Origin of the sequence: Leptospira yasudae, assembly GCF_003545925.1 — a bacterium.
Classification (GTDB): Bacteria; Spirochaetota; Leptospiria; order Leptospirales; family Leptospiraceae; genus Leptospira; species Leptospira yasudae.
Map to the genome: position 1 here is coordinate 1 of NZ_QHCU01000009.1, position 57,671 is coordinate 57,671.

General features: G+C 45.6%; 45 protein-coding genes and 1 pseudogene (1 of these 46 running past the window's edge). 33 read left to right on the plus strand and 13 right to left on the minus strand.

The genetic code is table 11. The features are described from left to right. The first annotated feature begins 750 nt into the window (after positions 1-750). From DLM76_RS22190 to lsa26, 3 genes are all read left to right on the plus strand, one after another. Complete coding sequence (locus DLM76_RS22190; RefSeq protein ID WP_118966331.1) at positions 751-1,335, plus strand: DUF1564 family protein; 585 nt, start codon at positions 751-753, stop codon at positions 1,333-1,335. Positions 1,336-1,587: 252 nt separating this feature from the next. Beyond that, the gene (locus tag DLM76_RS19935; RefSeq protein ID WP_118966332.1) at positions 1,588-2,112 is read left to right on the plus strand and encodes a DUF1564 family protein; all 525 of its coding nucleotides are present in this window, start codon (positions 1,588-1,590) and stop codon (positions 2,110-2,112) included. A gap of 184 nt (positions 2,113-2,296) precedes the next feature. Continuing rightward, entirely contained in the window at positions 2,297-3,037 is a 741-nt protein-coding gene (lsa26, locus tag DLM76_RS19940) for a surface adhesion protein Lsa26 (RefSeq protein WP_118957689.1), read from the plus strand. A gap of 106 nt (positions 3,038-3,143) precedes the next feature. Here the strand turns inward: lsa26 and DLM76_RS19945 are convergent, their stop codons facing one another. Further along, positions 3,144-4,898 carry a M23 family metallopeptidase gene (locus tag DLM76_RS19945; RefSeq protein WP_118966333.1) on the minus strand — a complete coding sequence of 585 codons (1,755 nt, stop codon included), beginning with the start codon at positions 4,896-4,898 and terminating at the stop codon, positions 3,144-3,146. A 103-nt stretch (positions 4,899-5,001) separates the two neighbouring features. Here DLM76_RS19945 and lptE point away from each other — a divergent pair, with 103 nt between their 5' ends. The 13 genes from lptE to DLM76_RS20010 all read left to right on the plus strand — a co-directional run bounded on the left by lptE (position 5,002) and on the right by DLM76_RS20010 (position 19,754). Beyond that, positions 5,002-5,562 carry an LPS assembly lipoprotein LptE gene (gene lptE / locus DLM76_RS19950; protein ID WP_118966334.1) on the plus strand — a complete coding sequence of 187 codons (561 nt, stop codon included), beginning with the start codon at positions 5,002-5,004 and terminating at the stop codon, positions 5,560-5,562. A gap of 31 nt (positions 5,563-5,593) precedes the next feature. Further along, entirely contained in the window at positions 5,594-6,076 is a 483-nt protein-coding gene (locus tag DLM76_RS19955) for a Fur family transcriptional regulator (protein WP_002996754.1), read from the plus strand. Beyond that, positions 6,073-7,197 (plus strand): tRNA guanosine(34) transglycosylase Tgt, encoded by a 1,125-nt coding sequence (gene tgt / locus DLM76_RS19960; RefSeq protein WP_118957692.1) that lies wholly within the window; start codon positions 6,073-6,075, stop codon positions 7,195-7,197. The genes DLM76_RS19955 and tgt overlap by 4 nt, the downstream gene beginning before the upstream one ends. Positions 7,198-7,267: 70 nt before the next feature. Further along, positions 7,268-7,603, plus strand: coding sequence for an STAS domain-containing protein (locus tag DLM76_RS19965; RefSeq protein WP_002745051.1), 336 nt, complete (start codon positions 7,268-7,270; stop codon positions 7,601-7,603). A 47-nt stretch (positions 7,604-7,650) separates the two neighbouring features. Beyond that, the gene (locus DLM76_RS19970; protein ID WP_118966335.1) at positions 7,651-9,291 is read left to right on the plus strand and encodes a lipoprotein LipL71; all 1,641 of its coding nucleotides are present in this window, start codon (positions 7,651-7,653) and stop codon (positions 9,289-9,291) included. Positions 9,292-9,647: 356 nt separating this feature from the next. Further along, complete coding sequence (gene nadC, locus DLM76_RS19975; RefSeq protein ID WP_118957694.1) at positions 9,648-10,523, plus strand: carboxylating nicotinate-nucleotide diphosphorylase; 876 nt, start codon at positions 9,648-9,650, stop codon at positions 10,521-10,523. Positions 10,524-10,526: 3 nt separating this feature from the next. Further along, a complete protein-coding gene (locus DLM76_RS19980; protein WP_118957695.1) occupies positions 10,527-12,551 on the plus strand; it encodes a RelA/SpoT family protein in 2,025 nt (674 codons plus the stop codon). 12 nt (positions 12,552-12,563) lie between these two features. After that, a complete protein-coding gene (locus tag DLM76_RS19985; RefSeq protein WP_118957696.1) occupies positions 12,564-14,372 on the plus strand; it encodes an extracellular solute-binding protein in 1,809 nt (602 codons plus the stop codon). 10 nt (positions 14,373-14,382) lie between these two features. After that, positions 14,383-15,450, plus strand: a complete 1,068-nt coding sequence (locus DLM76_RS19990) for a hypothetical protein (RefSeq protein WP_118966336.1) — start codon at positions 14,383-14,385, stop codon at positions 15,448-15,450. Between the two features lie 229 nt (positions 15,451-15,679). Further along, positions 15,680-16,981, plus strand: a complete 1,302-nt coding sequence (gene purB / locus DLM76_RS19995; RefSeq protein WP_118966337.1) for an adenylosuccinate lyase — start codon at positions 15,680-15,682, stop codon at positions 16,979-16,981. After that, entirely contained in the window at positions 16,982-17,761 is a 780-nt protein-coding gene (locus DLM76_RS20000) for a Rossmann-fold NAD(P)-binding domain-containing protein (RefSeq protein WP_118957699.1), read from the plus strand. It begins immediately after the preceding gene. Further along, on the plus strand, positions 17,754-18,854 hold the full coding sequence (locus tag DLM76_RS20005; RefSeq protein WP_118957700.1) for an AraC family transcriptional regulator: 1,101 nt from the start codon (positions 17,754-17,756) through the stop codon (positions 18,852-18,854). The genes DLM76_RS20000 and DLM76_RS20005 overlap by 8 nt, the downstream gene beginning before the upstream one ends. Positions 18,855-18,917: 63 nt before the next feature. Then, positions 18,918-19,754 carry a sterol desaturase family protein gene (locus DLM76_RS20010; RefSeq protein ID WP_118966338.1) on the plus strand — a complete coding sequence of 279 codons (837 nt, stop codon included), beginning with the start codon at positions 18,918-18,920 and terminating at the stop codon, positions 19,752-19,754. A 52-nt stretch (positions 19,755-19,806) separates the two neighbouring features. Here DLM76_RS20010 and DLM76_RS20015 read toward each other — a convergent pair whose 3' ends face one another. From DLM76_RS20015 to DLM76_RS20025, 3 genes are all read right to left on the minus strand, one after another. Continuing rightward, a complete protein-coding gene (locus DLM76_RS20015; protein ID WP_158586406.1) occupies positions 19,807-21,666 on the minus strand; it encodes a sensor histidine kinase in 1,860 nt (619 codons plus the stop codon). A 271-nt stretch (positions 21,667-21,937) separates the two neighbouring features. Further along, entirely contained in the window at positions 21,938-23,827 is a 1,890-nt protein-coding gene (locus tag DLM76_RS20020; RefSeq protein ID WP_118966340.1) for a hypothetical protein, read from the minus strand. A gap of 28 nt (positions 23,828-23,855) precedes the next feature. Next, complete coding sequence (locus DLM76_RS20025) at positions 23,856-24,851, minus strand: glycosyltransferase family 2 protein (protein WP_118966341.1); 996 nt, start codon at positions 24,849-24,851, stop codon at positions 23,856-23,858. 166 nt (positions 24,852-25,017) lie between these two features. Between DLM76_RS20025 and DLM76_RS20030 the strand changes: the two genes are divergently transcribed. From DLM76_RS20030 to DLM76_RS20045, 4 genes are read left to right on the plus strand one after another with little or no spacing between them, the layout of a single operon-like run. Continuing rightward, positions 25,018-25,359: an STAS domain-containing protein gene (locus tag DLM76_RS20030; protein WP_000695903.1), complete on the plus strand. Its 342-nt coding sequence runs from the start codon at positions 25,018-25,020 to the stop codon at positions 25,357-25,359. 14 nt (positions 25,360-25,373) lie between these two features. Beyond that, positions 25,374-28,388, plus strand: a complete 3,015-nt coding sequence (locus tag DLM76_RS20035) for an LIC_11026 family protein (RefSeq protein WP_118966342.1) — start codon at positions 25,374-25,376, stop codon at positions 28,386-28,388. Positions 28,389-28,398: 10 nt separating this feature from the next. Further along, entirely contained in the window at positions 28,399-29,025 is a 627-nt protein-coding gene (locus DLM76_RS20040; RefSeq protein WP_167450808.1) for a DUF1318 domain-containing protein, read from the plus strand. A gap of 5 nt (positions 29,026-29,030) precedes the next feature. Beyond that, positions 29,031-36,809: a beta-propeller domain-containing protein gene (locus DLM76_RS20045; RefSeq protein ID WP_118966378.1), complete on the plus strand. Its 7,779-nt coding sequence runs from the start codon at positions 29,031-29,033 to the stop codon at positions 36,807-36,809. Positions 36,810-37,030: 221 nt separating this feature from the next. Here DLM76_RS20045 and DLM76_RS20050 read toward each other — a convergent pair whose 3' ends face one another. Continuing rightward, complete coding sequence (locus DLM76_RS20050) at positions 37,031-38,128, minus strand: aminopeptidase (protein ID WP_118966343.1); 1,098 nt, start codon at positions 38,126-38,128, stop codon at positions 37,031-37,033. Between DLM76_RS20050 and DLM76_RS20055 the strand changes: the two genes are divergently transcribed. The 8 genes and pseudogenes from DLM76_RS20055 to DLM76_RS20090 all read left to right on the plus strand — a co-directional run bounded on the left by DLM76_RS20055 (position 38,127) and on the right by DLM76_RS20090 (position 45,981). Further along, on the plus strand, positions 38,127-39,233 hold the full coding sequence (locus DLM76_RS20055) for a S1C family serine protease (RefSeq protein ID WP_118966344.1): 1,107 nt from the start codon (positions 38,127-38,129) through the stop codon (positions 39,231-39,233). The two genes, DLM76_RS20050 and DLM76_RS20055, sit on opposite strands and share 2 nt — an antisense overlap. A 37-nt stretch (positions 39,234-39,270) precedes the next feature. Next, positions 39,271-40,575: a pyridoxal phosphate-dependent aminotransferase gene (locus DLM76_RS20060; RefSeq protein ID WP_118957708.1), complete on the plus strand. Its 1,305-nt coding sequence runs from the start codon at positions 39,271-39,273 to the stop codon at positions 40,573-40,575. A 33-nt stretch (positions 40,576-40,608) separates the two neighbouring features. Continuing rightward, positions 40,609-41,263: pseudogene (gene murI / locus DLM76_RS20065) on the plus strand (glutamate racemase); the annotation flags it as partial. Between the two features lie 177 nt (positions 41,264-41,440). After that, the gene (locus tag DLM76_RS20070; protein ID WP_118966346.1) at positions 41,441-42,028 is read left to right on the plus strand and encodes a sigma-70 family RNA polymerase sigma factor; all 588 of its coding nucleotides are present in this window, start codon (positions 41,441-41,443) and stop codon (positions 42,026-42,028) included. A gap of 223 nt (positions 42,029-42,251) precedes the next feature. Next, positions 42,252-42,803: a cupin domain-containing protein gene (locus tag DLM76_RS20075; RefSeq protein WP_118957710.1), complete on the plus strand. Its 552-nt coding sequence runs from the start codon at positions 42,252-42,254 to the stop codon at positions 42,801-42,803. Positions 42,804-42,959: 156 nt separating this feature from the next. Beyond that, positions 42,960-43,556 carry an adhesin Lsa19 gene (gene lsa19 / locus DLM76_RS20080; protein ID WP_118966347.1) on the plus strand — a complete coding sequence of 199 codons (597 nt, stop codon included), beginning with the start codon at positions 42,960-42,962 and terminating at the stop codon, positions 43,554-43,556. Positions 43,557-43,679: 123 nt separating this feature from the next. Next, the gene (gene purM, locus DLM76_RS20085) at positions 43,680-44,714 is read left to right on the plus strand and encodes a phosphoribosylformylglycinamidine cyclo-ligase (RefSeq protein ID WP_118966348.1); all 1,035 of its coding nucleotides are present in this window, start codon (positions 43,680-43,682) and stop codon (positions 44,712-44,714) included. Between the two features lie 10 nt (positions 44,715-44,724). After that, a complete protein-coding gene (locus DLM76_RS20090; protein ID WP_118966349.1) occupies positions 44,725-45,981 on the plus strand; it encodes a chloride channel protein in 1,257 nt (418 codons plus the stop codon). A 59-nt stretch (positions 45,982-46,040) separates the two neighbouring features. Here DLM76_RS20090 and DLM76_RS20095 read toward each other — a convergent pair whose 3' ends face one another. The 5 genes from DLM76_RS20095 to len all read right to left on the minus strand — a co-directional run bounded on the left by DLM76_RS20095 (position 46,041) and on the right by len (position 51,310). Next, the gene (locus DLM76_RS20095) at positions 46,041-46,976 is read right to left on the minus strand and encodes a sensor domain-containing diguanylate cyclase (protein WP_118957758.1); all 936 of its coding nucleotides are present in this window, start codon (positions 46,974-46,976) and stop codon (positions 46,041-46,043) included. A 237-nt stretch (positions 46,977-47,213) separates the two neighbouring features. After that, complete coding sequence (locus DLM76_RS20100) at positions 47,214-48,140, minus strand: sensor domain-containing diguanylate cyclase (RefSeq protein WP_118966350.1); 927 nt, start codon at positions 48,138-48,140, stop codon at positions 47,214-47,216. Between the two features lie 94 nt (positions 48,141-48,234). After that, positions 48,235-49,185, minus strand: a complete 951-nt coding sequence (locus DLM76_RS20105) for a sensor domain-containing diguanylate cyclase (RefSeq protein WP_118957715.1) — start codon at positions 49,183-49,185, stop codon at positions 48,235-48,237. A gap of 18 nt (positions 49,186-49,203) precedes the next feature. Further along, on the minus strand, positions 49,204-50,145 hold the full coding sequence (locus DLM76_RS20110) for a GGDEF domain-containing protein (RefSeq protein ID WP_118966351.1): 942 nt from the start codon (positions 50,143-50,145) through the stop codon (positions 49,204-49,206). 478 nt (positions 50,146-50,623) lie between these two features. Continuing rightward, on the minus strand, positions 50,624-51,310 hold the full coding sequence (gene len, locus DLM76_RS20115; protein WP_118966352.1) for an endostatin-like outer membrane protein, LenA/LenB family: 687 nt from the start codon (positions 51,308-51,310) through the stop codon (positions 50,624-50,626). A gap of 495 nt (positions 51,311-51,805) precedes the next feature. Here len and mutL point away from each other — a divergent pair, with 495 nt between their 5' ends. From mutL to DLM76_RS20135, 4 genes are all read left to right on the plus strand, one after another. Continuing rightward, complete coding sequence (gene mutL / locus DLM76_RS20120; protein ID WP_118966353.1) at positions 51,806-53,602, plus strand: DNA mismatch repair endonuclease MutL; 1,797 nt, start codon at positions 51,806-51,808, stop codon at positions 53,600-53,602. After that, positions 53,571-54,191 (plus strand): YqaA family protein, encoded by a 621-nt coding sequence (locus tag DLM76_RS20125; RefSeq protein WP_118957719.1) that lies wholly within the window; start codon positions 53,571-53,573, stop codon positions 54,189-54,191. Before mutL ends, DLM76_RS20125 begins: the two co-directional genes overlap by 32 nt. A 62-nt stretch (positions 54,192-54,253) precedes the next feature. Beyond that, positions 54,254-54,481: a hypothetical protein gene (locus DLM76_RS20130; protein WP_118957720.1), complete on the plus strand. Its 228-nt coding sequence runs from the start codon at positions 54,254-54,256 to the stop codon at positions 54,479-54,481. Then, a complete protein-coding gene (locus DLM76_RS20135; protein WP_118957721.1) occupies positions 54,478-55,749 on the plus strand; it encodes a replication-associated recombination protein A in 1,272 nt (423 codons plus the stop codon). The genes DLM76_RS20130 and DLM76_RS20135 overlap by 4 nt, the downstream gene beginning before the upstream one ends. A gap of 34 nt (positions 55,750-55,783) precedes the next feature. Here the strand turns inward: DLM76_RS20135 and DLM76_RS21775 are convergent, their stop codons facing one another. Both DLM76_RS21775 and hisC read right to left on the minus strand, forming a co-directional pair. Next, a complete protein-coding gene (locus tag DLM76_RS21775) occupies positions 55,784-55,948 on the minus strand; it encodes a hypothetical protein (protein WP_167450809.1) in 165 nt (54 codons plus the stop codon). 114 nt (positions 55,949-56,062) lie between these two features. Then, complete coding sequence (gene hisC / locus DLM76_RS20140) at positions 56,063-57,166, minus strand: histidinol-phosphate transaminase (protein WP_118966354.1); 1,104 nt, start codon at positions 57,164-57,166, stop codon at positions 56,063-56,065. A 129-nt stretch (positions 57,167-57,295) separates the two neighbouring features. On the opposite strand from hisC, the gene DLM76_RS21780 reads away from it, so the two are divergent. Continuing rightward, positions 57,296-57,466, plus strand: coding sequence for a hypothetical protein (locus DLM76_RS21780; RefSeq protein ID WP_167450810.1), 171 nt, complete (start codon positions 57,296-57,298; stop codon positions 57,464-57,466). A gap of 2 nt (positions 57,467-57,468) precedes the next feature. Here DLM76_RS21780 and DLM76_RS20145 read toward each other — a convergent pair whose 3' ends face one another. Continuing rightward, on the minus strand, positions 57,469-57,671 hold the 3' portion of the coding sequence (locus tag DLM76_RS20145; RefSeq protein WP_118966355.1) for a M48 family metallopeptidase. 949 nt of this gene lie beyond the right edge of the window; 203 of the gene's 1,152 nt are visible here — the last part of the coding sequence; its start codon lies off the right edge, out of view; it ends in the stop codon at positions 57,469-57,471.

Consider the following 57,671-nt stretch of genomic DNA (forward strand, 5'->3'; position numbering starts at 1 on the left):
GAGGCTTGACCATATTACGAAAGCCTTGAGGACACTCAAGGCCTTGCTAATGGCAACAACGCCAGGAAGAAATCTAAGAAGATTTCAATTTAGACAAACGCTTACATTTCTCTCATCGCAGTTTATATTTTGTTAAGGAATACAATCAATCCGGATATCCGGAACTAAATGTAAGGTCAAGAGTTAGTCTCTTGGCCTTTTTTATTTCAAGAAAGAGGCCGTAAAACAATGAAGTCGGTCTTACGGACAGATCGCAAAAAAGCCAGGCAAGCAAGTCTGGCTTTTTTGCGTTTGGAGACGGAAGACGGAAGGTCTTACAGCCAAGGAAAGAGAAATATTCGCAGAAAACAAATCTAATATTCCTTGAGATTGGAACAGAGGGGATTTATTTTTGATAAGTATTTTCGTTTCCCGCTTTTAAGAGAAAAAAATTAAAAGCTTTCATTAAGCGATAATCAATCCTCATTACAGTCTTTAATTTTATATAACAGAATGGCGCAATTGTCCGACTCCAAATAGTGGATGTCTATTTTCTGCGAAGAGCTGAATCATTGATATACTTTCAAACGCTATGAAAGCGTTTACGAAGAGTAGAACGGGAAAAGTTCCTGATAATTTAATCCGTTTAGTTTTTAACGTAAAATATTTAAATTGGCCGTAAGACCGGTTAAAAAGAAAAGATTTCTAAATTCATCAGAAATTTTTAGGATTTTTAAACCCTCAAGCAGAGTTCCTGGAACAGCTTAGATAATGAAAGATCTAAACACCCAAAAAACTCTGACTCATATTCGACGTTTGAAGAGCGAATCGAAGATCAATAGGAATTCGAATAAGACAACGAAACTGATTTTCACTAAGCGTGAATCATCTTCAGATCTTTGGATCCCCAAACGAAAAATTGCCAACCTAAAGCAGAAAATCGTAAAGTACGGGTCATTGAAAAGAGTATTGACCTTGCTTTTGAATAACAATCGCGATCGATTGGCTTCTTTCTTGGAGCCCTCTCGGACAGAAAAAACCTGTTATCAGAAGGCAAATCTTGATTTAGTTCGATTTTCGCTGAGACCGGAGGCTTCTGATTGGGCCGAATTGAGATTATTGGCCCGATATTACGGGATATCTATCTGTCATTTCTTTGTCATATTGTTAGATATGGACAAAACAGCACCTGAATATCTATTCACGACCCTTGGCGCGAAAATTGGAAATAAACGATTAGAAAAATCCGCAATTTCCCTTTTGCAACGCCTTCTTCCCAATCGAAAGCTGCTACTTTTTTCGATCGCATCCGGTCTAAAAACTTTTCATCCGATCGCACGAAAGTCGTCCGCATAAAATGACAAGTTTTACCAAGTCTCCGTGAACAGGCTGTTTTGGGCCGGAGTTCCGGCCAAAAACGTCGTATTCAGGGGAAAATATTGCCCAAAAGGATAAATACTAATAAAAATATTCTAAAATAGAAAATCAAAATATTATAATATATATAATGGTTATTTTTTTATAGGAGAAAAATAAAAAAATAGAAGGCGGTAAATTTTTTCTTCAAAAATCGAACTCGGCAGAACGATCATTGGAACCGTCAGCGGTATGAACAAAAATAAACCGCAACAGGGAGTAAGACATTTGCGTCTCCTGAAACCAAATCGTTCTGGAAGAGAACAGACAAAGCGTAAGATCGATTTTGCCTTGGACTCGAGGCAAAACATGAAAAAACTGGGTTCTCCATCGGACCTGAATATTCCCAAGGAACTAGTTCCGTACGTTTCTAAACGAATTCAAGATGCGGGTGGATCCTTGCGATTGCTGTTAAATCAGTGCGTATATAAAAGACCGCTAATAGTGCCGGTTCAAAAACAGAATGTTCGGGATCGGGTCGGATATCAAAAACAAAGACTTGAGTTGATTCGATTTCCGTTTCGGCCTTTCGAAGAAGATTGGAATGAACTCAAAAGACTCGCTTCTCTCTACAACGTATCAATGTGTCGGATGTTTGTGCGTTTGCTTGAATCGGATCTTCCTCCTAATTCCGCATACGCGAGGAATTTCGAGTTAGAAGTCATTCAAACGCCGCCACTGCCGATTATGAATTCTTTGAAAAAGACGGGGACCTAAGTTATAGCTTAGGTCTTTCCTTTCTTACAACGATTTTCTATATTTTAGAATTCTATTTACCAGAGGAACGTTTTTTATCTTTCGAGAATCTAATTTCGAAAATCAGTTAAATATTTCTTGAAAATGAAGATTCTGATCTTACAGTGTTCGAATCTTAGAATTTAAGAAAATCTCGGAGTGTATAATGTTTAAAAATTTAAGAAGAATCACCGTTTTATTTTTCTCTATCGCATCCATATTCTTTTCTTCTTCCGTATTTGCGGCAGGGACTTATTCGGAAGGTTGGGCCGTTGTAAAGCTCATTCAATTTGAGAGCCGCGGATTGATTTTCGATTCTTACGAAGGGCTTCTGGAATTTACGACCTATGATAAATCCGAAAAATGCGAAGCGGCAAAAGACGAATGCTTTGCTCCTTTGAAAGAAAAAGTAGAATTCTCCGTTCGCCCCGAAAACGGTGAAGTCGTTAACTTTTTGAGTAACAACTTAAATCAGGAAATTTTGGTTCAATATCGGATTCATAGATTTGAACCGGTCGCTCTGTCTACCGATTTTGAAGTGGTCGCCGCGCAGAGGCAAGTCGCTGTTATTCCGAAAGAAGCGGTCGATAAGATGATCGGAGATAAATCCGGATCAAAAAGAAATTTCTCAGTTACGGGGAGAATTCTTCAGCTGGATTATCAAGGAACCGCAATCGGAACGTATGAAGGTCTGTATTTAGACGAGGTTCGCGGTAAGGTTCATCCTTTTTCAGTTACCAACGAAGAAATTGCTAAATTTGCTTGGAATACGATGAAATACGGAACGAAGTATTATATCGGAATTTCTGTAGCGTTTGCAACCGGCTGGAGAAAGTCGGATTACGACGTTTTCGAAATCAATTATAAAGCCCCTGCCGGCGGAGTTTATACGGAAACGAAAAAGTAATCCGGATTCGGTCGAAGTTTTTAGAAAAAGGGACGGAAGACCGTCCCTTTTTAATTTCTGCACAATTAGAATTGTTGAGTGTATTCATTATTAGGAAAAAATCGAGTCATCCATTATCACCGCTCGAAGATTTTTCTAGATCGATAAGATCCGTTAACCAATCCGAAAGATTTCCGGCTCTATCTTTAATTCTCGCCTGAAGTAGCAGCTTTCTTTTAAACTTCGAAAACGATTTCGGAATTTTGACGAGAATCATTTTTCGATCCGCTTCAAACTCATAAGGAAATGTTTCTCCATCTAAAAGAATTTCCGCTCCGCCAGCATAACCGGAACCGATGTCTGAGACGGAATACATTCTTTCGATGAAGCTTTGTGGACGGACCTCCGGCGTGAATCGATGACGGGAGATTAAATAGGGGTGATCGATTTTCGGCTTTGAACGATCTTCTAAGACTCCAACGATACCGATTTTATTTAGAATTGCCTGAATTCCCCCTCCTTCAGAGGACGTTTTTAAAATGACCCAACGCTTGGTCGCTTCTTCGAATAAATATAAATTCTCGGACTTTGTTAGTCGTTTCCCTTTCCATAAAAATTTTGCCTCCCCTGACCAGCTGATTCCTGTGGATTCAATTTCGATCAGTTCGCTTTTTAAGGTTAATCCTTCCGGTAATCCTTTTTCGGACGGAACTCCGGCCTTTTCAAAAAGAATATTGCCCTTTCCGAATGTATTTCCCTTGGGAGTTTTTAGAGAAAAGCGACCGTCAGGAGAAGAATATTCCGTAGCAGCCGCTTTTTCCGGATGTCCTTTAAATCCGGAATTGAAAATTTTAATCTTGAGAGAAGACTGATTCTCTTCTTTATCACCTGCAATGATCTCGAACTGGACTTCCTGACCCTCGGGATATTCCTTGAGGTCGAAGCTGGATTTTAATGTCGGAAAAAGATTGTAAACGTATACGGGTGGATTCAAAGAGGATCGATTCGAATCATAGATTGATTGATGATCTCTGGCCTCGGCGTAACTCATTTTCTCAAATTTTCGTTCGTAGAGAATTCTCCCTTCGGATAAAAGTTTTGCGAAATAGAGATTGTTTTTATTTCGAGAATTCATCCGATCAAAGGCGCCTAACTTGATTCGGACTTCACCGCCGATTTTCAAAGGAGTCGGTTCGTTTAATTCGTAGATTCCTTCTTCCTTTTTTACGAGAGGGAGTCTGAATTTTTGTCCGTCGGAAGAATCAATGTAGAGGACGAGTAATTCGGGTGGAGTTCCGTCCCGATCATTCATCTTGAGATAAGCGAGAGGATTGAACGTATCTCCGTTTCCATGAAGTTCGAAATGCAAATGTGGAACGCCGGTTCCTGATTCTCCAATTCTCGCGATTGCCTGTCCTTGTTTTATGGAATATTTGTGATCTAAAAATTTTATAGAAAAGATTCCGTCGCTGAGAAGATGCAATGCTTGCCTAAGGTGTTCTAATTCTCTTTTTGCTCCTTCTAAGCTGAACAAGTGCGCGAATTTTGCTCGAAGTCCCGACGGAGAACGAACCATCAGATTAAGCCCATAACCGTTCGGCGACTCCGATACTGATTCTACGACTCCATCAAAAGGGGCGATGGCCGGAAGACCGTTCAAGTGAAACGTTTTAAAATCGGCTCCCATGTGGAGGTGATGCGTTCTGTATTCAGCGAACGAACCGGAAATAGGTGTCTGGATCTCCATAGGAAAACGTAGTTTTCCTTGCAGTTCCGGAAATAATTGTAATTCCGGACGGTCTTCCGTCCACAATCCGCTCCACGGAAATATTAAAACGAATAACAATAAAGTAGGAATGGAACGTGCGGAGAATCTTTTCATCTTCCGCAAAAGCTGCGGTCAAAATCGAAATTTGTAAAGTCGAAAAGAGCCTCCGGAAAATTCTCCTTGCACGGAGTTCCGTCCACAAAAGATCCTTCTAACTATGTCCAATGTCCGACTGGCGATCTTCTTCACGCTCCTTCTCTCGCTCGTTCACTGCACTTATTTTACAAGAGAACCGAGAAATCCGCCTAAGATCGACGGAGTTCCGATTCCGGACGACCAGCGTCGGCTCTATGTCCAAAACTTTCGGAACAATTCCTACGGAATGGGAATTCAAACTCTTTTGACGGAACTTGTTCGATCCGAGATCGACGCGAGGGGCAGATTCATACAGACCCGGGAGAAGTCGATTGCGGCCTACCGTCTTTACGGAGAAGTCGTTCACTATCAGCTTGTCGGAAATCTTTTGGATCAGGGAGGACAATCCATCTCCAGGGAGATGTTGGTCATCGTTCGGCTGGAACTCCAGAAGGCCGGAGGACAAAAAATAACATTGGAAAGGGAAGAAATTCCGGTTAGAATTATCTTCTCCGATCAAGTCGGATTTAGAGAGAGTGAAAATCAGGCTCAGGCCCGACTGTTAAAAATCATGGCGATTCGAATCGCCGAGGAGATGGAAAGAGCTTGGTATTTTTCTATTGCCGGAAAGATCGATCCCTGATAATCTTGACCCGCCCCTTGAGTAATCTCCTATGAATCGAGAAAAACAAGAAGCCATTCTAAACAAAACGGAACCCGCGGTCCGCATGGAAATGCAGACCTTTTCGGAATATCTCCAGAAAGAGGGATTGAAAATCACCAACCAGAGAATGCTGGTCGCGGAAAGAATTTTCTCTCTTCACAATCACTTCACAGCGGAAGGACTTTTGGAGGAATTCAAGGACCAGAGAGATCAGATTTCTAAAGCGACCATCTATAGAATTCTCTCCATCATGGTTTCGGCGGGACTTCTGCAAGAACACAACTTCGGAAAAGATTACAAGTATTACGAGCATATCATCGGGCATAAACATCACGATCATATCATCTGCACGGTTTGCGGAAAAATCGTGGAGTTCGTGGACGAAAGAATCGAACAGCTTCAAGAGCAAGCCGCAAAGGACAACGGTTTTAAGATAACGGGCCACAGCTTGAACATCTACGGAACCTGCAACGAGCATTCTTCCGGTAGATGATTTTTAAAACACTTTCCGAAGATTCAAAGACTCGAGCCAGAACCGGAATTCTCAACTTAAACGGAGTGGAACTGGAAACGCCGGTATTTATGCCGGTGGGGACCAGAGGCGTCGTCAAAACTCTCACGATGGACGACCTCGAAGAACTTGAGTATTCTTTAATATTAGGGAATACGTATCATCTCTACCTCCGACCCGGCACGGACGTTCTCGACAAGTTCGGAGGACTGAAGAAATTCTCCACTTGGAAAAAAGCATTACTCACCGACAGCGGAGGATATCAGGTCTTCAGTCTGAATTCTCTCTTTAAATACGAACAGGACGGCGTTCGTTTTCAATCGCATATCGACGGAAGCCGTCACTATTTCACGCCGAGTTCCGTCATCGACATACAACGCAGCATCGGCTCGGACATCATGATGGTCCTGGACGACTGCGCTCCTTTCGATTCCAGCCCGGAACGACTCAGGCAATCCTTGGATCGGACGCATCGATGGGCGGAAATGTCCGTGGAATATTGGGAAAAGAGGAAGAATTCTCAGCATCTTTTCGGAATCTTTCAAGGAGGCATCGATCTCGACTTCCGTTTAGAAAGTCTGCAGGCGATCACCTCACTGCCGTTTGACGGAGTTGCGATCGGCGGACTTTCGGTAGGAGAGCCGCGCAAGGATTTCATCCGAATTTTGGAAGGGATTTCAAAGTATACGGATCGAAATCGTCCTTTGTATCTGATGGGAGTGGGGACCGTACCCGATATTTTGGACGGAGTGAAGAATGGAGTCGATATGTTTGACTGCGTTCTTCCGACTCGGAACGCAAGAAACGGTCAAGTTTTCACATCGCTCGGAAAAATTAATTTGAGAAATGAGAAGTGGAAGAATTCCGACGCTCCGATGGATCCGAATTGCGGGTGTAAGGTGTGCAAGAGATACAGCATCGGGTACATTCGACACTTACATCACGTCGGAGAGATCACCGCATTCTCACTTTCGACGTATCATAATTTATATTTCATGAAAAGTTTTCTTGCGGAGATAAGAAAGTCCATTCAAGCGGGTGAATTTTTAGAAACTTATGCCAGATGGAAAAATTTGTACGAAAAGCCTGAATTTTCCGGTTGACTATTTACAGAATCGCCTTTCCTTTAGTAGAGCTGGCCGGAAAGAGACAGAAAGGAGTTGCTGATTATTTATGGAAATAACCAGAAGAGAAAGCGGGAACATTGTGATTCTGGACATAAACGGAGAGATCGATCTCTACAATGCCCCAGAGATTAAAGATGTAATCGCTAAACTCATCGAGGAACAAAAATATTATACCATTATCAATCTGGAAAAAGTTTCCTACATTGACTCGTCTGGTATTGGTGCATTGATTTCCAGCCTTTCCAACCTGAAGAAATATCAGGGTGGACTTAAAATTATCAACGTCTCCGGATCCGTTAGAAAAGTTTTCGAGCTCACCAAGCTGACTTCTTTCTTTGAGATTTTTGATAATGAGGCAGAAGCAGTCTCTGCCTTTAAGTAAGATCGGATTATAATTTTATCCTACCTTTTCTGAAACCTGGTGCCGCAATGAAATCAACCCAAAGAAAAATATTTTCTTCTTTTATAATCTTACTCGCAGGTTTTCTCATTGCCTGTGGAGCCGAACTTCCCATCCAGGAGTTGAGCGACGCGAAAAACTCCATCACGAGAGCGAAAGCGGCAGGGGCCGAAAAATACGCTCCGGGAGAATTGGAAGAAGCTCGCAAGAGTTTGCTGAATGCACACCAAAAGGCTTCGGAAGAAGATCTCGCGGAAACTAAAAAATCCGCGGAATACGCAAGAGCAAAAGCTCTGGATGCATCCGAGAAATCCTTTCCATCTTCCGTGGATGACGCTCGTAAAGAGTCAACTTCATCAATCGATTCTGCCGACGAAGCGTTCGCTTCTCAACTTGCTTCCGAGCCTTATAATGCTGCAGTTCAACTTCGCAAAGAAGGGGACACACTGCGTGAAACTGCGGATCGCACTCTCGAATCGTATCCAAGAGAATCCGGTGACGATGCAAAACTGAGAACCAGACTGGCCGCTTTCGATCAGTATGAGGCTTCTCGCCAGAAATACGCCGATTCCAAAAAATCCGCGGACGAATCCAAGGTATTAGCGCTTTCTCAAAAACAACAATTGATCGATTCTCTTGCCGATATCGAAAAAAATCTGAACGATGCGGATAAATACGCTGAAGGAAAAGATCCGGAAGTCGCAGAAACGAAAAGTCGTTTAGACGGTGCGAAATATAAAATCGAAGAAGGCAAAATCAAAGAAGGTTACGCTGAGATCGATGATATCCGCAAAAAATCCGGCGAACTCGTCGCAAAGAATATCAAGGCTTACGCAGAAAAACAAAAAGAACTCGCGAAACAAAGCGTAGCAACTGCGACCACAAAACTTGCATCTTTTGATAAGAATAAAGTAAATGCTTCTCGTGATTTCCAAGTTTCTTACCAAAGAGCCGAAGAAAATCTGAAAGCAGCGGAAGAATCCAGAGTGTCCGCGGAAGATTTATATTCTTCCGAAAAATACGAGGATTCGATCGCACGCTCCGAAGAAGCGATCCGTCTTTCCAGAATTGTCGTAGACCAATCCACAGAATTGGCTGAGAGAATGGAAAGAAAAACAACCGGCGATCAGGTTGCGGGCCGCGATACGAAAACAGGAAACGATTCTAAGAACACGGTTAAGGATCAAACCTCGACTGATAAGCATTCTTCTACGAAAGTCGGAGAAGACGGTTTGCCGGAAGGTTGGAAACGTTATGTGGTTCGCAAGAAGGTTCCTGCCGATTGTCTCTGGAGAATTTCCAAAGATAAGAGACATTACGGAACGGCTAAACTTTGGAGAAGAATCTACGAGGCGAATCGCAACAAGATTAAAAATCCAAATTTGATTTATCCGAAACAGGTATTGTTGATTCCTCCTAAAAAAGGACCTACTAAATTTCATAAGGCGGAACCTTCCAAAAAGAAGAAGCCGACTGCGGAAGAAGTAGAAGCGATCGAGCAAAACCAAAAGCCGGCTGCTTCTGAAGAATCAGAATCTGGTGAACCGGATAACAAAAAGAAAACCGAGGCAACTCCTCCACCTGCGGCAGACGATACGGCTACAGGGACGGAAGAACAACCTACTGAGGAAGAAAACGGAGAAGAAGAAAATCCGGAAAATCTACAGTAGTCTAAAATCCGATTTTTGTGAAGGGAAGGCTTGGTTGAAAAACCGGGCCTTTTTTGTTTTTGGGGCGGAGTTCCGTCCAAAATATTCCATTTAGATTCAAATCAAAAACGCTTCAATGTCGATTTTGGTTTTCGCTGAACTCAAGAGAAGACCGAAGTCAGCGCTGCTCCTTTGAAACTCGATCGTTTGTGGACGGAAGACCGTCCGTTTCGCCATTTACAAAAGAATCCGGCTCAACAACGGAAATTTTGGACGGAACTCCGGCATAGAAATCTACGACAGTCGTATATTTTCGAATCCAGCTGAAATTCACTTGATTACCGCTTTCCGATTGTAAAACTTTCTTTTGAAGTAAAATGAAACGCGCTTATACCCAGCCGATTTCCTCGGTCAGTTATCAGGACTACCAAACTTTGGTAACACTTGCATGGGAAGAGGATTGTCCCGACGAGGATATCACTTCGGTATCCCTTTTTTCGCCCGATCAAAAAGCGACCGCAAGCCTGAACGCAAGAGAACCAGGAATTCTCTGCGGAACAGGAGTATTAGAAGTTTTGAATGTCCTTTCCGGAGACAAAATCCGGTCGGAACTTTTCAAAAAGGATTCCGAAAGTTTTCAAAAGGGAGAAACCCTTCTGAAAATCCACGGAAGTCTGGTTCAGATTCTCCGGGTGGAAAGAATTTTATTAAACTTTCTGCAATATCTTTCCGGCATTTCCACTCGAACCGGAGAAGTCGTCCAAAAATACGGACGCAACGGACTTATGATTCTCGATACGCGCAAAACTCTCCCCGGTTACCGCAAACTTGCGAAGTATGCGGTTTATTGCGGAGGCGGAAGCAATCATCGACTCAATCTTTCCGAAATGGCGATGATCAAGGACAACCATCTTGCGATGTATTCTTCTTCTCACGAACCGGTCGGAAAGATCAAAACGCGTTTTCCCGGAAGACTGGTGGAAGTGGAAATCGATTCCATTTCCCAGCTCGACGATGTGATCGGCTCGGGTGCGGACGTCGTATTATTGGATAATTTTTCCTTGGAAGATACGAAGGTCGCCTATTCGATTCTCAAACAGAAAGCCCCGAATATTCAGATCGAATTTTCAGGCGGAATTACGCCCGAAAAATTGGAAGCACTCTCGGAATTTTCCGGCGCGGGTGTTAGTATGGGATATCTAACGCACACGACTCGTTTTCTGGACCTCGGTTTGGACATCGAGCAACATTGAGTTATGGGATTTGTGAAAGCTCCTGCAACCAAAGACATGCTTCTCGAAGGGGTTCGCGAAACTCTCGGAGATCACGCTTACGAATCGGTTCAAAAGGCGTATGACGTGTCCGAGCGTGCGCACCAAGGACAGTTTCGTCTTTCCGGCGAACCGTATATCGTTCACCCTCTTCAAGTCGGTTTTATCCTATTCGAACTCGGTTTGGACGAGAAGGTAATCTGCGCCGGACTTCTTCACGACGTAATTGAAGACACGGAATATTCCCGAGACGATATGATCCGCGATTTCGGGGAAGACATCACCGATCTCGTCGAAGGCGTAACTAAAATCTCCAAAATCAAAAGTCAATCCAAGGAAACCGAGGCGGCGGAGAATATCAGAAAGATCATCGTCGCGACGATCAAGGATATCCGCGTCATTCTTATCAAGCTGGCGGATAAGACGCACAACATGCGGACTCTTTCCTTTCAACCTCCGGAAAAACAAAGAAGAATCGCTCAGGAAACCCTTTCCTTATACGCGCCGATCGCGGGTAGATTAGGAATTTATAAAATAAAATCGGAACTGGAAGACCTTGCGTTTCAGATTCTCAATCCTGAAGAATATCAGGAAGTAAAGAAGAACATCAACTCCAAGAAATCGGAGCGCGAAGGGTTTATCGAAACCCTCAAGATCATTCTTCTCCAAAGACTTTCCGAAATTCAGATCGAAGCCGACGTGGACGGTCGAGCCAAACACTTCTATTCGATCTACCGCAAGATGAAGCTGAAGGAAAAAACCTTCAACGAAATCTTCGACTTAAGGGCGATCCGAATCATAGCGAACGAAGTCAAGGACTGTTACGGTGTATTAGGAATCGTGCATACACTTTGGAATCCCGTGCCCGGGCGTTTTAAGGATTACATCGCGACTCCGAAGACGAATATGTATCAATCCCTTCACACTACAGTGATCGGACCGGACGGGAAACCGCTCGAAGTTCAGATCCGCACGCGGGAGATGAACGATATCGCCGAATACGGAATCGCCGCGCACTGGATGTATAAGGAGAGCAAACCTTCCTCTTCGGGCAAAAGCGTAAAAGTGAAGTGGCTCGAACTTCTCAGCTCTTGGCAGGATTCCGCGCTGGATCCGAAAGAATTCGTGGAAGAACTCAAATACGATCTGCACGAGGACGAGGTATTCGTCTTCACACCGAAAGGCGAGATTCTTCAGTTACCGAAAGGTGCGACCATTCTCGACTTTGCGTTTCGAATTCATACCGATGTCGGTTTAAAAGCGAAGGGCGGAAGAATCAACGGAAGAATGCTTCCGCTCCGAACGGAAATCCGTTCCGGAGATCAGATCGAAATCATCACCGATAAAAGAACGAAACCTTCTCCCATTTGGCTTCGGATCGTAAGAACTCCGTCCGCAAGACAAAAACTCCGGGCTTATTTCCGAAGACTCAGAGAAGAGACCAAAAAAGATCTGCAACAAGAAGCGGAGTTTGCCGCCGAGATTACTCTGAATGCCGAGGTTCTTGAAGAACTCAAAAAGAAACCTTCCGCAAAACCGGCTAAACAAATCGATCTCGGTGCGGGCAAAGTCATCGTCGCGGGTCTTCGAGGAATTCCGGTTCGTCTTTCCGGTTGTTGTTCTCCTTTGCCTGGAGACGAGATCATCGGATTTGTAACGCGCGGAAGAGGCGTGAGTATTCATAAAAAAGGCTGCGCAACCGCCAAACAGCAGGAACAGGAAGAATCCATGCGCGTCATCACGGTCGAATGGGATTACGGTCAAAGTGAATCCATTCCCGTGTTGATCGAAGTGAAGTCGAGGGATAGACAGGGAATCTTTATGGAAATCGTAAAGTCGATTTCCAATACGCAGACCAATATCCGAGAATCCAAGGCGACCACCGATCAAAGAGGAAACTTGGTCGCAAGTTTCGAAGTGGACGTGGAACACTTGGATCAACTCAAGGAGATTCTGAGCAATCTCAAACAAATACCGGACGTATATCAAGCCCATAGGATTAAGAATTAAAGAGGTAACTTCTTGAAGAAACTATCATATTCCGTTTTTTGCATATCTTTGTTCGTGTTCGCATCCGCATTTATCGGTTGCGGGGAAAAGGAAGAATCCGAAACCTCCGTGGTCGTGGAAACGCTTCCTTGGAAGGGGAATCCGGATTCGATTCCGGTCGCATTGCGCGGCCACAATCCGATCGTTTCTCCCGATGCGAAAAAAGGCGGAACCTTTCGGATCTACAGTCATCAGTTTCCGAAATCTCTGAACTATTATCTGGATCAGTTTTCGACCACGGCTCATATCTTCGGATTGATGTTCGAACCTCTTCTCGACTACCACCCGTTGACGCTCGAACCGATTCCGCATCTCGCTTCTTCTTGGAAGATTTCTCCCGATAAAAGGAAGTTCACGTTCACCATTGACGCGAACGCGGTTTGGTCGGACGGAAAACCGATCACCGCGAACGACGTCTTATTCACTTACGAAACGTTGATGGATAAGAACAATAACACTGCGGTTTTCCGAATCGATCTTTCCCGTTTTGAAAAACCGGTCGTTCTGAGCGAACGGGAAATCGAATTCACACAAAAGGAAATTCATTGGTCGAACTTTAATACGATCGCGAATTCCCTCTACATTCTTCCTTCGCATTATTATCAAGGCAGAAACTTCGATAAGGAGAATTTCGATTTTCCCGTGGTTTCAGGGCCGTATTCTATGCTTTCCGCAAAGAAAGGCCGTTACGTGAAGATGCGCAGACGGGGCGATTATTGGATGCGCGCGTATCCGTTTTACAAAGGCGTAGATAACTTCGATACGATCCTTTTCAAGGTTTATAACGAGGAGCCGATCGCGTTTCAAGCATTCAAAAAAGGTGATATAGATATCTATCCTACGTATACGGCTTCTTTTTGGGTCAAAGACGCGGTTGGGGAGAAGTTCGACGAGAATTATATTCTCAAGCAGAAAATCTACAACTCCAAACCGATCGGATTTCAAGGTTTGGTTTTTAACATGAGACGGGAAATTTTTTCGGATGTGAGAGTTCGCAAGGCGTTCGCTCATCTCGTGGATCGAAATCTTCTCATCGAAAAACTCGCGTACAACGAGTACGAACCCACGAACGCATTCTACCAGGATTTGTGGCCCGCAAATTCTTCCCCGAATCCTCCGATCGAATTCGACGTAAAGAAAGCGAGAGAACTGCTCGCGCAAGCGGGATGGAAAACGAATTCGAAAGGAATTCTGGAAAAGGACGGAAAGGAATTTCGCTTTAGCATATTAGAAAGAGATAAAAAAGCGGAGAAGTATCTTACGCTCATTCAGGAAAGAGCCAAAGAAGTCGGAATCGTCATCAGCTTGGAGGCGACGGACCTTGCGGAATGGAGTTCTCGCATGGATAAATACGACTTCGATATGACCTGGGCCGCTTGGGGAGGCGGAGTATTCAAAGATCCGGAAGCGATGTGGTATTCCAAATACGCGGAAGAAAAGGGACAGCCGAATCTTTCCGGTTTTAAAAACGCGGAAGTGGATAAGCTCGTGGAACAGCAAAGAACCGAGTTCAACATTCCGAAACGAAATGAAATTCTCAGAAAGATCGATAAGATCTTAACCGCGGAAGTTCCCTACGTTCTTTTATGGAACACAAGCGCGACAAGAATCATGTATTGGAACCGCTTCAAGTCTCCGAAAAACCCTCTCGGAAAATACGGAAGCGAAAAGGAAGCGTCTTCTCTTTGGTGGTTGGACGAGGCGCAATCCTCCAAATTGAACGAAGCGATCCTGAAAAAGGAAAAACTACCTTCCATACCGGAGAAAGTCTACTTTCAGTAGATTCAAAATTATGAATAAACGGAATCGACTCGGAGAATTAGGCGTCGTCATACGCGATTTTTTAAGTTCTCCTAAGATTCCCAACTTTATCGAGCTTCTGGAAAAGGGGCTCGATAAGGAACTCTTCTACGATCCGGAAAAAACCAAACCGGAAATTCCGATCGAAGATTTGCCGGTCGATTATCGTTTGCGCGAATCCGGCTTTGTCCGAAAGACATACGAAAAATTTTTTCCCGTTTCCCATCTGTTTCGCATAACGCATCGATACGACCGCGAATATCTGGACAACTTTATGCCCCTCTCCGCCGAAAAATACATCGGTCGCGGTTCGTATAAGTTCGTTTATGCGCTTCCTTGGAATCAGGTCGTAAAGATCGGAAAGTCCAAACTTCCCTCCGACCCGATTTTCGGTTCCTTATACAAACACGTGAAGAAGAATCTGGATCGTTATCTCAAACCCGAAGAGATTCAACTCATGGATTTTTTGAAATCCAAAACATGGACTAGATCGGCAAAGGAAGACATTCACTTTAAGTTTGCGCGTTTGGGTTTGGAACGTTTGCACTACTGGAAATTAAAATCGCTCATTCCGGATCTCGTGTTACCCACTCGTTATTTTATGGGGCTTAGAGCCAGAACGACTCCGTTCGGAATTCCGATCTTCACGTTGACTCCTTGCGACAATCAGAACCTTCTTCCCGGAAAACATTTAAAAGAGTTCATCCGCTTGAACGAGAAGGTGAGACAGAATCCGTTTCAGGACGCATTCTTTCCGAAATGGAAATTGAACTTCGATACGCATAAGTTCGGAGTCATCAGCCGTTCAAAGCTGAAAAAGATCGCCTTGGATTTCCACCGCGTGATCGAAGTGACGAAATACCTCGCGGACGAAGAGAAGCTGATCTTCGATATCCATTCCGAAAACATCATCATCACCTTTCCCGATTTTTCTCTGAAGATTTTCGATTATCACGTTTTTGACGAACATCTCTACGAACCGAGCAAGGAGAATCCTTCGCCGGAGATCGATCATATCAACACGATCCGGGAATTCGTCCGTTCTTTCGAGCTCGGTTGAGGAAAAGTGGACGGAAGACCGTCCACTTTCGATCGTACGGCAGCCTATCGATTGCAATGCCGATCTTTTTTATTCTTTCTTGGCCGGAGTTCCGTCCACTTTCCCGTCCCACGGAGATTCATCCGGCCTGCACGACAAAGGCGTTTTGTCGGTCCATTTTTCTTTTTACAGAAAGGCCTTCCGTGGAAGAGTGGATTAGGATTCAAATTCCAAAAAGGGACCGTTAGAAATGATCGATCGTTATTCCAATCCGGAAATTTCCAAAATCTGGGAATTAGAGAACAAGTTTGAAATTTGGAAAGAAATAGAAATTCTCGCGTGCGAGATCCGCATGAAACGCGGAGAAGTTCCTCCCGAGGATTTTCAGGAAATCAAATCGAAAGCGAAGTTCAAGGTGGATGAAATTCTCGAAATCGAGAGTAAGGTTCATCACGACGTCATCGCGTTCTTAACGAACATGAACTCATACATCGGACCCGCGGGAAGACACGTTCACTACGGATTGACTTCCTCGGACATCGGCGACACCGCTCTTTGCGTTCAGATGGTTCAGGCAATGGATCTGATTCTGAAAAAAACGGACGCTTTGATCGCGGCGGTCCGCGAGAAGGCGATTCAATACAGGGATCTTCCCTGCATCGGAAGATCGCACGGAATCCACGCAGAGCCGATGACGCTCGGACTCAAGTTCGCATTATTTTTTGAAGAATTAAACCGAAATAGAAAGAGAATGGCAGACGCGCGCGACGAAATCGCGGTGGGTAAACTTTCCGGCGCGGTGGGAACGTATTCCAATATAGATCCCGAAATCGAAGCCTATGTCTGCGAAAAGATGGGACTTCGCGTGGACCCGATCGCGACTCAAGTCGTCTCGAGAGATCGTCACGCGTTTTATCTTTCCGTTCTAGGAGTAACCGCTTCTTCTCTCGATCGTATGGCGACCGAGATCCGTCTTTTGCAAAAAACGGAAGGAAGAGAAGTGGAAGAACCTTTTTCCGCGGGACAGAAAGGCTCTTCCGCGATGCCTCACAAAAGAAATCCCGTGATCTGTGAAAGAATCTCCGGTCTTTCCAGAGTGATCCGCGCGAACGTAAACGTAGGTCTGCAGGACGTCGCTCTTTGGCACGAAAGGGATATTTCCCATTCTTCCGCGGAACGGGTCGTTCTGCCGGATTCCACGATCGGTCTGGAATATATTCTGGATAAGATGCTCTTTGTAATCAAAAATCTTCACGTATATCCCGATGCGATCGAAAGAACGTTAGGCGTAACACGCGGTCTGATCTTTTCTCAAAAGGTACTTCTTGCGTTGATCGAAAAAGGGAAGATCGTACGGGAAGACGCGTATCTGATCGTTCAAGAACACGCGATGGCGGTTTGGGCGAATCAATCCGAAACCCTAAAGACGAGACTGGAAAAGGACGTTCGGGTCAACAAGGTTCTCTCGCAAAAGGATCTGGACGATATCTTTAAGATCGAGCCGTATCTCGAAAAAGTCGGACTGATCTACAAGCGTTTGGGCCTGGAATAGATGCGGGTAGGCGTTTTCGGGTTAGGGTATACGGGAGTCCGCATTTCGGAGAAGTTGCGCTCCGTTGCCGGAATCGAACTCGAGACGTTTTCGGCGAAAACCCAAATTGCAGGAACGAGAATATTCGATTTTTCGAATGCTTCTTCCCTGCGCGAGTTCGAAGCGCAGTTTCCGAAACAATCCATCGATCTTTGTATCGTTACGTTTCCGATTCAAAAACTTTCCGATCGAAGCGCTTTCCTGGGTCTTATGGATTCCGTAACCGAACGGAGAATCCTTCTGGGAACGACGAGTATTTACGCAAGAGTTCCCGATATCATCGAAACGACTCCGTTGATTCCCGATCACGAGCGATTTGCTGCGGAAGAGGAATGGCTATCGCGCGGCGGAAAGATTCTCCGGTTGTGTGGAATCTACGGACCGGGCCGCAATCCCGCCGATTGGATTCGCAAGGGACTTGTAACCAAAAGTTCCAGACAACTCAATCTAATCCACGGAGACGATATCGCAGAAACCGTTTCCCTTTTGATTTCCAAGATTCAAACGGAAGGATGGGATAGGATTCCGAAGATTCTCAATCTTTCGGACAATCAGTGGCACACTTGGAAAGAAATATTTTCCTTTTTGGAAGGACACGGAAAGATCGCAGAAGCTCCGATCCGAGAATCGGAAAGAGAGGATTGTTTTATCGACAGCGAACTGATTTCGAATCTGCTTCCTGATTTACAAAGAAAAGACTTTTGGGCAGAATTGGAAAATCTGGAAGGGATCAGTGATTAGCGAAATTACGAATATTCTCCATTTCTTTTCCATCGGCGGATTGATTTCCCTTTTGATTTTTTTCGTTTCCCGTTACTGGTATGATCTTCGGGGAAGAATCGCGGTTTGTTTTATTCTTACGATCGTTTCGTATTTGATTCTAAACTTAGACGTTCACATTCAGATTCCCTTTCTCGTTCGTAATCTACTCTTTCTAATCGTGTTGGCTCTTCCGTTTTTTTATTGGCTCATCACCTTAGCGGCGTTCGACGATCATTTCGAGATCAAAACATGGTTTTGGTTTTTGCTGATAGGCAAGCTGATCCTATCCGCGGTCGCGACTTATCCCGAACTCGGACAAATCTCGCTGCGAGGTCCGGTTGAATCCGAAAGAATTCTATCTAGAATTCTTTTGCCGTCGATATTCTCCCTCGGTTTCGTATTGGCCGCGATCATACAAACGTATATTGGAAGAAAGGACGACCTTGTAGAATCGAGGAGAACCCTTCGACAAATCCACATTCTCATCTCGGGAACGGTCATCGCGATCAACATCTTCTCGCATCTTTTTTTACGCGGAAAAGAAGTATCCGAAATCCTGGATTTGTTAAACGGACTTCTTGCTTGGGGTTTGATCCTTGCGTTTCAATTTTTGATGTTCGATTTGAAAGAAGGTCTGATTCAAAAAAGGGAAGGAGCCGCCGAAGAGGAAAAAGCGCCCGCGGTCGATCCGGTCCTACAAAAGAAACTCATCGATGCGTTTGAAAAAGAAAAGATGTATCGCTCCGAAGGTCTGACGATTCGAAGTCTCGCCGAAGAACTTCAGGTTCATGAATACAAACTGAGAAGACTCATCAACGGAAATCTAGGGTTTCGCAATTTTAACGATTTTTTAAACCGATATAGAATTCAGGAAGCCTGCGAGATTCTTCTCGATTCCGAAAAGGACGAGATTCCGGTGATTCGGATCGCGATGGATCTCGGGTATCAATCCTTGGGACCTTTCAATAGAGCCTTTAAGGAACTGACTTCTTTGACGCCCACCGAATATCGAAAAAACCGGGCCGAACCGAAAATAAACCTCAACGATTTTGAAAAAAGCAAGCTTAAATAGATCTTTACGTTCATAATGAGATCGAATCCGAGAGTCAAATCGTACGGATGCGGGGGTTGAAGAATGGAAGAATTGCTTTCGAAGGTGGGTTACTCCGGCTTTTTCGGAATCGTCTGGGGAACTTTGTTGATCCGTTATTTGCTCTTTGCGGGAACCGCTTTCTTGATCGTCTGGGTTTTCCTGAGCAAACGTCTTTCTCATAAACTCATTCAGGGAAAAACTCCGGAGCGGGAAAGAATCCTTCACGAAGTCAAGTATTCGCTTCTTACGTTCTTTGTCTTTGCGTTGTCTGGAGTATATACCGCTTGGGCTCAAGCGAACGGATACAACCTGATTTACGATAAGGTTTCCGATTACGGAACGGCATATTTGATTTTCAGCATATTCGCGTTGATCCTTCTGCACGATACGTATTTTTATTGGACGCATCGCCTGATGCACAACCAACTTCTGTTCAAACACGTCCACCTTGTGCATCATAAATCCACGAACCCTTCCCCTTGGGCATCGTTTTCGTTTCATCCTCTGGAAGCGGTGATCGAATCGGGGATTATTCCTCTCGCGGCGATGATTCTACCTTTGCACCAAGGAGCGATCATCGTATTTTTTATCTACATGACTTCTTTTAACGTCCTGGGGCATCTTTCCTACGAACTCTTTCCTTCCTGGTTTTTAAGAAGCAAGTTTACGAACTGGCACAATACGACCACGCACCACAACATGCATCATAAATACTTCAACTGCAACTATTCCCTGTATTTCAACGTTTGGGATAAGATCATGGGAACCAATCACGAACAATACCGGAACACGTTCGAGGAAGTCGCATCGAGGGTTCCCGAAAAACGGGAGAACCGAAGCTTAGAAAAAGTGGATTCCGCGGACACGGCGGCGGCATAAGCGTTCGACTCCGCTTAACATTTTCCGGGAGTGCGATTGATCGGACTTCCGTTTATTTTTGATTCGGCGGAAAGGTGATGATCGTGGTGAATCCTTCGGAGGTTTTCGATTCTTCCAGAGTTCCTTTGAGCTGATACGTAAGAAGTTGAACGAGTTCCGTCCCTAAAGAATCCTTTTTCGGTTGTGAATTGGGAAACTTTCCGGGACCGTTGTCGCTTACTTCGAGACGGGAATAACCGCGTTCGTCCAATTTGAAACTTACAGTGAGTTTTTTCAGTCCGCGGATCTTCGGGAATGCGTGCTTCATCGAGTTTGTGATGAGTTCGTTCAAGATCAATCCGAGCGGGATCAAAATCGATTGATTGAGAACGATGGAATCGCAATAGAGGGTCGTCTGCAATTCCGCCTCGTCGTATCCGAAAAAATGCATCAGATTCGAGATCAGTTTTCGGATGTAATCGGGAAGAAATGTCTGACTCTCCACGCTTTTCGAATATAACGTTTCGTGAATCATCGCCATCGAAGCGATTCGATTTTGACTGTCCTCCAAAACCTTGCGCGCGCTCGGATCGGAGGAATACTCCGATTGTAATCCGATGAGACTCGATAACACCTGCATATAATTCTTTACGCGGTGATGGATTTCGCGTAATAAAAGTTCCTTTTCCTTGAGCGAATTGCTGATCAGTTCCTCTGCTTGTTTCGGAAGTGAATAATCGATGATCACTCCCTCCAATCCTTGCAATTGTCCGTCCGGTGAAAAAATTCCGATTCCTTGTTCGAAACACCATTGGATTTTACCGTCTTTTTTTCGGATTCGATAGGTGATTTGATACGGTGTTTTCGATTCGACCGAATGAAGAACCCCCGATTCGACCTCCGCTCGATCCTCCTCCAAGATAATATCACCGAAATCTAATGTTTTCTTTCCGACGAAATCCTCCGGAGAATATCCCGTAAGTTGAAGACAGCCTTCGCTGATGTAATCCATCGTCCACCGCGGAGGATCGTTTTTACACCGATATACGATTCCGGAAATATTGCTGATGATCGTGGAAATCTGTCTTTCGCTTTCTCTCAGTTTTTGCTCCACCAACTTGAGGGAAGTGATGTCCACGATCATTGCGAGGGCCCCGTCGTAGTTTCCGTGATCGTCGTAAAGAGGATTGGCGGATGCGATCGCGTATTTCTGCTCTCCTTTATGATTGACGAAGTTGTATTCGGAAATCTCGGCGATTCCTTTCTTCCGCTCCTCGAGCCGTTCCGCCACGGACTTTCTCCGGTCTTCTTCCACGATATCCAAGACGTTTCGACCGAGCATCGTTTCCGGCGCTATACCGTAGAGTTCGCCGATTTTATTGTTCGCAAAGGTGGTGTTTCCGTCTTTGTCCAGAATCCAAATTCCTTCTTGAGAAGTGTCTATGATCTTTTTGTAAAGTGAATCCAATCTGTTTTCGGCTTCCTTAGACCATTCGAAATAAATGATAAGGATCGAAAGCGCGCTCATCATTCGAAAGAGTCCGCCGAGAAAAAAGCCCACGATCGCGAATTCTTCGATCGGTCTCAAAAAAGGATAATCCAAAATGTGAATTCCCCAGAGAATAAAACTCCATCCTCCGATCTTTCCTCCCTTATACCGCGTGGAAGGAAGTTTTAAAAGAATGATCCCCGAATAAATGTGCGCGCCTCCGACCAGAAAATAAATCGGGGCCGACGCGAGATCGGAACCTTGGAAATAAATTTCTTCCAGAAAGACCCAGACAACGCCGATCAAAAGCGGTGTATAGATCCATTTAGGGAATTCCCTTTTTGTAAAGAGAAAGGCGCCCGAGAGCAGAAAGAACGCTCTCGTAACGTCGGCCGTATGCGTAAGAATCGAAATCCATTCGGTCGGTCCGAAAATCGATCTCATAAGATTGCCGAAAAGGAACAGTAGTTGAAAAAACCAGGAAAGAAGCCAAAAGAGAAGGAATTTATGTCTTTCGGACCAATACAGAAATAAATAAACAAGATTGAGGATAACGACCGTCGTTAAGGAAAAAAGAATGGAAGGAAAGATCCACGACGATTGCATATCGGCTTAAAACTGAGGTCAGGTTAAACCGGACTTCAGCTTTCGCGCAATTCATTTTCTTTCCAAAACGATCTCGTTCTTTCGGCCGTGCAGAATTATAAATTGAAATTTATTGAATCGAGTATTCTCGGAGGCAATAATTTCCCGAAGGATGTTTGTATTCCTTTTTGAGAGTCGTGCTTTTGCCCACTGCAGCCGCGCGAATCGCAAACTTATCCATCAATTCCTTTTGTCCGCAAGTAGGCGCGATGACAAGCGCCGCGGAGAATTCTTCCCAAGACTTCCATTTGTGTCTGGAATCGTTTCTATATTTTCCTTTCGAGAAGGTTTTCATCCTCATCAGAAGATCGATTTCCGAAGCGATCAATCTTCCTTTTTTGTCGAAGTTGAAATCCTCGTGAAATCCGTTGAATACGATGTATTTTCCTTCCGGAGAAATCTTCGCCGTTAAGTCGCGCGCCGGTTGAAATAGATCCGCCTGAAATCCTTTCAGGCAGAAATACTGAACCTTCTCAAAGCTGGCCCGCAAGAGGCCGCCTTCCCGCACATAAAGACTTCCGCTCAAAACGAACACGACCATTCCGAGTCCCGCCGCGGCGTAGGAAATCGGTTTGGACTTGTCTTCGATAAAGCGAAAGATCCAAAGAGCAAAGACGGTGAACAACGCAGGCAACGGAGGGAACACGTGTCTGAGCTGTTTGTTGCCGGTGGTCGCATCGATGATGATATATTGTAAAAATAGAATACACGTTACCGCGACTAAAGGATCCCGTAGCGTCTGCACGGCCGAGGCAAGGAAGCCTTTCTTGCCTTCCCGAATTCTCGATTTAAAAAACCAAAGAATGAGCGCGATCACTCCGAAGAAAAAGATACGGAAGATCCAAGGTTCCTGGAATACGTGACTGACGGGGCTTGTCGTAGTAGGGGAAGAAAACAACGCGAAGATAAAACTCTTCACGTATTCGTTTACGATCATCTGCGCGTTGATGAGACTCATGACGCGGTCCGGGTTGGCGAAGATCCAAGCGAGAGAAGGCGCGATCGCGTAGGCGTATAAAACCCGGATGGAGGAAGGAGCGATTTGTTTCCACTTCTCCCTTTGCGAATATAAGAATAAGTTGAAGTCGATGAACAACAAAACGGTGCAATAGTAGATGATGAGTTTGAACTGTCTCTGATCCAGATTCAGATTCGTCACGACGCGCAATATTGGAAGCGATAACACCAGCAAAACGACGAGAATGACGAAAATTCTCCGCAAACCTTTGTATCTCTGCGTCAAAGAAAACTTTAGAATTTCGGAATATTCTTTGGGTTTGGAAGCGACCTCGTAGATGAAGATCGCGATAAAAAGAAGAAGTCCATACGGATATTTCGTGAAGAACAAGCCGAATAAGGAAAGAAAAACGGACCATTCCATTCTATCCTTTTTGGCGAACTCGGTAAGAAAGACGTTCTCTTCCGTATGAAAATAAATCTTATAAAGAGTATAATACGTCCATAAAAGAAAAAACATTCCCTGCGTTTCGAGCATCGACGAAAGGCTGTAGGACGGAGCCTCGGTCGTATGCAACGTCAAAGCCAGGGTTAGGATCGCGGTCAGACCTGCTTTTAAAAACGAACCCGTGATTTGATAAACGACATAGAGAATCGTGGGAAAACAAAGAACGTAAAATACGAGACCGAGAAAGGAATCCTTCCAAGTGATCGGCATGTCTCCCGGAGTCAAAAGAAGAAGCAGCGAAAGAAGAGAGCGTAACGGAGGCCAGGTCGGGGATTCTAAAAACGGAAAGAAGGCCCTCCAGAGTTTGAAATCCCGAAAGTCCTGGTATTGATCCAGAACCACGTTGAGACGGATGTTTTCATCCCAGGTCAAAAGATCCTTGAGAGTGCAGGTGCGGATAAAAATTTCCCAATTGCGGAAACCCATATAAAACGCGAGTCCGAGGGAAACGACACACAGAAGGATGCCCAGGAACTTGAATTTATCTTGTTTCATATTCTTCTCCGGAGCGAACTCCCGCGTTTTAGGATTTCTTTTGGATCGATTTCCGTTTTGGGGAAACGCTGGAATACACGTTTTCGATCACATACAAGGGTCTGTTTTTCGATTCGTCGTTGACCCTGCTTAAGTATTCTCCGATCATCCCGAGCGCCAAAAGTTGGGTTCCGCCTAAGATGAGCACGACGATCATCATCGAACTCCAGCCGGTGATCGTCTCGGAAGTGAAAATTCTCAGATAGATGACGAATAACGCATAAATCGCTCCGCCGAACGCCGTGAAAAAGCCGAGATACGAAGCTAGTTTGAGAGGAGCCGAGGAAAAGGAAGTGATTCCGTCTAACGCGAATTTAAGCATCTTTCCTACGGAGAATTTCGTGACTCCTTCGAAACGTTCCTCTCTTTCGTATTCGAGACCGGTCTGTTTGAAACCGATCCAGGAAATCAAGCCGCGGATATAACGGTGTTGTTCCCGCATCGTGCAGAGAACGTTCGTCACTCTTCGGCTCATGATTCTAAAATCCCCCGTGTCGATCGGAATGTCGAACCGAGTGATCTTCTTTAGAATTCTATAAAATACGTGGGCCGTAAAAAGTTTGAACCAGGATTCGCCCGGCCTTTTTTTTCGTTTCGCGTAGACTACGTCGTATCCTTCTTGAAGTTTTCCGTAGAGGTCGCTCACGAATTCGGGCGGATCCTGCAGATCTCCGTCCATCACGACGACCGCGTCGCCGAGCGCCGTGTCGATTCCGGCGGTGATCGCGGTTTGATGTCCGTAATTTCTGGAAAGATTTACGAGTTTATAACCGTTCGTCGATCCGCAGAATTTTTTCAATACGTCGAAGCTTCCGTCTCTCGAACCGTCGTTTACGAAAAGAATTTCAAGATCGTCTTTTTTGAAAGAATGTTCGGAGGCTAATCGGTTTTGCAGAATGCCCAGCCTTCTCGTGAGTTCGGGAATGGTTTTTTCTTCGTTGTAGATGGGAATGATTACGGAAAGGAGAGGAGGTCTTTCGGCCATAAGATATACCCGTAAGAATCGTAGGAGTCGGCTTTTTGTCCAGAATTATTCCCTCGTTTCAAAGCGACTGGTTTTTGACCGGATTTTTGGTGCTCTGCCGAAAAATTCTCTTTACAAATTGCCAGGAAATTAAACTATACTTGCATCCAATATCCAAGTCAGGGTTATGAAAATCAAAGTCACCACTAAAAACGACGTCCACATCATCAAGATTGAAGGGCCGATAAAAGCGGGAAATGAGTTCGAGTTAGGTCAGAAAATCGAAGAGTACATTTCCAAAGGTGACGTTCCGAAATTTATCATCGATTTGAAAAAAGTTCCCTTTATTAACTCCGCCGGACTCGGTATGTTTTTGAATATATACAAACATATCGACGGCTTAAAAGGAAGAATGGTTTTTACGAACTTGAATTCCGATATCGAGAACTTAATGGAGATTACAAAACTCGCCAGCATCTTTGAAATTTATAAGACTCTGGAAGAGGCTCTTGAATCTTTCGAATACTGATTCGTTCAGAAGTCGTGGAAACTTTCAAACGTCATTTCCAAAAGCATAGACGTCTCTATTTTTCCCTTCTTAGTCTATTATTTATTTACAAACTGATTTTCAATCGATTCACGGGGCAGTGGATTCTTTCCAAGGCTCTCGAAGGATCGATTCGGGGAAGTGCGAGTTTTACCGTAACGAAGTTCTCGCTTTTGTACGGAATCGCACTTGAAAATCTTCTTTTAAAATCGGACGGGTCCTTCGAGGAAAGACCGGTTCTCTCGGCAAAAGAAATCGAACTCTCATACAATCTGCCCTGGGTTTTTTTCGGAAGAGCCAAACTCTCGCGCGTCGCGGTCGTCGGATTGCAGGTCGACCTCTTACAAAAAAAGGGAGAATGGAATCTCGCGAAATTATTCGCTTCTTCCTCGCCCGCGCCTCCGCAAAAGGAAGAACCTTTCTCTCCTTTGGAAGAGATTTCGACCTACATTCCCGTCAGCGCGTATCTGGGTCTCGAACTCAAGGATATCTTTGTTCACGTCTCTTCTGAATCCGGGGCTTCTTCGTATAAGGCGGGGATCGACGGATTCAACCTCGGATTGGAATTGGATACGGTTCGTTTTCGAAAGATTCCTTTGGACGTTCGCATTTTGCAGTTAGTCGACGCAGTTCGCTTTAAAATGAATCCGGAAAAAACGGTGCGCGTTTATTTTGAAGACAACTCTAAGTCTTTGGATCAACCGTTTCGTCTCGGTCTTGAATTGTCCCGCGACGATTCCATCCCTGGAGGAATGCTCGTTTCGAAAGCGGACATCGGTTCGGATTCGGTTCCGATCCGGGTTCGCAATCAGCTTCTCGCACCGTTCGGATTCGGTCTCAAATACCAACTCGGTTATCTCGAAAAAGAAGACAAACTCAAACTCGATCGTCTCGAACTCAAGGTCAATGAGGACGTTTGGTTGTCCGGAGCGGGAGAAATCGCGGGAGTTTCCTCCAAGGAAAGAAACGTTCAGTTCTCGATTTCGAAATCTTCGATCCGTTTAAAACCGCTTTCCGATTTTTTATCCACGATCCCCGGAATTCCAAAGATGCAGCTGGATGGAGAATTGCGTCTGGCTCCGATCACGATTTCCGGAAAAGACACGCGTTTGAAAGTTTCAGCCGATCTTTCCGCGAAGGATTTGTTCGTATCGATCGGCGGGAAGAATCACAGGATTCCCGAACTCAAAATCGTGGCCGATTCCATTCTTCATCCTCTTACGGAAGAGTCGCCTAACGCCGGTAAGCCGCTTCCCATTCTGGAGAATCTAGAACTCAAAGAATTTCTCGTAACCTACAACGGAATCGGGCTCGCCGCTACGGGGAGCATCACTCGCGGTTCTCAAGTCGATTTGGATCTTGCGGTTCAGAACCTCAATCTGACCGATTACGTGAAGACGCTGAACGGAATTCTCGGGTTGCAGATGAAGATCGGCGGAACATTCCATTCTTTGAATGCGAATGGGGCCGTTCAACTTGCGGGGTTTCGGTTTCCGATGGGAAGAGGAAAATCCGCTCCGATTCCGGTGAATCTGGATTTAAAATCCCAGATTCAATTCGGAAAACCGTTCGTGCCCGATATCGTCCGTCTGGATTCTCTATCGCTGATCACGAAAGGAACCGAAGGAAAGGAATCCCTTTCGATCGCGACGCAGGGAAATTTGTTTTTGACGAAGGGTTTTCGGATGAATCTCGCTTCCCTCGTTTTAAAGACGGAACTGGATCGTTTGACTCCGACATTGCCCCTTTCTCTTCGTGAAAGTCTTGTGCCGGTTCGGAACAATCTCGGAAATAAGATTACTCTAACGGGCGCGGTCGATTATTCCATCGTAGACGGAGCGCAGTCGATCTTTGGGAAACTTCTTTTTGACTTACCGGGGATTCAGGTCCGCGACCTCAAGGCCGATTTGGACGTAAAGATCGCCAAGGATTCCTCCATCGCGTTGCAGAAGTTCGATCTTACCGCGTTCGAGTCCAAATTCAAGATGGAAGTCGCGGGAAATCTACGCGCCGCTTCCAAAAACGAAGAGGGAGTTTTCGGAAATCTGATTCCCGATCTGAAAGGAAGCATCGTTTTAAAATCCGAAAAGATCGCGTATCTCTTTAAAGGAATCAGTTTCGAAGGTTTGTTTGCGATTCAGTTTCGTCTGAAGAATTCCATCGCCAACGGAAGTCTTCTTTCCAAAAACTCCAACTTCGGTTATGCGAACGCGTTTTGTCCCGGAGAGGAATGTAAACTCTATCAGATCGAAGGTCTGAACGCGGAGTTTCCGTTCGTTCACGACCTTTCCTTGAAGACTACGCAGAATCTCATCGAAGGGAACAAGGAAAAGTTCATCAAAACCTACGGGAGAATTCCGGTTCCGAATCTCACGATCAAACAGATCGTCGGCACGCATCCTTCGATCAGCGGAATTCCGTTCGACTACGTGAAACCGAAAAACGGCCAACCCGGTTTATCCGCGCGCATAGACTACTCGGAGAACTTTCTTAAATTAGAATATTTGAAAGTGTTTACCCTCGACGGTTTGGTGAACGGAAAGGATATTCTCGTAAACGTGGGGGAAGGAAAACCCGAAAAGATGGAGTTCAGCGCGGTCGTTCAGATCAAGGACATCGATCTCAAACAGCTTCTTCCTCCGAAAAGCAGATCCAAGATCGACGATGGTAAGATCAAGGCAGACCTCAACGTTTCAGGGAGAAATCTCGCGGACCCGATTCCGAACATCAATCTGTTTTTCAGCGTCTTTCAAATCGGTCAGGACTTCGCGAAAAGCGCGGTGAACATCTTCACTCCTTCGAATATCTTCACGGATTTTATTTACAACAGCTACGCCGTGGATAAGATCGAGGTCGAATTGTCGAAAGGACTCGTCTACGCAGTCATTCAGTTTAAACGTTCCATTTTAAATACGATCATCAATTTGGAAAACAGTCAGATATCCCAGCAGAGAATGCCTCTTGCGAACTTTCTCAAAAGAGCGAGATCCGAAATCGATACGTATCAGTAAGGAGACCAGGATGAAGCCCTCGATTCTCAATCAAAAAATTCTAATATTCTTATCCTTTGTTTTTGCAGCCTTTTTTTCGGGCTGTATCATCAAATCGCCGTTGATCACCTTTACACAGACGCAGACTTCTTCCGAAAAACAGATGATCGGAGAGGATCGGATTCTGGAAAAGGACGGATGGCTCATCTCTTCAATCAAAACCTCTTCGGCCGGTTCCGAAATTTGGAAAAAGGATTTTTCAGGGGACAACTACGCGGGAGGCGATAAGAATATTCTAATGTCCTTAAGGGCTCTCGCGTATCTCGCGCCCGAAATCAAAACTTGGAAAGAAGAGGGATTTTTAGCGGAGGGTTTGGACGGTAAGCTGAGAATCAATCCGGCTTCTTCCGAAGCGGGAATCAAGAACGAACTTTCCAAGAAGGATGTGAAGTCCAGAATCGATTCTCTGATCGCGCTTACAAACGATCACAGAAGCAAGGTAGTCTCTTCTCGTGCAGGCGGGGAACAGAAAGGCGCCGTGGCGTCCAAAGAAAGCGCGGAACATCTCAAAACACATCTCGAACAAACCTGGTATCGCCTTGTGGAAACGGGAGAATTCTACGAAAAGACTCCCGGTAAATGGGTGCGGAAGGAATAGTTCCCATGCGATTTACTCTTTCGTTTTTCTGCAGTTTTATATTTCTCTATCAATGTTCGATCTTTCGCGCTTCCGCCAAGATCAAACCCTTGGAGTTCAATTATTCCTCCATCGCCGTAAACTACTTCACGCCCGAAAACGAAAAGCCCTTTCCCCTTACGGTGCAAAGAGGTAATAACTTATACAACTCGACGACCGCCGACGGAAGATATTTGTTTTATACGACCGGACAAAAAGGAAACTACGACATTTGGTTTCGGGACTTAAAGAGTTCGATCACGGTTCCGATCACCGAACACCCGGCGCCCGAATTTAAACCGGCGATCAGCCCGGACGGAAAGAAACTGGTCTTCGTTTCGGAACAATACGATTCGTCCGGGGATTTGGTTTTGCTCGAAATGGATCCGAATCTTTGGGCCGAAAAGATTCTCCAGGGGAAACGATTTTTAAATTCGGATTTTATAATATTAACGAATCCTGATTTTGAAGAACCGGGTAAAAAGGATTCTTATACGGATACGAATCCGAGTTTTTCTCCGGACAATCGGCACGTAGTCTTCTCCTCCGATCGTCTGACTCCGGGAGTTCAGAATCTCGTCGTTCTCGACACGGAAGGCGAAAAACCGATGAAACTTCTCACGCAGGAAGGTGGGGATTCTCCTCAGTGGTCCGCGGACGGAAAGTCGATCGTATATCTTTCGTATCACGAAAGTCCCACGGGGGACGTGTATCTTTTGGATCTCGTTTCCGGAGCAAAGACGCGTTTGACCAAGGACGGATATCTGAATTTTTCTCCTTCTCTTTCCTCGGATAAACGGTATTTATACTATACTTCGATCCGAGAGGATTCGAACGGAAACGGACGATTAGACGAACGCGACAACAGTCTGATCGTCCGTAAGGATTTGCAAACGGGCTCGGTGCGTCAGTTGACATCGGGAAACGATTCTTTGTTCGATTCGAAGTTTTCTTCGTTTAACGGAGGTTCCATCCTATTTACCGCCGCATATTATAATACTCTTAATATCTATTTTATTCCCGCTTCGGGTTCCGTTTCCAAGGAGAAGGACATCATTTCCCAATATGAACTCGCTTTGAAATACAGGGATAAGCAGAGTTTCGAGGATTTTCTTTTGGCGATCGACGCGATCGAATTCTATTTTTCCGAAGATCCAATTTATCCTTTGATCCGCGCCAAAGCGCTCTTGCTGAAATACGAAGAAGCGAAGGAAACAAGACATACCAACGTCGCCGATTCCGTCAGAAAAGAAATCTTCTCTTCCCGTTTGAATCCGGTGTCGGGTCTCGGATACGGTTTGTTTCTTGCGGGAGAACGGAAGTCGTCCCCTTCGCTTGCGATTCAGGAGCTGAGAAAATACTACGATCAGATGCGGACCGTTTCCTCCGCAGGAAAGGATCTGTTTGCTTCTCTCTTGGAGGAAGAGGCGGATTTTGCGAGAAAAGCGGGGGACGTGAATCATTCGCTCAAAGTATATGATGAAATTCTAAATCACTATCCTTCGTATTATCGAATTCGGGACATCTATCGAAAATCGGGGGATCTTCAATACAAGGACGCTTCCTTGCGCGGCTACAAAATCCCCGAAACTTTTTTTCGGGTGGCCAACGATCCGCAGGCGGGAAAAGAGGATCTTCGGCTTTTGTACGAACAGATCGATCGGGAAGTCATTCAAGGAAAGAATTTCGCGGAGCGCACGAACGCCGCCGAAACCTCGATCGCGTCCAATTCTCTGGAAAAGAAGTCTCAGAGGTTGTTTCAATATTTCTTATACGTTAAATCTCTGGGATTAAACGGAAAAGGTTCGTTCGAAGAAAGCAATTCTTTGTTGAATACGTTTTTGAGCGGCGTTCCCGAAACCGATCCGCTTTTTTTAAAAGGACATCTTTTAAAATCGAACAACTTCAAAGGGCTCGGAGAAGTTCAGAAATCGTTCGACGAACTCCGCATCTATTTGGAAAAATACGATCCTCTTCTCGGAGTCGATTTGGACGAAAAGGAAATCGAACGTTCCTTTATCTACTTTGAAAACAAGGCGAGGGATCATGATCGTCGCGGAAATCTGCAGGACGCCGCCTTCCATTATTTCTACAACACCGAGAACATGTTTCTCGTCAAAAGCAGGAACCTGTTTCTCGAAACCTTATACAAGGAATACGCGGTATATTATCAAAGGATGATGGTCGATTCCGTATTCAAACTCTCCGGATCGTTAAGCGAAGAAAAACAAAAAGCCCTTTTGAATCAACTCGACGTGATCGATATCCGCAGCGTGGACCCTCTTGCGGAAGAGGGGCTTGCCTACATCAATCAGTACTATAAGATCGCCGTTCCGCGTGCGAGGCCGGTTTTGGATCTGGCTACGTTGTACGGTTATTCGTATTATCTCGTAAACCGAAGCGTGATCCGCGAAACGTATTACAATACCGCCAACTCGATGACGGCCGCGAGAAAAGAAGAGATCCTCCGGGACTTCAAACAAGCGGAATACGAACTTCGTTGGATCATCTTCGCCGATCCTCGATATTACGAGGCATATCAGCTTTTGGGATGGATGTATCAATACGTCGACATTCTTAAAAACAGAAAATCGGGAGAGGATCAGCCGAGCGACGAAGAGAAGTATGCGGGCGTTTATAAAAAATATTTTCCGGAAAAAAATTTCGAAGAGAACATCGAACTTTACAGTCAGGTTCTCGAACTCTTAGGGGAGAATTTCGAAAACAAAAAAGCTCTTTCCGATCTAAGATTGAACCTCGGAAACAACTACTTTCTTTTGAAGAATTATCCGAGAGCGAACGAGCAGTATTCCAAGGTCGATTCCCTTTCCGATTTCATCATCTCCAAAACGCAGTTCGAGAATTACCGTCAAAAGGCGATGTTCCTTTTCAACTCCGCGCGGTCTTCGATTTACGTGGCCGACTACAAGTCCGCTGTCGCAAAACTCAAGGCGGCGTCCGCGTTGTATTTCGAAAACGAATCCAAAAAGACTCTCGTAGGAAAGGACAGCGCGGAAAAACTACAGCAATACAAACTCAAGCTGGCTCTTCTGTTCACGTTAACCGGTCTTTCGTATATGGAATCGGGAGAATTCTCTAATGCGGTTTTGTATTACAAGGACGCTTTGTCCTTAAACGGGGACGACGGATGGATCGATCCGGTCAATCTTCACAACGGTCTCGCGCTTTGTTATCAAAAATTAGGAAAATATAAAGTATCGTTTTCTCATCTGGAAGAAGCGGACCGCATCGTATCGAAACGAGGCGGAACCGATTGGATTCCGAAAGGAGTCAAGCTCACGTTCTGGGATTATTTTTGGGACGTGATTTGGGAGGTCGCGCTTCCCGACGGAGTGCGTATCTCGGGCGAGGGAAGATTTCCCGAAGCGATTTCTCCTAAGTTTCAACCCTTGATGACGAGCGGGATTCGAGTGAATAACCTGATTCAATCGATGGAAGCGGAACGTGCGATCGAAGAAATCAACAAGAGAATGGCGTATATCAAATCGAAAGGTCTGGGTTCGACTCTTGCGGGTTCCTTGATTCGATCGAATTCTCTGAACGATTTGGGTTATCTTCATTTTAAACGGGAAGAATTTAAGACGGCGATCGAAACATACTCGGACGCGGAAACGTTCGAAACCGAAAACGGTTTTGCGGGAAAGGCGAGAACCTCCTTTAAAAGAGGACTCTATTCGTACTTCGCACATTTGGAAAACGCGAAAGAGGATCCGAAGTTAGAAAGAGAAACTCTCCGACTGGCGGCGGAACGTCTTCTTTCCTCTAAAGGAAAATTCATACGGGATTGTCGGGGCGACTCAAAGAACCGGGAAGACGAGATTCATTCCGAAACCAAAAAATGTATATTCCGATTTTATAATGCGTTTCCGGATCACGATCCCATGTTGGCATTGGTTTACTACTATCAAGGCGAACAGGCGTTTCGAATGGGCGACGTTATCACGGGTTTCGAATTGTTCGGTCTCGCAGCGGGCCTCCTGGAAAACCCTTCGATGGTTCCGAAGGAAGTCGTGGGTCTGGCCGGAGATCCGTATTCCAGAAAGGAACGGCTTTTGTATTCGATCAGCCGTTCTTCTTTGTATGTTCGATTGGGAGATACCGAAAAGGCGATTTCCACTTTGGATCTCGCAGCCGAGTCCGCGAACGAATTCTATTACGTTCAGGAATGGATCGAGACTCTTGTAACCCAGGCGGAGATTCATAAAAAGGAAAAGAATTTCTCCAAAGCGAGGGAGAAGATCGAACGGGCCGCCGGGCTTTTGATGTCGAATCCGCATTTGATAAGCGAACTTAAGTATTTCGTAATACACAAACTATTTAAAATACAATCCGAAATCAGCTTCGAGTCTGGAAGGATGGCGGACGGATTTAAGAATTTGGACCGTCTGCACAAGTTGAATCTATATCGTCAGTTCGTAAAAATTCCGCACGAGTCGGATGATCCGGCGTTTACGGCAGAAGTCGCGAAGCTGCAGAATCTTCTTAAAAAGCAAAAAACGGTTTATGCCGCGATTCAAAGCGCATTGGAAAAACGCGAACGTTCGGAAGCGTTGTTGAAAGAATATCAAACGTCGACTCGGGATTTGGAAGCGGAACTCGCCGCGATGCTTCGGAAAAATCCGAATCTGGACGGATATCTCGGAATTTTTTCCGAAGAACCGTCCGTATCCGGTTTACTGGAAAACGGAGAGGGATATTTACGAATCGAAACCGGAAAGGATAAGATACGAATTCACCGAGCCTCTACGACTCAGGAAGAATGGATCGAATCGAAGGGCGAAGTAGCGGAAGTTCTAAAACAAATTGCGGCCTCGGGAAAAATTCCTTTTTCCGCACAAAAGATTTGGTTCGTTCAACTCGGGGATTCGATCGATTTGGAAACCGTTCAAGATCTTCTTCCGAAACGATCCTCTTTGATTTTTCGACCTTCTCATCTAAAACCGTTGCAGGAAAAGGACAGAAGAGTCCTTCGCAGCGCCGCGATCGCTGACGGATCGCCTAACACGGATTCGTCGCTCAAGATTCTCAAACTTTCCTCGAACTCCGTTCTTCCGAGACTTTTAGATACGGACTTGCTTGTAGGCCCGTTCCCGAACGTTCCCGGAGACAATTCCTTCGGAGAAAGCAATTCTTCCGTTCATCTTTCGATCCGAGATTTGTTTCACAATCGAAACGAGGTTTCCTCGGCATTGTTTTACGAAACTAAAAAGCCCGATCTCGGGAAAATATCCGAGGTCTACGAGGTGCTAAACGCATCGGGGATTCGGAACGTATCGATTTGTTTTATGGAAGCCGTTTGTAAAACCGTCGCACCGGAAAATATTTTAAGCGGAGAAGTAACCGGAAGCATTCACTTGGGATCGACCGTTCTGCGCAAAAAAGAATCTCCGAAACGGAGCGGAGTTTCCCAATCGACTGCGAGACAAAGCGAACGAAAGGAAAACGTTCGGGAAGCTTATACGCACGCTTACACGGTTCGATCCTTTCAAAACGGAGCCGATCCTGTTCTTTCCGGAGAACTGGATTTGCTTCGATTGAAATGGAAACTTTCTCCCGGAACAAAGTTGAAGGAAATTTACGGAGAACTTTTGAAAAACACGAAAGAAACTTCGGTCAAGGATTCCGTTTTGTTCTCCGCGCTCCTTACGTGTTATTTGGATCAAACCCTTTCCGATTGCGATTCTTACAATCCCGATGACGTGACCGACGCGGCAAAAAAGAATCTGCTCCAATCCCTGTTCTCGTTTCGAAACGGAATTCCGGTTTCTCCCGCAACCTTGAAAATTGCGGAGAATTTGATATCCCCGTTTTACGATCCTTATTTATATTATAAGAATATTCTAAAATTTACAAGAACCCAATACGAACCGGAAGTCGGGGAGTTTGCCGGGAAACTCGCTCTCGAAAATGCGAACGACGCGGAAGAAACCAAAAACGTGGAGGAAATTCTCCAGGGTTTATACGCGCAGAAATACTTTCTGCAAGGTGCGGCTTTTTCCAAAAATCAAATCTACCGCAAGGAAGAATTGTATCTGATTCTTTCCGGAAATTGGAAAGAGGCTCTCGAAGTTATAAAGAAAAAAGAGGACGAGGAAGATACGGGAAGATTTCGGGAACGATTGTTCCGCAATTGGAAAAGCGAAATCACGGGGGCTTGGTTTTCTCCGTATTCTTTGTATTCCGAAGTTCACGGAAATTCTCCGAAGTTGTTCGAATCTTTGGATCCGGAAGAAAGAAGCCTTTTGTATCACTTGATCTTATACAGCGTTCCGTTTCAGGAAAACGAGGAAACCGATCTTCTCGCCGAATCCCTCGTCGATTACGAATGGAACTCCGGCGGAAAATCCCGCGCGCTGCGGATGGTTTTAGGTTACGCACAGGCGCTGCTTTCCAGAGGAGAATTATCCAAGTCGAAGGATTGGGCGGATCGGATCGGTTCCAAATTCAAAACGGGGAACGATTACAAAATCATATTCAAAGATAAGAATATTCTTCTGAATAAGCTCGCCTTTCTTCAGGGAAAAAATCCCGCACTCTCCGAAGGAGATGAAAAAACGGAATGGCTGGTTCTCTATGAAAAAGCCGCCTCTAAATCTCCAAGCGAGTTTATCGAATTCTTAAATTCTACGATCCGCGCCAAACGCGGAAAAAATTTCAGCGCCAAAGAACGAACCGAACTTTTAGATTGGATTACTTATCTTCAGAAGCTTTGTTTTAAAAAGAACAACTCGGAAGTATTCTTCGATCTTGCGGTCGCAAAGGATTTTATCTCCTTGGCAAGGCCTTTGATCTTGAACGCAAATCCGGATTATAAGGACATCGGCGTTTTTTCCTCCGTCGCCGAACGACTCAAAGAAAAACTTCCGGCTGATCAGGAATTTCTCGCTGTAATGGATTTGGGTCTTGAATCCTTTTATATCCGTTTTTTAAAGGGCAAGTCCAAAGGAGATCTCGCGTTTAAGGACAATCGCAAACTCAGAGCGTCTTTGTTCCGTTATTTGGAAGAGGCAGGACGCGGAGGTTATGAAGTTCTTCTTAGAGAAGAACTGGAAAACGAATACAGAAGAAATATAAAACTTACCAAGAACAAACTGACCTATTTGTATTTGAGTTCGTATCATTTTAGAATTCCTTTGGTGCCGAGAACCGAAGATAAATACTTTCTTGTAAACGATCCTGAATCTCTTCTTGCAAATCCCGTGTTTTCCACCAAAGAAGAATTCGTTCCCGAGTATCAGATTCAGTTTTTAGCGGGAGCGAAGTCGCATGAGGGTTGGAAAAAATCCCTCAAGGATTTGGAGGCGTTCGAAGTCGGTTCGGGCAGACTCGGTTCCGATCCGAAAAGCCGTCTTTATATTCTTCAGGAACCGCTCGAGATCGTCAACCAGGTCAGCCTGAGTTTCGGAGGACGTTCCCTTCCGGAATCGTACGGAACGTTGAGAAAAGGGAATTGGATTTATACGTCTTCGTATCTCGACGAGGAACGATACGATATTCAGAATTATAGGGATTCTTTTTATTGGATCGCTCAGAATTTCTTGAGCCCCGGAGTGATCTTTATCGGAGATCAGACGGACACCGCTCACGTGGATTTTTTAAAACGATTTACGAAACGAAGCGGAACGAGAATCCCTCTTTACATCCGCTTTCAGGAGACGTTAGACGCCATCAAAGAGGCGCATCCGTTGGATCGGGTTTGGAACGGATATCGTCTGTATACGAACAGTTTTATTTTGGAAGAGTAGAACTTGGTCGGATCATCGGGATCGCCGTAGGTCCTACAGAATTCACCGTAAAATAGATGCGGCCCCCACCCTAATCGGGCGGTGGAGGCGGGCTTTGTGGGAGAACTCGGGGGATTTTCCTATATCAGAAAATTCTATCCTTTTCAATCCAATAATCTATTGTCATTTGTGGGAACTCCTACGGTTTTTCCGTTAAAATTCGAGCGCCGCTGAATCGCGCGCTACTTTGTCTGAAGTAAGTTCTTGCGTTCTTCGCCGGAGAGATTTACGAGCGCTCTCATTCTTTCGTGAAACTTGGCGAAGTCGCCGCCGGCCTTTACGAATTCGTTTTTAAAAAAATCCGTGCCGGAATGATAACGAAGATAACCCACGAAGTCTTCGTTGTTCCAGTTTTTTGCGGCGAGCTTTTCTACATCAATCGTTTTGAATTCTCCCTTTAAAGATAAGAGCGTATTCTTAAATTCCTGAAAGATTTTTTGTTTTCCTTCGAGTTTTGCGGAATCGGCTGCGCCCGTGGCGTATAACGTTTTGAGTTTGCCTGCGGTTTCCACGAGAAGCTTTTTGAGCTTCTTGGATTCTTCCTTGTGCAGTAGAATTTCCTTTTTGATCGCACTTTCTTTTCCTTCGATCGATTCCAAATAGCGGAATGCGCCTTCTTCTTCTACGAAACTCGCATAACTCTCGTTAAATAAGGAATCGCCCGGAAAATACACGGTCGCGTGCGCCATTTCGTGAAACACGAGTGAGGCGATCTCGTGCGGCTTCCCGTCGAGCTGAGAGGAAAAGACCGGATCTTCGAACCAGCCGAGCGTGGAATATCCGGCGGTAATTCGGATTCTCGTATCGAATCCTTTTTCTTTGAGTTCTTTTTCCTCTTCCTTTGCTTTTGCTAAATCGAAGTATCCTTTGTAAGGAACCGTGCCCGCGATCGGAAACCACCAGGTATACGATTCCAATTTTAAAGGATAACAGGCGGCTACGTGCCAACCCAATTCTTCCCGATCGAGTTGCACATACGACTTAAATCCGGCCGAAGGATCGAGAGCCAATTCTTTGATTCCGTATTCGCGGAAGCTTTCGACTTCTTTCAGTTTGTCTTTGACGTCCGGTTGCGTGTTCGGGTCCTGTAATACGGATTCGATCGACTTTCGCTTGAGTAGAATGTCGAGCTGCCCCGTTCCCAAATGCCAGAGATAACCCACACAACCTTGCAGAGTGAAACAAAGAACGACTAAGAATCCGATTCTTCCTATTTTCACAGCGCTTTTGAATTTACGGTTGTTCTTCGTATCGAGAGAATTGAAGTTAGGTTCTGACATGGAATTTTTACGCTCGCTCCCGAAGGTAGTCGTAATCAACGGAATACTTTTCACCGTTCTGATTGTGGTTCTGATTTTTCCCAAGGATTGTTCGTTGTCTTCTCTTTTCTCCGGCAAACGTCCGATCAGCCCCGGCGAACAAAAGTCGGCGATCGAAATTCAGAATTCTTTTCGCAACGTATATCATCTTGTGAAGGATTCCGTCGTTTCGATCCGCACGAAAAAAAGCGAATCGATTTCCAGTCCGTATCACTACTTCGATTTTAGAAACGAGAGATTGGCTTCTTTCGGAAGCGGATTCTTCGTGCATGAAAAAGGTTATATCGTCACGAACTATCACGTGATCGAAGGCGCGGAAAGCATAGAAGTCATCACTTCGAACGGAAGCGTTCATTCCGCGAAATACGTGGGAAGTCACGAACGAGCGGACATCGCACTTTTAAAAATCAGGGAAGGTTCCGGTCTAAAGCCGATCGTCTTCGGAGATTCGGATCAAATCGAAGTCGGGGACTGGGCGATCGCGATCGGTTCTCCCTTCGGTTTGGAACGTTCCTTCAGCGTCGGAGTCGTTTCCGCAAAATATAGGGAAGATTTGGACGAAACCGGTCAGACCCATATCCAAACCGACAGCATGATCAACCCGGGCAGCAGCGGCGGCCCGCTTTTGAACATCTATGGAGAAGTCATCGGAATCAACCGTTTGATCCGAAGCGAGACTGGACGGAACTCCGGCATCGGTTTTGCGATTCCAAGCAACTATGCGCTGAAGATCATTCGTATGATCGAGTCTAATCAAGGCAGACATATTCGACCTGCGATTCTCGGAGTGATGGCTACCGTCCCGCTTCCGGATCACAGGATCGCATTGGGGATTCCGGAATCTTGGACGGGAGTTCTTGTCTACGACATGGACCCGCAATCTTCGGCGGAACTCGGCGGAATCAAACGTTACGATTTTATTCTCGAGGCGAACGGAACTCCGATCAAAAATATTAATGATCTGCGCGAACAGGTTGGAATAGTGGGATTGGGGGGCAAGATCAAGCTCCGCATCTACCGGGAGAAGGCGATGCTCGAACTTCCGGTTAAGCTGATTCAGAAATAAGTAGAGTAGAATTTTTTAGAGGAAAAAGAAAGACGGGATGAGAAGAAACATCGTTCACAGCGGAGCGGACGCTCTGATCTATGAAATCAGACAGATCGTAGCCGTCGCAAAAAAACTGGAGGCTCTCGGTCTTCAGATCACGTATGAAAACATCGGAGATCCGATTCAAAAGGGAGAAACGATTCCCGATTGGATGAAAGAAATCGTTTCCAACCTCGTGTTGAAAGACAAATCTTGGGCCTATACGGCCACGCAAGGTTACGAACCGACCCGTAAATTTCTCGCCGAAAAAGTGAACGAAAGAGGCGGAGCGCAGATCACCGCGGACGATCTTTTATTCTTCAACGGACTCGGAGACGCAGTCGCGAAAATTTTCGGTTTTATGAGAAGAGAGGCCCGCGTTCTCGGACCGAGCCCCGCGTATTCCACGATTTCCTCCGCGGAAGCCGCGCACAGCGGATACGAACACCTAACGTATAACCTTCTCCCCGAACACAATTGGATGCCCGATCTCGAGGACATCGAGAACAAGGTGCGTTACAACGATTCCATCGCGGGAATTCTTTTGATCAATCCGGACAATCCGACCGGCGCAGTATATGATAAAACCTTAATGAAGAAGATCGTAGCCATCTGCGAGAAATACGATCTCATGCTGATCTGCGACGAAACCTACGCGCACGTGAATTATTCCGATCACGGACCTCTTCATCTTTCGGAAGTCATCGGGGACAAGGTTCCCGGAATGGCGCTTCGATCCATATCCAAGGAATTTCCTTGGCCGGGCGGACGCTGCGGATGGCTCGAAATTTTCAACAAGGACAAGGACCCGGTTTTCAGTCGTTACGTAAAATCGCTGTTAGACGCCAAGATGCTCGAGGTTTGTTCCACCACTTTGCCGCAAATGGCGATTCCGGAAGTGTATTCGCATCCGGATTTTATTCCTCATTTAAAGCGAAGAAACGAGAAGTTCAAAAAACGCGCTCAAGCAGCGACCGAATACTTTGCGGGAATGAAAGGTGTAAAGGTCGTCGAGCCCAAAGGCGCGTTTTATCTGACCGTGGCGTTCGACGACGGAGTTCTGAATTCCAAGATGAAGTTGAAGGTGGAGAATCAAAAGGCGGACGAGTTCATTCAGCCGCTTCTCGGCTCCGCCGCAAACGATCGAAGATTCGTGTATTATCTGCTTGCCTCCACGGGAATCTGCGTGGTTCCTTTGTCCGCCTTCTGCACGTTAAAGGACGGATTTAGAGTGACCCTTCTCGAGGAGAACGAGGAAAAGTTCGACTGGATCTACAAAACTCTTCGCGACAAGATCGCGGAGTACATCGCTTCCGCCTAACATCGGTTGGAAGGGGAGAATGGGGACTCGAGTTTGAAGGAGCCGCTTCGCATCGGACTGATGGATTCCGGTATGGGCGGCTTGTCCGTTCTTAAGGAAATTCTAAAATACGAAATTCCGATTGAAATCGTATATTACGGAGATTTAAAGAACAGTCCTTACGGGGAAAAGGATGCCTCGACGATTCTCGAAATCGTACGAAACGTTTGTATTCGATTGCAAGAGGAGAACGTGGCGGCGATTCTGCTTGCGTGTAATACCGCGACTTCCGCTGCGGCGGAAACGCTTCGGAAAGAATTTACGATTCCGATCTTCGGAATGGAACCCGCCATCAAACCCGCGATTCAACAAAACCCCGGAAAAAAAATCGCTCTTCTCGCGACTCCCGTTACACAAAGAGAAGAAAAACTGCAGAAGCTCAAAAAGGAATTACGAGCGGAAGAATTGATTCTACCGGTTTCTTGCCCCGGATTGGCCGGTCTCGTGGATCAGGGAAAATTCGAAGAGGCGGAAAAGTATCTCGAACCGATTTTGAAGGAATTGAAAGAGAAGAATGTAGACAATCTCGTGTTGGGCTGCACGCATTACGTTTTTCTAAAGCGAATCATCGAAACGAATTTTCCGGGAGTGAAACTCTACGATGGAAACGAGGGAACGGTTCGGCATCTTTTGAATTCTCTGCAAGGAAACGGAACGATCGATAAGATCGTCTTTCGTTCTTTACAATCGGATGCAGCCGCACAGAATTCGAATCTCGACGGTCTGCAATCCGCTTCTCTCACATACAAACTCATCCTAAACAGCGACGATCCGTTCCATTCTACGCTTGCGTCCGATCTTTTGGGATCGCGAACCAGAGCGTAACGTGTCCGCATCCTCTTTTTTCGGGAAGAATTCTTCCGAGGCGCAGTCTCTCCTCGAAGGAATCGTCCGAAAAGATCCCAAGTCGATCGAAAAATTCTACGATCTCTACGGTTCGATGCTCTATTCCGTAATTTATAAAATTCTAATGAATCGGGAAGAAGCGGAGGAAATTCTCCAGGAAGTATTCACGATTTTGTGGAACAAGGCGGATCAATTCAATCCCGAACGGTCTTCTCCCTTGACTTGGATGACTACGATTGCGCGTAACGCGGCGGTTTCCAAGTTGCGTTCTTCCGATTATAAGAATCGAAAACAAAGCGCCGAGTTTCAGGAAATCTTTACGGAGAAACCGGGAGTTGCCCGGGATTCCGTGTTTCAAGCGGCAATGGATTCTTCGTTGCGGGCGCGGGTTCGCGAGGCGATTGCTTCTTTAGCTCCGGAAATTTCGATTTTGTTGCAGGAAGCGTATTGGAGCGGGCTCAGTCAGAGCGAAATCGCGGAAAAATACGAACTTCCTTTAGGAACGGTGAAGTCGCGGATTCGAACTGGACTTTTGGAATTGCGCGACAAACTCAAGGATTGGTCGTGATGGATTTTGTTGTAGTTCCTACGATCTTCCGTGATCAAAGGCGGCCCCGCCCGGATTGGGTGGAGGAGGAGAGGAGGCGGGAAATCCTCGGCAATTTTTCCTCTATCAGAAAGACCTCTTCTCATCCAGCGAAATTCACATTTCTTGTCGGAACTCCGCAATTTTTCGAAAAAAAGAATCCGAATTCTTCCGTGCGGCGTATAAAAAGTAGGGCGATAGAAATATGACTTCGAACTCCAATCCGGAACCGAGAGAAAGCTGGGAAGATTTCGTTTTTCCGAACGAGGTCTTTGATCCTTCTCGCGCGGACGCGGAACTCGAAGAAATCTTTCATTTACAAGCGCTTTCTTCTTTAAACGAAATCCGACCCGAATCTTCCGTAAGAGATACGATTTTATCCTCCCTTCTTGTGGACGGAACTCCGGCCGAAGAATTTCTCTTTGTCCGAAGCGGCGAAACCTCTCTCTGGAAAAAGAGTCCGTTCGACGGAGTGGAATACAAAATTCTCAACCACGATACAAAACGACAAACCGTAACGTTGATGATACGCATGGAACCGAACGCGGTTTTTCCGGCGCACGCTCATAGTTGCGCGGAGGATTGTCTTTTGATAAAAGGCGACTTAAGCATCGCAGGAGCTACGATGCAGGCGGGAGATTTTCACCGTGCAAACGCAGGATCCAAACACAAAAAATTCACCACCGCATCGGGCGCGGAATTCCTCATCGTAACGGGAGAATCCGACTTCTCCGCTTCCGGGAAATTTTTTTCCTAATTTTGGAAAGCCCCTTCTTTGGAAATAAATTTCCAAAAACCGTTTTTCTTTTTTTGAAATAAATTTCCTAACTTTCTTCTAAAAATTCGATCCGTTTTTTTCGAACTAGAGTATAATACGAAAACTCCTCCATAGAGGATTCAACTCGGAGTAACTATGATCCGTTTACTAACAGCGATCGCTGTTCTTTCTCTTTGCACAGTCTGTAAACCGAAAGAAGCCGAAAGTTCCGACGCAGTCGTCACCTTTCTCAAAGGAAAGGCTTCCGTCGTCGAAACGGGAAAGGAACTTTCTCCCCTCGCAAACGTGACCGAAAAACAATCCGTGAAAACCGATGCCGATGCGGTTTTAGATCTTACTTCCAAACTCGGAAGTTTCCGTCTTTTGGGCGGAAGTACGGCGACCTTGTCTGCTCTCAACGCGGACAGCGCTTCCTTTCAAGTGAGCGAAGGAAACGTTTTGATTAAGGCCGCCAAACTCGCCAAAGGTCAGAGCCTTCTCGTCGATACTCCTACCGTTGTGGCCGCAGTTCGCGGAACTCAATTTTGGGGAAGAGTGAACGGGAAAGACGAATCCGGAACCTTTGCGGTTCGAGAAGGAGCCGTCGAGATCACCCGTAAATCCGACAACGCAAAAGTTCTGATCGAAGCCGGACAAGCCGTGGATTTAAAACCGGGCGATAAGGATCTGAAAGCAAGAACGGCCGCAAAAGAAGAATTAGCCGCAATGGAGCAGATCGATCAAATGAAATGATTTCCTGAATTCCCGAATCTTCGTCCTTAAGTGCCGGATTTCCCTTAAGAGTCCGGTTTTTTTTTGTGTGCAGGGATCTCCTATTTCTCAAGCTATTCCTAAAAAAGAGTCGGGACTTTGGGAATGGAAGAAAAGATCACATACAAAAGCGCGGGTGTGGACACCGAAAAAGGACAAGAGTTCGTCCGAAAGATCAAACAAAACGTGGAATCCACACACGGCCCGAGAGTTCTCGGAGGTCTCGGCGGTTTTGCCGGAGCTTACGACGTCAGCGTTCTTAAAAAATACAATCAACCCATTCTGCTTTCCGGAACCGACGGCGTCGGAACCAAAATCGAAATCGCCCGACTTCTAAATACCTTCGACACGGTGGGAATCGATCTCGTCGCGATGTGCGTAAACGACATTCTCGTCTGCGGAGGAGAACCTCTTTTCTTTTTGGATTATATCGCCTGCGGAAAACTCGATCCCGAAAAAATGGAAAAGATCGTCGCGGGTATCGTTCACGGATGTAAGTTGTCCAACGCCGCATTGCTCGGAGGAGAAACCGCGGAACATCCCGGCACGATGAAAGAGGACGAATTCGATCTCGCCGGTTTTGTGGTCGGCGCGGTGGAAAAGGATCAAATGATCGACGGTTCTACGATTCGTCCCGGGGACAAAATCTTGGGACTCGAATCCAGCGGTCCTCACAGCAACGGATTTTCACTCATTCGCAAACTTCTCCTAAAGGACGGAAAACATCTTCCTTCCGATCCGGAACAAGTCAAGTTTCTCAAAGAATACGCTCTCAAACCGACGCGCATCTACGTTTCCAGTATATTAAAACTTCTGCAAAAAGGTCCCGTCAAAGGAATGGTTCACATCACGGGCGGAGGTTATCAGGAGAATGTTCCGAGAGTTCTTCCGGCCGGATCACAGGCGAAGTTTTTCAAGGACAAGATTCCTTCCGGATATTTTTTCGAAAAAATCAAAAAGGACCACAAACTCGACGAACTCGAATTATTCGCGACGTTCAATATGGGAATCGGTTATATGCTCGTCGTTTCCGACGAAAACGTAAACTCCGCCAGGGAATTTTTGGAATCCACGGGAGAATCGGTTCATCTGATCGGCGAGATCGTTTCCGGTAAGAAAGAAGAAGTAATCTTCGTCTAACAGCGCATCTATGATCACGATCGCGGAACTTCTTCGATCCAGGGTTTTGGTTCTTTCCAAAAAGAATCCGTTCATGCTTTCGAGGCTCACGTTTTTTTACCTGATCCTCGGAGTCGCGGGAGGACTTTTTTCCGCCGCGTTTTGGATGCTCTTGGAATATCTCATCCGTTTCGCATCCGCGGTTTCCGGCGTTTATACGATTCCGTTTATGGCAGGTTCCGGTTTATTGATCGGGCTCATCATCCATTTCTTGGGAGAACCCGGAGAAATCTCATTAGTAATCGATAATATACGGTTTCGAGGCGGAAAACTCGACGCGAGTCAAAACCCTTCCATGGCTCTTTCTTCGTTGCTGAGCATTTCGGCGGGGGGAAGCGCGGGACCGGAAGCGCCTCTTGTACAAATCACCGGTTCCTTCGGAAACTGGTTCGCGGAAAAACTCGGACTTACGGGAGAAGAATACAGATCCATGACGATCGCCGGAATGGCCGCGGGTTTTACCTCTCTTTTCGGTTCCCCTCTCGGAGGCGCGTTATTCGCTCTTGAGATCCTTCAGCACAGACACGTAGTCGAATACTATAAGGCTCTTCTGCCTGCGTTCTTATCCAGCACGTCCGCATTCTTCGTATTTCTTTGGATGACGCACGCCGGTTTGCAGCCTACTTGGCAGTTTCCGCAATACGTTCCCGGAGACATTCAGGATTTCTTATATGCTCTTTTGTTGGGGGGGATCGGCGCGTCCTTGGGCTGGTTGTTTCACGGGTTGTTCATCGCAAACCGCTGGGCGTATTCCAAAATTCCCGGACCGATCTATTGGAAAACCTTATTGGGCGGTCTCGTATTGGGTTTTATCGCATGGCAGATTCCGTTGACCCGATTTTTCGGACACGATCAGCTCAATCAGATCGTGGAAGGAAAATTCACTCTCCTCTTTTTAGTCGCGTTGATTTTCTGGAAGACGTTCGCGATCACTACCACCGTTTCCACCGGTTGGAGAGGAGGAATCATCATTCCTCTGTTTTTTCTCGGAGCCTGCGCCGGAAAACTTTTGTTCGGAATTCTTCCCAGCGAAAACGAATCCTTTCTGATGATCTGTCTGATGGCTGCAGTGAACTCTTCCGTAACCAAAACTCCGATATCGACGACGATTTTGTTATCCGAATTGACCGGTCTTTACAGTTTTACTCCGGTTTTGATCGCTAGTCTGAGCGGATATTTTCTATCACCGAAAGAGCCGTTCATCAAAACGCAAGGGAAAGAAGGTTAGAATTTCGATCTCGTTTCAATTTTGAAATCGGATCATTCCAATTTTTGAATATTTTAAATTTAGAATGTTTTTGAACTGTGCGTGTGACAATTTCTTCCGTTTGCTTTGGAACGGTATAAGGCCTGATCGGCTTCCTCGATGATTGCGGAAGCGCAATCCGCGTAAGGGGATTGGTCCGCAGGTTTTCCGAAATCGAGGGTTGCGATTCCCGCGCTGATTGTAATCGGAGTGTTTTCCCAGAATTGTTTTCGAACCGTCGTCACCAATCGTTCCGCAACTTCGATCGCCTTCACTTCCGGCATATCGGGCAAGGCGATTACGAATTCTTCCCCGCCGAATCGGGCCAAAAGATCGCTTACGCGAAGCGTTTCGGTAAGAACACAAGCCAATCGAACGAGAACCCTGTCTCCGGCAGGATGACCGAAACGGTCGTTGTATTCTTTGAAATGATCGACGTCGATCATGATCAAAGAAAGAAATCCTTTCTTTTGCCGAGCTGTGTCGATTAAGAATTGTAATTCTTCGTTGAAGGTCCTTCTGTTTTTTAATTTCGTGAGCGGGTCGGTGGAAGCCTGTTCGAACAATCGATCGTTTGCGTTTTTCAGTTCGGCTGCGAGCTGGTTGAGCCTCCGATTCGATTCCACGATTTCGGTGATGTCTCTTCCGATCGCATAAATCAAACCGGCGGACCGATCCGGGAACGCGGTCCAGGAAAAATTCTTATAGTTACCATCGGAACAACGATAACGATTTTGAAACGAGAGAATGGGAATTCCTTGGTTGAGTTCCTCGATCACTTTGTAAGTCGGTTCCACGTCCTCCGGATGAATGTAAGAATAAGAATGGAATGCCAGCAATTCCTCGGTTGCCCAACCGAATGCTTTTTGAAAGGAAGGATTGATCTTGAAAATATATCCGTCGATTCTCGCGATACAAAGCATATCGAGAGAATAGTCGAAGAACTTTTCGATATCGTATTTGATTTCGTGATACATGACGTTATCTTTTTCTTTTCTCAAAGCGCAATTCGTTTAATGATCGGTATTTTATAGGCAGAAATAAGAATTTTAAAGTAAAAAAATAGAAGCGAGATTCATCAAAGAATAAAAATATATTCGATTTATAGAATATTATTTATAGGCCATTCGTTTTTATAAAAACGAATGGCTTTGTTCCGTCATTCTTATCGCTCTTGGGATGGAATTTTGATATGGAATGGTTCGGATGTTGATTTATTCTTCCGAACGGATGTGAGTGACTCGATTTCTTCCGTTTGCTTTTGAGACGTACAGAGCTCTGTCGGCTTTTTCTATAAGTTCTTTCGTGTCGAAAGCGTTGTTGATTTCGTTTAACATCGGACCGGTTGTAGAAGCTCCTATGCTGATCGTTACTTTTCTATTTTCCCAATTAAATTCTCGGACTGCGGACGTTAGTTTTTCCGCAATTTCGATCGCGAGGTCTTTCGACGTGTCCGGTAAAGCTACGATGAATTCTTCTCCCCCGTATCGGGCCACGGCCGCGTTTTTGGCAAGAGTTTCCGTTAGCAGCTTGGCAAGATTCACTAATATGGCGTCCACCGCGGGATGACCGAATTTGTCGTTGTACTCTTTGAAATGGTCCACGTCGATCATGAGTAACGAAAGTTGGCTTTTATGATTCACTGCGTAGTGCATCAGATATTGAAGCTCTTCCGTAAAGGCCCTTCTATTTTTCAGTTTTGTCAAAGGATCGGTCGTGGCTTGTTCGAACAGTCGGTCATTGGCTTCCTTGAGTTCGGATGCGAGTTGGCTGATTTTTTGATTCGACTCGATCGTTTCGGTAATATCCCTTCCGGTGATGTACACCAATCCCGCTTCTAGATCCGGATATCCCGTCCATGCGAAATGTTTATAACTCCCGTCTCTACAGCGAACCCGATTTTGAATGGAAGTTCTCGGAATGCCCCCGTCCAATTTTTCGAATTCTTTAATCGTATCCTGATCGTCCGGATGCAGCAGATGAAAAGGGTTATTTCCGAGAAGTTCCTTTTCGGTCCATCCCAAAATTCTATGGAACGAAGGATTCACCGAGATGACCGTTCCATCCAGTCTCTGGATCGAAAATAAATCCAGGGAATATTGATAGAATTTTTCGAGATTGTATTCCTTTTTATAACTCATACAAAACTTCCTCAAAGCGATTTTTCAAATTGTTAAGCGAAATCCCTTTGTGTTGAAACCGGTTCTTTCCGATTGAGAAAGACCTGTCTTTCGATTACAAGGATTGACTTTCGGAAACGATTCGAGAACTATGAGTCGCCCGATCTTTTCCGGTCACCTTAGAATGATACAAGGCCCGGTCGGCGGATTCTATCAGATTCATAAGATGAACGTTGTTTTCGATCTGGGATTTTTGATTTCCGGAGAGAGTGGAAACCCCGATGCTGATCGTTACCGATCTCCTTTTCCAGGGAAATTCACGAATGATTTGAAGTAGCCCTTCCGCGATTTGCATTGCGGTCGCTTCCGAAGTATTCGGCATGGCGACTATAAATTCTTCTCCGCCGTATCTTGCGATAACGTCGTGTTGGCGTAACGTCTGAGTCAAAAGCGAGGAAAGGTCGATCAAAACCTGATCTCCGGCCGGATGACCGAACTGATCGTTATAATCCTTAAAGTAATCCACGTCGATCATCAGCAGCGAGAGGGGATGTCCTTTGATAAGAGATTGATGAACGATGCAGTTCATGTTTTCGTTAAAGGCTCTTCTATTTTTAAGCCTTGTCAATGGGTCGCTATATGCCTGTTCCAGTAATTGGTCGTTCGCTTCCTTGAGATCCGCAGCGAGTTGATTGACTTTCAGATTTGTCTCGACGAGTTCCGTAATATCTCTTCCGGTTACGTAAATACGACCGGATTCCATATCGGGAAACGCGGTCCATGAAAAATATTTATACGTTCCGTCCGAACATCTGCATCGGTTTTCAATCGACAGATGTGAAACTCCTTCGTTTAGTTGTTCGAATTCTTTCAGGCTGGATTCGACGTCGTCGGGATGCAGAAGATGGAAGTGTGTGCGTCCTTGTAAATCCTCGTTGGTCCATCCCATGACTCTCTGAAAGGATTGATTGATTTGAAGAATGACTCCGTCCATTCTTTGGATTGCGTGTAAATCTAGGGAATAGTTGAAGAATTTTTCATGATTGTATTCGTTTTCCCGGTTCATCTTTTATCTTCCTAAAATTTAACTGACGTTGGAATGTTTCGAAGAATGCGTGATTCGATCCCTTCCGTTTCTCTTGGATATGTAAAGCGCGCGATCCGCATTTTCCAAAAGAAGTTTAAATGATTTTTCGTATTCGGAGTCGTTTGCGGTTAAACGAATCGTAGAAATTCCGACGCTGATCGTAACGTTTCTTTTTTCCCACGGAAATTCTCTTACCGCAAAAGAGAGTCGATCCATGATCTCGATCGCCTGTTCCATCGTCGTATTCGGCATTGCGGCTATGAATTCTTCCCCGCCGTAACGCGCGACGAGATCGCTTGTGCGCAAAGTCTTGATAAGAATGGAAGCAAGATCCGTCAATACCCGATCTCCCGCAGGATGACCGAAGGTATCATTGTATTGTTTAAAATGATCCACGTCGATCATAACCAGAGAAATCGGAGTTTCTTGTCTTCGCGCGAGGCGCAACAGGTAGTTTATTTCTTCGTTGAAGAATCTTCTATTCTTCAATTTGGTAAGCGGGTCCGTCGAGGCCTGCTCGAACAACCGATCGTTAGCGGCCTTCAGCTCTTCCGCGAGTTGACTGATCTTGCGGTTGGATTCGATGAGTTCGGTAATATCCCTTCCGGTTACATACACGAAACCGGATTCAAAATCGGAAAACGCAGTCCAGGAGAATTGTTTGTATTTTCCATCCGAACATAAAATTCTATTTTGTATTCCGGCTGCGATAGGAAGGTCCTCGCGCAATTTTTGGAATTCTTCCAAAAGAGAGGGAAGGTCGTCGGGATGAACTAGATGAAATGGAGTTTGACCGATGAGTTCTTCCTTGCTCCAGCCGAGCGAGGTCGTAAAGGAAGAATTTATATCCACGACCACACCTTCTAAATTCTGAATGGATTGAAGATCGATTGAATTTTGAAAAAAATTTTCGTAATCGGGTTTATTCTTCTGATTCATTCAAATGAAACTCCGCGTATTCAAGCATATCTAGTATCGGATAGGTACATTCAAAAAACATTAAATTCTTGTAGAATTTACTTTTTTACAACGTTTGCGAAGGTGCTCTCTGGATAAATCATTATGCGGATTAAAATATTTTTTCTTTTCGTTTTAGAATAATTCAAAACTTATGCTTTTTCTGCGCTTTCCTCTCGTTCACTGCTACACTGTTTACTGATTCGGTTCGTATACTTGTGCATTTGACAAGAAATGGTTTATTTTAAAGATATGAAACGTTCATATTTTAAATACGAATGCTTCTCTATAGGGTGACGAGTTCTCTTTCACGGTTGCGATACGGGTTGTCGGGATCGTAAGGTTTTTTTCTAGTCAAATGATGGGCTTTGTTTGAGTATTTTACGTTTTTTGAATGTGCTTTAATTTTTCTTTAAAGAGGATGGAGCGAGGATCGTGATGATCCCCGCTCTTCGTTTAATTACTGTTCAATACAGAGAAGGTTCAGGCTTGCATTGCAAGCGTGAGCATCCACCGTAAATGCTCCGCTGGGGACGTCGTTCGGATTGGTTGCGGTCGTATTTCCCGCTTGTCCCACAAAGTTACCGTCATTGGAACCCCATGCATTGCAATCGGATGCGACTTCCCAAGGAAAGGTTCCCGGACCTCCGTTGAACCCGTTCCAAAAAAACTTCTGCGCTCCCGCATCGATTCCGTTTGCAAGGTTTGCTGTGACGGTCGAGTTTGCGTTTGTTGTAAACGTGACCGTAGTTCCGTCGCTTCTGCGGTATTGTTTATTTGGATACAAGACCCAATCTTTTAAGCCGGGAGTTCCGTCCGCTACAGAAACGACTTCACGTACGTTCAAAGAAACGATCAGCGCCTTATACGTTCCGTTTAAACCCGAAGGTCTTGCGGCCATACACTTCGCATCCGCACCGCTTACTCCGCCTAAGTTTCCGTTGTAACCGGCTCCGTTGTTCGTCGCGATAAACGTTCTGCAAAACGCAGCGTCTTTGCAAGGGGGTGCGGTTATGTTTCCCAAGACCCCTGTAGATCCGAGTAAAAGGGAAAGAAGACTTGTGTTGTCCTCTTTTTTGTCCTCGCAAGAGCAAAGAGTCGCTGCGATCGTTCCCGTCAACAGTGTAAGAAAAAATTTTTTAAACATTGTATGTCCTCTGTTTGAAATCGATTCGTCGTCGGTCTATCTTACTCTAATCTATTTATTTTCTTCGGGAACGAAACAGAGTCGCAAACGAATCTGAATCTAGAAACCGAGCTTCGCTTAATAATTTTCAGGATTTGGAAATAATTTTAGGAAACACGTCTCTGCGTGAATGAAACTGTCCTGTTCTGTAGGGAAACGACTTTTAGTTTGGCTCTTGCTCGATTAGAGTATTCCATAATTTTAATATTCCGTTTATAATATGACGCACATTCGTTTCCCTAGATCTCGTTTGTTGTCATGGATTAGCGATGCGCGGAAGACGTGTGTGAATTTCGGAGAAGCGTCTTGAAAAAGTGTAGGGTTTTGATTGTAACGGTTTACAATGTGCGCGAGTTCTTGATGGGGAAGGTGTTTGTAAAGATTCGTTTCTGAGTCGATTTTCGACCATTTCCCCGATTGACAGTCTTGGTCGGAGTTCCGACATTGGAACCATCCATGGGGAAAATCCAAGAACTCAGCCCGGAACTCATCAATCAAATCGCCGCCGGCGAGGTCATCGAATCCGCGCATTCCGTCGTGAAAGAACTGATCGAAAATTCCATGGATGCCGGTGCGACTCAGGTGGATATCGAGTCCAAGGACGGCGGTCTTTCTTTACTCCGCATCACCGATAACGGTTCCGGGATCGCTCCCGAGGATTTGGAACCTGCGCTAAAACGACACGCGACGAGTAAGATCCGCGATTACAAGGATCTTGAATCCGTTTTGAGTTACGGATTCCGCGGAGAAGCGCTGGCTTCCATCGCTTCGGTGTCCCGCCTAACGTTGGAAAGCGGAACCAAGGATCAGAAAACGGCCTGGAAGATCCGCTCGACCGGAGGAGCAATTTCCGATCGCGAAGAAATTCCCGGATTTACGGGAACGAAAATCCTCGTCGAAGAACTTTTCTTCAACACTCCCGTCCGCAGAAAATTCTTAAAGTCGATCCGTTCCGAAGACAAAAAAATCCGCGATCGAGTAACTACGCAAGCGCTTGCGAGAGAAGACGTTCGCTTTCGACTTTTTCAAGACGGAAAGGAAGTGTTCGTTCTTCCTTCCCGAGAAAATAAAAAGGATCGGATCATCGATCTGTTCGGGGAGAATTTCCGCGATCATCTTTTGGAAGTGAGTTTGGAACGGGGCGGAATCAAGGCAACCGGTTATATCAGCGATCCCGATTTTTATAAATCCAATCGGACCGGACAATTCATCTTCATCAACGGAAGACCGATCGAAATCAAGTACAGCTCCGTTCTTTTAAAGAAAGCGTATGACGAACTGCTTCCTCCGAACGGACATCCGTATTGTTTTTTATTTTTCGATATCGATCCTTCTCGGGTGGACGTAAACGTTCATCCCGCAAAAAAAGAAATCCGCTTCTTGGACGAGGAAGGATTTAACGGATTCTTTCTCACTCTCATTCAAAAGGAATTGAGATCCAGTACTCCGGTCAGTTTTTTAGAATTGAAAAAACGTCTTTTAAGACCGACGCCCGATACGTTTAAAACGAGTTCTTTGTATCAAGCGCATTCTTCCTCTTCTTCCCGAGCGCAGGAAAGTCCGTTGCTCGGTCGAGAGCTGTTCAACGAGGTTCGCCGTCAGGAAGGTTTCGATTTGGAAAGAATGGGACCGGGAGCTTCTCTTTCCGCGCTTACCGACGAACGGGTGAAACATTCCTCTTTTGTTCCGAAAAAACATTTCGGAGTTCTGTTCGAAACGTTCATCCTCGCGGAAGCGGAAGACGGTTTTTACATCATCGATCAACATACGGCGCATGAACGAATCCGATATGAAGAAGTTCTTCGAAAACTCGAAAAGAAGAATTACGGAATCCAGCCGCTTTTGACGCCGATTCGAATCGACGTTTCCAAACAGGAACAGGAAGACATTTTAAACCGAAGTAAGGAATACGAAGAAGTCGGAATTCACCTCGATCCGCTCGGGGAGGACAGCGTGGTTCTTCGCGAAATTCCCGCTTATATGGAACCGGGAGAGGAAAAGGAAATCATTCTCGATTTTTTAAACCGAACCGAAGGAAAGGAAACCACCGAACCCGAGTTATACGACCTGATGGCAAAGTGCGTCGCCTGCCGTTCCGCGATCAAAAAAGGGGATCAGCTTTCCGATCCGATCCTCGCCGAAATTTTAAACAGACTGAGTTATTGCGAAAATCCTTCCCGATGTCCGCACGGAAGACCCACCTTAGTAAAGTTGAGCAGAGATGACCTCGAAAGAATGTTCCACAGAAAATGAAGAAGTTCCCGGTAAAGAGCCGGATAGAGTCGTTCGAAAATTATTCCGTCAAACGTTAGTCGGAATCGTGATTCTCGTTTTGGGAGTCGTGTTCTTGGCGCGTGTGTTCCCCGAACCGGTCCTTGCAGTTTCACAAAAGTTCATAGACATCACCGGAGTGTTCGGAGTGGGGATCGGCATTCTACTCGCGGATTCACTGCACGTATTCATTCCGCCCGACGTCTTTCTGATGATCGCGGTCGCCGGAAAGTTGAATTCGATTCTTGTCATCGCTTCCGCGTCGATCGGAAGTCTGATCGGAGGAACGATTTCGTATCTTACCGGGAGAATTCTTCTGCCAAAGATCGAAGGTATTGCGAGCTTCGTCAAAAAACACGAACAAAAGCTCGAACACTATCTGCACCGATACGGGTTTTGGGCCGTGGTCTTGGCCGCGTTGACACCGCTTCCGTATTCCTGGGTTTCTTTGGCGGCTGGTGCGATGAAAATGAGATACGTTTTGTTTTTTCAGGGTTGTCTTTTTAGAATTCCGCGTTTTATAGTATTCTATTATCTGATTCAATTCGGTTGGGTCGGAGGCGGAATGTAAGCCGTTCGGCTCGCGAACGCAGTCCAATCGTATGAAAGAATTTTTGGTTCAAGGTTAAACTCTTGGAAACGAATCAACCCAATCTATTTCCGAAAACGAGAGAAGAAGTCATCCGGGAGAATCTGGATCTGTTCGATCTTCCGATTCGGATCCAAGCCCTGATCGAAAACATTCTTCAGGGAAATATCCGGGAACAATCCTTGGTTTGTTGTCACAGCGCCTGCGACGTCTGCAACGCGACGATTCGAACCTGTCTTCGAAAAATCAAAAACGAGTTGGAAGTTTCTTGAGCGATCTTTTTACAAAGAAGCCGATTCCACCTCTTGCGCATAAAATCCGTCCTTCCAGTTTCGAAGAGGTCATCGGTCAGACGAGGGCCACCAAACAACTCGTCAACTATCGTTCTCCCGTTTCCATCATTCTCTATGGTCCGCCGGGAACGGGAAAATCCACGTTAGCCGGAATTCTTTGCCGCAGATGGAACCTTCCGTATGTGGAATACAACGCCGTTTCCACCGGAGTCGCAGAAATCAAAAAACTTTTGGAACGAGCGGAACGGGAAGGAACGATCCTTCTGTTTTTGGACGAGATCCACCGCTTCAGCGCTTCGCAACAGGACAGCCTTTTGAAAGGAGTGGAAACGGGTCATCTCGTATTGATCGGTGCCACGACCGAAAACCCTGCCTTTCGGATCACAAGACCTCTTTTATCCCGTTGTCAAATCCTGAAAATCGAACCTCTAAGTTTGGAGGAACAATCCTCCCTTTTGGAAAGAGGAATTCAAAATCTTGCATATTCCATAAATTTAAACGAAGAAGCCAAGGAAACGCTGATCCGTTTTTCGGGCGGTGACGGAAGGAAGTTATTATCGAACCTCGAAGGGCTCAGCTTCAGTTTTCCGGACGGTCATACGATTTCCAAATCGGACGTGGAGGAATATCTTGCGAGCCGCGTGATCGAATACGACAAAAGCGGCGAATCGCACTACGATGTGATTTCCGCGTTTATCAAATCGGTCCGTGGAAGCGATCCCGACGCGGCCTTGTATTATCTCGCCGTTCTTTTGGAAGGAGGAGAAGATCCTCTTTTTATCATGCGAAGATTGATCATTCTCGCGAGCGAAGACGTGGGGAACGCTTCCGTAAACGGTTTGCCCCTTGCGGTTTCCGGTCTTCATGCGCTCGAGGCGATCGGAATGCCCGAAGGAAGATTGATCCTCGCGCACGTCACAACCTTCTTAGCATCCTGTCCCAAATCGAACGCGAGCTACAAAGGATTGGGCGCGGCGCTTTCTTTCGTTCGAGAAAAAGGAACCGGGATTAAAATTCCGAATCGTCTTCGAAACGCGCCCACCTTTCTTCATAAAAAGGAAGGGGCTTCCCAGGGTTATATCTATCCGCACGACTTCGGCGGGTTTAAGGAACAAAATTATTTCCCGGACGAGTACGCGGATCATCCGCCCCGTTTTTACTTTCCGACGGGAAACGGAGCCGAGTTGAAGTTGAAGGAATATCTGGAGAAGGTCTGGGAAAAAACTGCTTGGAAAAAAGGGGATTGAAAGACGTCGATCGTTCGAGAGCGCGTCGGATTGATTACTTGTCGTAGAGTTCCGGGCGAACCTTGACTTGTTTCGTGTCGGCTTCCAGTTTTAAACCTTTGTCAGCTTCGTTTTGAATTCGATTCGCATCGGAATTCCATTGCGGAATCGATTGAATCGTTTCTTTCGTCTTTTTTCGTTTGAATTCGGATTGGAACATATTTCCTCCTTGGCCGTAAGACCGGCGAGGCTTAATAAACGTTTCGTGCGTTTCGATCAAAATCTAAATTCTTTTTTTAAAAGAAGAATTGCGATTTGATTACAAAACCGCAATTTACGCGAATTCTCTGCGCAGAGCGTCGAGAACCCGGTCGTTTTGGTCCGGCCTTCCGATCGTGATTCGAAGCGCGCCCAGTTCGTAGCTTTTCAAATCCCGGAGAATGATTCCCTGGCGGAGAAGAGATTGCGCGATTTCCGTGGAAGTTTTCCCGTTCTTTCTTGCAAAAAGCGTAATGAAGTTCGCGTACGAATTCATAAATTCGATCTGTTCTTCTTGTGCGAACGATTCGTATCGTTTCATCTCGTTGAGATTGTTTTCGAGATAGGATTCCACGTGCGATTCGTTTTGCAGGGCGGTCGTAGCCGCGAGCGCGGAGAGATTGGCGACGCTGAACGGAGGACGCATCTTATACAGATTGGAGATCAATTCCTTGTTTCCGATTCCGTATCCGATCCGCATTCCTCCGAGTCCGTAAACCTTGGAAAAGGTCCCCGTATAAAATACGTTCGGAAAAAGATCGGTGACTTCTTTTGCGGGAATGAACTTGTTCGGATCCTTTTTGTTTCCGAATTCCATATACGCGGCATCGATGACGACTAACGTGTCCTGTGGAATCCTTCTTAAAAATTCGTAAACGTCCGATTTGTCGAGTGCGTCTCCGACCGGATTGGAAGGAGTGCATAAAAAGATGATTTTCGGTCGAACGGACTTTGTGAGATCCAGAAACGCGTTTAGATCGTGAGGAACCGTTTCCGTGGAATGAACTTTCGCGCCGCATTGAAGCGCGTAGATCTTATACATTGCAAACGTGATTCGATTGATGAGAATCGGATCTCCCGGTCCCAATACGCAGCGGCAAGCGAAGTCCAGAACCTGATCGCTTCCGTTGCCGGGAATGATCCGATCGGGGGTTACGCCGAATCTTTCGCCTAACGCGGTTTTCAGATCCAGGTAAGAATCGTCCGGATAATACGACATCGTGGAAGCGGCCTTTTGAACGGCTTCAATGACGGGTTGCGCGCAACCGAACGGGTTTTCGTTGGAACCGAGTTTGATGACTTGATGCGGATCGATCCCGAATTCCCGTACGACGAGTTCGATCGGTTTACCGGCTTCGTAGCTTTTAAGCGAGTTTAGAATGGGTTGAAAGGGGATCATCTTACGCTATAGTTTTTTCGGGAAAAAATTTGGGAATCGATTTAAGAAAAATTCTTCGGCGTCCGTTGCTTTCCCTCCTTTTTTTCCTCTAATCCTCAGTATTCTTATAGATAAGACACTGGAAACAAAATGAAAGATACGCGGTTTCATCACGAGATAGAAGAAGAGAGATTGGATCGTTTGGAAGATTTTTCGAACGGAGAAATTCTGATTCAGGAAATTCTCAAGTCGTTCGAGGACTTTGACAGAGCCTTAGGGAATACGGTTCAGGAACTCTTTCCCTTGGAAGACAAGAAGTAATCTTACGAACAATTTTCCCGAATGGTTTTCCATCGATCGATTCGGATTCCTCTTTGTTTCGCCTTCATCCCTTTGGAAAAATCCTTGGCCTTTTGAATGCGGCTTTGATTGTCCGGGTGCGTACTGAACCAATCTAAAATTTTCGCTGCGTCCCATTCCTTTTGTTCCTCCGCTTTTTTCTTTCCGCTTTGCGGGACTTTCTTTC

Coding starts and splice junctions, on each gene's coding strand:
- DLM76_RS22190 (WP_118966331.1), top strand. CDS start 751: ATGAAAGATCTAAACACCCAAAAAACTCTGACTCATATTCGACGTTTG.
- DLM76_RS19935 (WP_118966332.1), top strand. CDS start 1,588: ATGAACAAAAATAAACCGCAACAGGGAGTAAGACATTTGCGTCTCCTG.
- lsa26 (WP_118957689.1), top strand. CDS start 2,297: ATGTTTAAAAATTTAAGAAGAATCACCGTTTTATTTTTCTCTATCGCA.
- DLM76_RS19945 (WP_118966333.1), bottom strand. CDS start 4,898: ATGAAAAGATTCTCCGCACGTTCCATTCCTACTTTATTGTTATTCGTT.
- lptE (WP_118966334.1), top strand. CDS start 5,002: ATGTCCAATGTCCGACTGGCGATCTTCTTCACGCTCCTTCTCTCGCTC.
- DLM76_RS19955 (WP_002996754.1), top strand. CDS start 5,594: ATGAATCGAGAAAAACAAGAAGCCATTCTAAACAAAACGGAACCCGCG.
- tgt (WP_118957692.1), top strand. CDS start 6,073: ATGATTTTTAAAACACTTTCCGAAGATTCAAAGACTCGAGCCAGAACC.
- DLM76_RS19965 (WP_002745051.1), top strand. CDS start 7,268: ATGGAAATAACCAGAAGAGAAAGCGGGAACATTGTGATTCTGGACATA.
- DLM76_RS19970 (WP_118966335.1), top strand. CDS start 7,651: ATGAAATCAACCCAAAGAAAAATATTTTCTTCTTTTATAATCTTACTC.
- nadC (WP_118957694.1), top strand. CDS start 9,648: ATGAAACGCGCTTATACCCAGCCGATTTCCTCGGTCAGTTATCAGGAC.
- DLM76_RS19980 (WP_118957695.1), top strand. CDS start 10,527: ATGGGATTTGTGAAAGCTCCTGCAACCAAAGACATGCTTCTCGAAGGG.
- DLM76_RS19990 (WP_118966336.1), top strand. CDS start 14,383: ATGAATAAACGGAATCGACTCGGAGAATTAGGCGTCGTCATACGCGAT.
- purB (WP_118966337.1), top strand. CDS start 15,680: ATGATCGATCGTTATTCCAATCCGGAAATTTCCAAAATCTGGGAATTA.
- DLM76_RS20000 (WP_118957699.1), top strand. CDS start 16,982: ATGCGGGTAGGCGTTTTCGGGTTAGGGTATACGGGAGTCCGCATTTCG.
- DLM76_RS20010 (WP_118966338.1), top strand. CDS start 18,918: ATGGAAGAATTGCTTTCGAAGGTGGGTTACTCCGGCTTTTTCGGAATC.
- DLM76_RS20015 (WP_158586406.1), bottom strand. CDS start 21,666: ATGAGATCGATTTTCGGACCGACCGAATGGATTTCGATTCTTACGCAT.
- DLM76_RS20020 (WP_118966340.1), bottom strand. CDS start 23,827: ATGAAACAAGATAAATTCAAGTTCCTGGGCATCCTTCTGTGTGTCGTT.
- DLM76_RS20025 (WP_118966341.1), bottom strand. CDS start 24,851: ATGGCCGAAAGACCTCCTCTCCTTTCCGTAATCATTCCCATCTACAAC.
- DLM76_RS20030 (WP_000695903.1), top strand. CDS start 25,018: ATGAAAATCAAAGTCACCACTAAAAACGACGTCCACATCATCAAGATT.
- DLM76_RS20040 (WP_167450808.1), top strand. CDS start 28,399: ATGAAGCCCTCGATTCTCAATCAAAAAATTCTAATATTCTTATCCTTT.
- DLM76_RS20045 (WP_118966378.1), top strand. CDS start 29,031: ATGCGATTTACTCTTTCGTTTTTCTGCAGTTTTATATTTCTCTATCAA.
- DLM76_RS20055 (WP_118966344.1), top strand. CDS start 38,127: ATGGAATTTTTACGCTCGCTCCCGAAGGTAGTCGTAATCAACGGAATA.
- DLM76_RS20050 (WP_118966343.1), bottom strand. CDS start 38,128: ATGTCAGAACCTAACTTCAATTCTCTCGATACGAAGAACAACCGTAAA.
- DLM76_RS20060 (WP_118957708.1), top strand. CDS start 39,271: ATGAGAAGAAACATCGTTCACAGCGGAGCGGACGCTCTGATCTATGAA.
- DLM76_RS20075 (WP_118957710.1), top strand. CDS start 42,252: ATGACTTCGAACTCCAATCCGGAACCGAGAGAAAGCTGGGAAGATTTC.
- lsa19 (WP_118966347.1), top strand. CDS start 42,960: ATGATCCGTTTACTAACAGCGATCGCTGTTCTTTCTCTTTGCACAGTC.
- purM (WP_118966348.1), top strand. CDS start 43,680: ATGGAAGAAAAGATCACATACAAAAGCGCGGGTGTGGACACCGAAAAA.
- DLM76_RS20090 (WP_118966349.1), top strand. CDS start 44,725: ATGATCACGATCGCGGAACTTCTTCGATCCAGGGTTTTGGTTCTTTCC.
- DLM76_RS20095 (WP_118957758.1), bottom strand. CDS start 46,976: ATGTATCACGAAATCAAATACGATATCGAAAAGTTCTTCGACTATTCT.
- DLM76_RS20100 (WP_118966350.1), bottom strand. CDS start 48,140: ATGAGTTATAAAAAGGAATACAATCTCGAAAAATTCTATCAATATTCC.
- DLM76_RS20105 (WP_118957715.1), bottom strand. CDS start 49,185: ATGAACCGGGAAAACGAATACAATCATGAAAAATTCTTCAACTATTCC.
- DLM76_RS20110 (WP_118966351.1), bottom strand. CDS start 50,145: ATGAATCAGAAGAATAAACCCGATTACGAAAATTTTTTTCAAAATTCA.
- len (WP_118966352.1), bottom strand. CDS start 51,310: ATGTTTAAAAAATTTTTTCTTACACTGTTGACGGGAACGATCGCAGCG.
- mutL (WP_118966353.1), top strand. CDS start 51,806: ATGGGGAAAATCCAAGAACTCAGCCCGGAACTCATCAATCAAATCGCC.
- DLM76_RS20125 (WP_118957719.1), top strand. CDS start 53,571: ATGACCTCGAAAGAATGTTCCACAGAAAATGAAGAAGTTCCCGGTAAA.
- DLM76_RS21775 (WP_167450809.1), bottom strand. CDS start 55,948: ATGTTCCAATCCGAATTCAAACGAAAAAAGACGAAAGAAACGATTCAA.
- hisC (WP_118966354.1), bottom strand. CDS start 57,166: ATGATCCCCTTTCAACCCATTCTAAACTCGCTTAAAAGCTACGAAGCC.
- DLM76_RS21780 (WP_167450810.1), top strand. CDS start 57,296: ATGAAAGATACGCGGTTTCATCACGAGATAGAAGAAGAGAGATTGGAT.